The sequence below is a fragment of the Pseudomonas sp. NFR09 genome (assembly GCF_900111535.1).
Classification (GTDB): domain Bacteria; phylum Pseudomonadota; class Gammaproteobacteria; order Pseudomonadales; family Pseudomonadaceae; genus Aquipseudomonas; species Aquipseudomonas extremorientalis.
The window spans coordinates 1-57,441 of the sequence record NZ_FOIH01000008.1; the positions used below are offsets into that span (position 1 = coordinate 1).

Below are 57,441 nucleotides of genomic sequence, written 5' to 3' on the forward strand. Positions count from 1 at the left end.
CGCAGATATTCAAACGCCTGGCGACCTCGTGGACGGGCTCATCACGAAACAAAGCCATGCCCAGAACCAGCCAAAGAACTTGGTCACTCGGCAAGCGGCGCCGCCGTATGGTGGCTTGCACCGAAAGGTTCAGCGCACTCGCTACCCACTCGATTGGGATGTTCTGAGTGAAGGTGCTCAGGTCAGAAAAGTTGAAGAGATCGCCGAGGTCGAGCAACTGCTGCTGAATGGGCATAAAAAAATCCGATGCCAGGAGTCTGACATCGGATTCTCTATAAAGCCCGGCCGGGACTCAAATGCTTAAGTGAACAGCATTATGCTTTATCGCAGGGCTTTTTATTGCCCGTAATAAATCCTGTTTTTTCTTAGTTTTTAAGCACTTTCGTCTGGTTCCAGAAGAACATTCGACAGTTTCTGATCCATACTCCTAAAATGTAACGGCATTTATCCAAAAACCGTTCCCGAACGGTATTTCCTTACTTTTTTAGCGAGTTCATCCGCGTGAAAATTCGTCTCTCTATCGTCAGCCTATTTTTTGCGTTTACAGGCACTTTCGCTCACGCCGCCGAAACCACCCAGGCCCCGCGTGATACCTCCAAACTGCAAATCGCCTCCGGCAGCGCCATGCTGGTGGACCTGCAGACCAACAAGGTCATTTATTCCAGCAACCCCGACGTGGTGGTGCCGATCGCCTCGGTGAGCAAGTTGATGACCGGCCTGGTGGTCCTGGAAGCCAAGCAGAACATGGATGAATACATCGATATCAACATCAAGGACACGCCGGAAATGAAAGGCGTGTTTTCCCGGGTGAAAATCGGCAGCGAGATGTCACGTAAAGAAATGCTGCTGATCGCCCTGATGTCCTCGGAGAACCGCGCCGCCGCTAGCCTGGCGCATCACTATCCAGGCGGTTACCCGGCGTTTATTGCCGCGATGAACGCCAAGGCCAAGGCGCTGGGCATGACCAGCACTCACTATGTGGAACCCACCGGCCTGTCGATCCACAACGTGTCCACCGCCCGTGACCTGAGCAAACTGCTCGCCGCCGCGCGTCACTACCCCTTGCTGAGCCAATTGAGCACCACCAAGGAAAAGACCGTGTCGTTCCGCAAGCCCAACTACACCCTGGGCTTCTCCAACACCGACCACCTGATCAACCGCGCCAATTGGGACATCAAGCTGACCAAGACCGGCTTCACCAACCAGGCCGGCCACTGCCTGGTGCTGGTGACCAGCATGGGCAACCGCCCGGTGTCATTGGTGATCCTGGACGCTTTCGGCAAATTCACCCACTTTGCCGATGCCAGCCGTATCCGCAATTGGGTTGAAACCGGCAAGAGCGGGTCGGTGCCGGATGTGGCGTTGCGCTACAAGGCCGACAAGAACCTGAAAAATCGGCCGAATGCTGCAGAAGCGCGTCGATAACCGACCATAAGAAACGGCGCTTGATAGCGCCGTTTTTTATTTGCTTTCCGCCAACACCTTCAGTGCCTGCGCCGCCGCCCGCTCCTGCCCGGCCTGGGCCGTCGCGCCAGCCGCATCCCGCCACCGCTGCGCGTCGACGTTGGCTGGCAGTTGGCTCGGGCGCTGGGTGAGGATTGCCCAGTTCCCGGCACTTTTCCATTTTGACTCGAAGTCGCCGAAGCTCATCAACAGGCGCCGATCCATGCCTGAGCGCAGCAGCACCGTGCTTTTCTGCTGATTGAACCCCACCACTACCACGTAATGCGCGTCGGACCACAACCCGCCACCAATCCGCGCCATCACCGGATAACCCGCCGCCACCTGTGCCAGCACCGCCGTCAGCTTCGCATCCAGCGGATACACCATCAGCCCGTACTCACGCGCCAGTACCTGCATGTTGCGTTCAAGGTCCGCTTCACCGCCCGGCAGATGCAATGGCTTATCCAGCAACCCCGGTGTCATGACAATGCCTTGTTGCGACAGCATGCTGGCTAACGATGTAGGACCGCTCTGATAAGCCTCGCTGCGAAAGGTCGGCACGCCATTGAGTTCGACTCGCTCCGGCAGGCCCGCCAGCCTCGACGGTGCGGAGGAACAGGCCGCGAGGCCCAGGGCACAAGCAATTAACAAGGATGTTTTCAGGTTCGACCGTAACCGCAATTTTCTACTCTCTTGATCGACTGCCGGTAAGGGCCCTGATCATAGCCCAATCGCGATTGTGCAGGGGGCGTGGATATAGCAAAGAAGTTGGTCGCACTCGACCATTGGTCAATAGCAGGCAACCGCCAGGTAGCTAGACTGTCCATTGAGAAGACTGTGTGTGCCCCCTGCGGGGCGAAAGGAGGCCCGAATGAGCCTTGCAACGACGATTTTCCTGTTGATCTGCGGTTGGCTGGCGGTAGCCGGCGCCATGCTGTGGGGGGTGTTGCGCATTACCCGCCGGCACCATCACCCCCACGTCAAACCGACGGCACCCGCCAAGCCTCACAAGGCCGCGGTGCATCACGCCTAGCCTGGCATGCAATTGAAGTCCTGAGTGGCCGCAACTTCCTTGCCGTGCCCGTCCATCAAGGACGCACGCACGGTAGTACCCAGGCTGGATTCGACCAGGGTGTAGTGCTCACCCGCCTTGAAGTGCTTGTACTCGACACGCCCCTGGCAGTCCTGCTGATTGTCGTCGCCGGGTTCTTCCTCGAACAGCGTCACATCCAGGCGATGATCGCCTGGTGGCACTTCAAAAAAGCGTCCGTCATCCACGCGCTTGCCATCTACCCGCTCGGCCATCAGGTCATTCGGCGCTTCTTCTTTCAGACCGATCCACGCTTCGCTCGGGTCAGCCTTGGGGATCGGGCCGGCACATGCCGACAACAACAGCACAGCACCAAGGGCAGGAATCAACAATAAAGGTTTGAGTGACATGGCAGGGCTCCAAAGAAAGACAATGTGTCCGATGGGTTGCAAGCTTGAGGAGCTGCCCTTTGTAGAACAAATGAATACATATGAAACGATCTTCAGCCCTAACCTAAATGTTCCTTCACCTGGCTGAAAGGTGCGTGTTAGGTGGGTCGCGTGAGACTGCCGGGGTTTGCAATCCTGCTCCTTCCGGAGGTTTCACGCATGCTCGGGCTGGTAAAGACCGCACTGCAAAAGCCATACACCTTTATCGTGTTGGCCATCTTCATCTGCATCATCGGGCCAATGGCGGCCCTGCGTACCCCTACTGATGTTTTCCCGGATATCGGCATCCCCGTGGTCGCCGTGGTCTGGCAGTACAACGGCCTGTCGCCGGACGCCATGGCCGGCCGGGTGATCTACACCTACGAACGCTCCCTGAGCACCACCGTCAACGACATCGAACATATCGAATCGCAATCGCTGCCCGGCATGGGCATCGTCAAGATTTTCTTCCAGCCCGGCGTGGATATCCGCACCGCCAATGCCCAAGTGACGGCGGTTTCACAAACCGTGCTCAAGCAAATGCCACCCGGCATCACGCCGCCGCTGATCCTCAACTACAGCGCCTCCACGGTGCCGATCCTGCAAATGGCGTTCTCCAGCCCCAGCCTCTCGGAAGCCAAGATCCGCGACCTGGTGCAGAACAACATTCGCTTGCCGCTCAGTTCCCTGCCCGGCCTGGCCATGCCGACACCGATGGGTGGCAAGCAACGCCAGATCACCCTCGACCTCGACCCGCAGGCGCTGGCTGCCAAAGGCCTGTCGGCGCAGGACGTGGGTAACGCCCTGGCACTGCAGAACCAGATCATCCCGGTGGGCACCGCCAAACTCGGCCCCGACGAATACACGATCCTGCTCAACAACAGCCCCAAGGCCATCGACGAACTCAACGACCTGCCGATCAAGACCGTCGACGGTGCGCTGATCACGATTGGCCAGGTGGCGCACGTGCGTGACGGCTCGCCACCGCAGACCAATATTGTGCGCGTCGACGGCCACCGCGCCGTGCTGATGCCGGCGCTGAAAAACGGCAGCATTTCCACCCTGTCGATCATCGACGGCATCCGCCAGATGTTGCCGCGCATCAACGAAACCCTGCCGCCATCGCTGAAGACCTCGCTGCTCGGCGACGCATCGGTGTTCGTCAAGCAATCGGTGGGCAGCGTGGCCCAGGAAGGCATCATTGCCGCGCTGCTGACCAGTGCGATGATCCTGCTGTTCCTCGGCAGCTGGCGCTCGACGCTGATCATCGCCGCGTCAATTCCCTTGGCCGTGCTCTCGGCCATCGCGTTGCTGGCGGCCAGCGGGCAAACCCTCAACGTGATGACGTTGGGCGGGCTGGCGCTGGCCGTGGGCATCCTGGTGGACGACGCCACGGTGACCATCGAAAACATCAACTGGCATCTGGAGCAAGGCAAGGCGGTGAAGACCGCGATCCTCGACGGTGCCGCGCAAATTGTCGGCCCGGCGTTCGTCTCGCTGCTGTGCATCTGCATCGTGTTCGTGCCGATGTTCCTGCTGCAAGGCATCGCCGGTTACCTGTTCCGGCCGATGGCCCTGGCGGTGATCTTTGCCATGGCCAGTTCGTTCATCCTCTCGCGGACGCTGGTGCCGACCCTGGCGATGTTCCTGCTCAAGCCACACACGCCGGAGCCAGGCGCCGGGCATCACCCGGAAGATGAATTCATCAACCACCACGAGGGTGAACAGCACCCGAAACCGCGCAATCGCGTGCTGCAATCAGTGCTGAATTTCCAGCAGGGCTTCGAGCGTCACTTCTCGAATATCCGCGACACCTACCACGGCTTGCTGACCTTGGCGCTGGGCAATCGCAAGCGTTTTATCGTAGGCTTCCTGGCCTGTGTGCTGGCGTCGTTCCTGCTGCTGCCGAGCCTGGGCCAGGATTTTTTCCCGGCCACCGACGCCGGCGCCCTGGCCCTGCACGTACGCTTGCCACTGGGCACACGTATCGAAGAAAGCGCCGCGGCCTTCGACCGCATCGAAGCGCGGATCCGCGAAGTCATCCCCGCCGAAGAGTTGGACACCATCGTCGACAACATCGGCATTCCGCTCAGCGGCATCGACATGGCCTACAGCAGCAGCGGCACCATCGGTCCGCAGGATGGCGATATACAGGTCACCCTGAAAAAGGACCATGCGCCCACCGCCGATTACGTGAAAAAACTGCGTGAAGCCCTGCCGCAAAGTTTCCCCGGCAGCCACTTTGCGTTCCTGCCGGCGGACATCAGCAGCCAGATTCTCAACTTTGGCGCCCCGGCTCCGCTGGACGTGAAGATCTCCGGGCGCAGTGATGAAGAAAACCGCGCCTATGCAGTGGAGCTTGAGCGACGCCTGCGAAACGTACCGGGCATCGCCGACCTGCGTATCCAGCAATCCACCGGCTACCCGTCGCTGCAGGTGAACGTCGACCGCCTGCGCGCCAATGGCCTGGGTATCACCGAGCGCGACGTGACCAACAGCATGGTGGCGTCCCTCGCCGGCAGTTCCCAGGTGGCGCCGACCTTCTGGCTCAACCCGGCCAACGGTGTGTCCTATTCCATCGTCGCGGCCACCCCGCAATACCGCCTCGACAGCCTGCCCTCGCTGGAAGCCCTGCCGGTGACCGGTGCTAACGGCCAGTCGCAGATCCTCGGCGGTGTAGCCACCATCTCCCGTGTGCAGAGCCCGGCGGTGGTGACCCACTACAACATCGAGCCGACCCTGGACCTGTATGCCAACGTGCAAGGCCGCGACCTCGGCGGCGTGGCCCGTGACGTGCAGAAAGTGCTGGATGACACCGCCGCCATGCGCCCCAAAGGCGCGGTGATCAGCCTGCATGGGCAGATCGATGCACTGCATGAAGCGTTCAGCGGCTTGAGTTTTGGCCTGCTCGGTGCGGTGGTGCTGATCTACCTGCTGATCGTGGTCAACTTCCAATCATGGGTCGACCCGTTCGTGATCATCACCGCCTTGCCGGCGGCGCTGGCGGGGATCGTGTGGATGCTGTTCCTCAGCGGCACGTCCTTGTCGGTGCCGGCATTGACCGGGGCGATCCTGTGCATGGGCGTCGCCACCGCCAACTCGATCCTGGTGGTGAGTTTCTGCCGCGAACGCCTGGCCGAACATGGCGATGCATTGAAGGCGGCGCTGGAAGCCGGCTACACGCGTTTTCGTCCGGTGTGCATGACCGCCCTGGCGATGATCATCGGCATGTTGCCCCTGGCGATGTCCGAAGAACAGAACGCCCCGCTCGGCCGTGCGGTGATCGGTGGCCTGATCCTCGCCACCACCGCCACCCTGTTGTTTGTACCCGTGGTCTTCAGCCTGGTCCACGGTCGTCACCCTAATCGTGCTACAGCTGGAGAAACGTCTCATGTCGTCTGATCACAAACCCTCGCGCAAGCGTCTGATGCTCATGGGTGTCGGCGGCCTGACCCTGGCCGCCCTGTTGGTCGCCAACGGCCTGCACGCCCGTACCTTGCACGAACAGTCGGTCACGGCCTGGACCGAGACCGCCGCCATCCCGCAGGTGATGGTGTTCCAACCGCAGCAGAATGCGGCCGGCGATACCCTGCGCCTGCCCGCGCACCTGGAAGCCTGGAGCAAGGCACCGATCCATGCGCGGGTCAGCGGTTACCTCAAGGACTGGAAAGCCGACATCGGGACGCGGGTCAAAGCCGGGCAAATCCTTGCCGAGATCGACAGCCCCGACCTCGACCAACAACTGGCGCAGACCCACGCACGCCTGGTGCAGGAACAGGCCAACGCGCGCCTGGCCGCCACCACCGCCACGCGCTGGCAGAACTTGCTGGCGAGCCACTCGGTGTCGCGCCAAGAAGCCGATGAGAAAACTTCCAATGCCGCCGCCGCCAAAGCCAACGCCGAGGCCGCCGCTGCCGACTACGCCAGGCTGACCGCACTGGAAAGCTACAAGACTATCCGCGCGCCGTTCGCCGGCACCATCACCGCACGTAACACCGATATCGGCCAGTTGATCAAGGCCGACACCGACAGCGACCCGGAGCTGTTCAACATCGCCGACACCCACCAACTGCGCCTGTATGTACCGGTGCCGCAGAACTACGCCGCGGTCATCCACCCCGGCCTTGAAGCCGAGCTGACGGTACCCGAGCATCCTGGCGAGCACTTCAAGGCGCGCCTGATCGGCGACTCCACTGCCATCGACCGGCGCTCCGGCACCCTGCTCGCGCAGTTCGTGGCCGACAACCCCAACGGCGAGCTGCTGCCCGGCGATTACGCCGAAGCGACCCTGCCGATCCCGGCGGACACCCATGGCGTGAGCATCCCGGCCAGCGCGTTGATCTTCCGCGCCCAGGGCACGCAAGTGGCGGTGCTGGATGCGCAGAATCATGTGCACTTGCAAGACATCCATATCGGCCTCGACCTCGGTGAACGCCTGGTCATTGACCAGGGCCTGAAACCCGCCGACCGCGTGGTCGACAACCCGCCCGACGCCCTGCGCGAAGGCGACCCGGTGCAACTGGCCGACGCCGCTGGAGGTACGCATGCGCCCAAGGCTTAAGCCCCTCGTTGCACTGATGCTGCTGGCGTTACAGGGTTGCTCGATGGCGCCCAGCTACAAGGTGCCGCCGATTGACCTGCCTGCGCACTACCGCGAACAGACCAGCGACGGTCCCTGGCACAGCGCGCAACCGTCCGATCAATTGGCACCCGAATGGTGGAAGCTCTACCACGATTCGCGCCTGAACGACCTGCAACAGCAACTGCTCAAGGCCAACCAGGACCTGGCGGCGGCACTGGCGCACTTCGATGCGTCCCAGGCGTACGCCAGCCAACTGCATGCCGGGCTGTTCCCGCAGATCACCGCCAGCGCACAGCCGTTGCGCCAGCGCCAGTCGGATTCACGGCCGCTACGCGGGACCACGCAGCCGTCGGTGTACAACAGCAATAGCGCAGGGTTTTCGTTGAGTTACGACCTGGACCTGTGGGGCAAAATCCGCAACCAGGTGGCGGCAGGTGACGCCCAGGCGCAAGCGTCGGGTGACGACCTGGCGGTGGCGCGCCTGAGCTTGCAGCATCAACTGGCGAGCCTGTATGTGCAGCTCAATGGGCTGGATGCACAGGCGCGGATTCTCAAGCGTTCGCTGGATGATTTCAGCCAGGCCCTGCAACTGACCCGCAGCCGGTATGAGGGTCAGATCGCCTCGGAGCTGGACCTGACGCGTGCACAGAATCAACTGGCCGAAGCCAAGGCGCAGTTGGATGAAGTCCGCGGGCAACGCAACCTGACCGAGCATGCCATCGGTGAACTGGTGGGCGTGGCGGCCAGCGAGTTCTCCGTGCCGCCGAGCCCGCAATTGATTGCACTGCCGGGCATTCCATCGCAGCTGCCAAGCCATCTCCTGCAACGTCGGCCGGATATTGCAGCGGCGGAACGGCGGGTGTTTGCCGCCAACGCCAACATCGGCGTAGCGAAGGCAGCGTGGTATCCGGATTTCAGCCTGACCGGGTTGATTGGCGGGCAGACGCAAGGCGTCGGCAACCTGCTGTCCGCCGGTAATCGCTACTGGGCGCTGGGGCCGCTGGTGAACCTGCCGATCTTTGACGGCGGCCGCCTGAGCGCCAACGAGCGCCAGGCCAAAGCCGAATTCGAAGAGGCATCGGCACACTACCGCAGCCAGGTGCTGAAGGCCGTGCGCGAAGTGGAAGATAATCTGGGGCAATTGCGAGATCTGCAGCAGGAAGCCTTGGATGAGCAGGCAGCAGCGGACGCGGCGCAGCACACCCAGGCGCTGGCGATGAACAGCTACGAGGCGGGGGCCGTGAGTTATCTGGATGTGGTGACGGCGCAGACGGCAGCGTTACAGGCGCAGCGCACCTTGCAGGCGGTGCAGACGCGGCAGTTGCAGGCGAGTGTGGGGTTGGTGACGGCACTTGGCGGTGGCTGGCAGCCGGGCGCCTGATACGGTGGGTCAGTCACATAACTGTCAACTGAACTACCGCAATCGGGGGCAAGCCCCCTCCCACACTTGTCCTGTGCCAGACACACAATGTATGAACCCCGCAGAACCAATGCGGGAGGGGGCTTGCCCCCTTCCACCCTGCTCCTGTGCCAGACACACAATGTATGAACCCCGCAGAACCAATGTGGGAGGGGGCTTGCCCCCGATGGCGTTCTTCCAGACACATCCTGCCAAAGGCCGGCCAATCAGCCTTTTACACACCGATCTAGCCTCTCTGAACACACCTTGAGAGGGCCAGGGAATGGCAGATTTACCCGCTTCACATCGGCTGCGCATCGGACGCTTCAGCGAACCCAACCGCATCTACCTCATCACCACCAACACCCACGAACGCCTACCGATATTCAGCGACTTCCACCTCGGTCGACTGGTGGTCTGGCAGTTTCGCCTGGCTCAGTACCGAGGGCTCGCAAACTCGCTGGCGTGGGTGATCATGCCTGACCACTTTCATTGGCTTATTGAGTTGAAAAAAGGCTCGTTGGCGGACCTGATGCGGCAGGTGAAATCCAAGAGCACGCGGTCCGTCAACGGCCTAAGCGGACGCAAGGGAAGACTCTGGCAGGAAAGCTTCCACGACCGGGCACTGCGCAAGGAAGATGACTTGGTGAAAATGGCCAGGTATGTGGTGGCTAACCCATTGAGGGCAGGGTTGGTAGAGAAGATTGGCGACTACCCGCTGTGGGATGCAATCTGGATATAAAGCCGAACACACACTCATTGTGGGAGGGGGCTTGCCCCCTCCCACATTTTTTACTGCATTTCAGGCGGCCAGCTTGCCGCTGGCGATAGCGGCTGACGCTGCAACCATCGCGCGCAACAACACCGCACATCCCGCCGCCAGGTCATCCGGTGCAGCATTCTCGATTTCGTTATGGCTGATGCCACCTTCACACGGCACGAAAATCATCCCCGCCGGGCCCAGTTCGGCGACGAAAATTGCGTCGTGCCCTGCCCCGCTGACGATATCCATGTTCGACAAGCCCAGGCCATTGGCGGCATTGCGCACCGCGTCTACGCAGCCCTGATCGAAATACAGCGGCGGGAAGTCAGCGGTGGGCTCCATCTCGAAACTGAGCCCATGCTTGGTGCAGGTGTCCTCAATGACCTTGCGCACCTCACTGATCATCGAGTCCAGGCGCGCCGGCTCCAGGTGACGAAAATCCAGGGTCATGCGCACTTCACCGGGAATGACGTTGCGCGATCCCGGATAAGCCTGCAGGCAACCTACCGTCCCACATGCATGAGGTTGGTGCCCCAATGCGGCTGCATTCACCGCCGCCACCACCGCTGCCGCGCCCACCAGGGCATCCTTGCGCAGGTGCATCGGCGTCGGCCCCGCATGCGCCTCGACGCCGCGCAGTTTCAGGTCGAACCACTTCTGCCCCAAGGCGCCGAGCACCACGCCAATCGTCTTCTTCTCATCCTCAAGGATCGGCCCTTGTTCGATATGCGCCTCGAAATACGCTCCCACCTTGTGCCCGCTGACCGGCCGCGAGCCCGCATAGCCAATCGCATTCAGCGCATCACCCACACTGACGCCATCCACGTCGACCTTGGCCAAGGTATCGGCCAGGGTGAATTTCTCGGCAAACACCCCCGAGCCCATCATGCAGGGCGGGAAGCGCGAACCTTCTTCGTTGGTCCACACCACCACTTCCAACGGTGCCTCGGTCTCCAGCTTGAGGTCATTGAGCGTACGCAGCACTTCCACCCCCGCCAGCACGCCAAAGCAACCGTCGAACTTGCCGCCGGTGGGCTGGGTGTCGATATGGCTGCCGGTCATCACCGGCGGCAGGTCAGGGTTGCGTCCGGGGCGGCGGGCGAAGATATTGCCGATGCCGTCGACGGTCACGGTGCAGCCGGCGTCTTCGCACCACTGCACGAACAGATCGCGGGCCTTGCGGTCGAGGTCGGTGAGGGCCAGGCGACACACACCCCCCTTGGGCGTGGCGCCGAGCCTGGCCAGGTCCATCAGCGATTGCCACAGGCGGTCGCGGTTGATGTGCTGATGGGTGGATTGCAGAGCGTCCAGGGCAGCGTTCATGGGGATCTCCTCAGGCTACATTTCTTCTTATGGATTGACGGTGACCAGCGTGGCCCCGCGCTTGGCATTCAGGCCGTAATACAACAACCCACCCAGCGCCGAACCGGTAAACCAGCCATAGCTGTAGAACCAGCTGAACGCATCGCTGCCCAACGACAGCAAGGTCAGCACCACCGGCACGCCGAAGGCGATGAAACCGCTCCAGTTCCATGCCGGGTACACGTCATCGCGATACAGGCCGGCCAGGTCCAGTTGCTGTTTGCGGGTGATGAAATAGTCCACCACCATGATCCCGGCGATCGGCCCCAGCAGGCTGGAATAGCCGAGCAACCAGTTGGAGTAGACGGTCTCCAGGCTCACCTCGGAAACGATCAGGCCGAGTTTCTTCAGCAGCTCATGGGCCATCAACGCCAGCCCGACCAGGCCGGTGAGGATCACCGCCGTGGTGCGGTTGATCAGCTTGGGCGCGATGTTCTGGAAGTCATTGGTGGGCGAGACAATGTTCGCGGCGGTGTTGGTGGACAAGGTGGCGACGATGATCAGCGCCATGGCCACGGCCACCCACACCGGGCTCTGGATATGCCCGATCAGTGTCACCGGATCGGACACGCTCACGCCCACCAGTTTCACCGAAGCGGCGGTCATGATCACGCCGAGGGCGGCGAACAGGAACATGGTCAGCGGCAGGCCGAAAATCTGCCCGAGAATCTGGTCCTTCTGGCTTTTGGCGTAGCGGCTGAAATCGGGAATGTTCAGTGACAAGGTGGCCCAGAACCCTACCATCGCGGTGAGCCCGGCCATGAAGTAACCGGTCAGGCTCGCACCCTCGGGACGCTTGGGCGGGATCGCCATCAATTCGCTGATCGACACGTTGGGCATCGCCCACACCAGCAGGCCGATGCCCACCGCCACCAGCAACGGCGCCGACAAGGTTTCCAGGCGCTTGATCGATTCGGCGCCACGCAGCACCACCCATAGGTTCAGGCACCAGAAAATCATGAAACCGATCACCTCGCCGGTGCCGCCAAGGGACTTCCACCCCTCGAAGATCGAGCCCAGGAACAGGTGGATCGCCAACCCGCCAAACATGGTCTGGATACCAAACCAGCCACAGGCCACCAACGCCCTGATCAGGCACGGCACATTGGAGCCGAGGATGCCGAATGACGACCGCAACAACACCGGAAACGGTATGCCGTACTTGGTGCCCGGAAAGGCGTTCAGCGTCAGCGGAATCAGCACCACGATGTTCGCGAGCAGGATCGCCATCAGCGCCTCGCCCACCGACAGCCCGAAGTACGCAGTGAGCACGCCACCCAGCGTATACGTGGGCACGCAGATCGACATACCGACCCACAGCGCGGTGATGTGCCACTTGTTCCAGGTGCGTTCGTGCACCTTGGTCGGTGCCATGTCGTGGTTGTAGCGAGGGCTGTCGAGGACGTCGGGGCCGGCGTCGAGTTCGTACAGGCCGTTGCGTTCAATGACTTGCGATCTGTTCTGTTGCATGGCCGCTCCACGGTTTTTTCGAATTATTGTTGCGCGCCTGCAGTTGGGTGCAGGCGGCCGGAGTACCTCGTAAACAACATGACATCACGGGCCCGGCCAGCCGCCTCTGCACTCAATAACCGTGCCGACAACCGTTACCGCACCCGCACCGCTAATATAACGTACTGATGTTTATCAGCTTTCCGATTGCGCCTTCGGTACTTGCCGCCTTACTCAGGCTAAATAGTGCGCAAGTTGCCCGAACCATCAGGACTCAATCTGGTGCAACACAATTATTTTTATTTCCCCTGCCCGTCAAGAGGCATGTCTCAAGCGTCTGATTTGCAATAGGAAATGTTGCTCAACTTAAGAACCTGTCAAGTGCGTCAAAATGGTGAGAGGTCGCTACATTTTGGTGATTATTGATTTTTATCATTAAAAATCAACAGTTTGAAAACGATATATGCTTATAAAAAATCTTCTTGCCCAATCGAAAAACTCGGGCTAGTTTCTATTCCTGTCACCGATGACAGGAATTAACCGACCATCGGCAAGCAGCAATACAACACTTAGAACTGGCACAAGCCGGTCAAGCCTGTGAGGAACTCGACATGTCGCTGTTGATCCGTGGCGCCACCGTTATTACCCATGATGAAAGTTACCGCGCCGATGTATTGTGCGCAGGCGGTCTGATCCGGGCTATTGGTACGAACCTGGATATTCCCGCCAGCACTGAAATACTCGATGGCAGCGGCCAATACCTGATGCCCGGCGGCATCGACCCCCACACCCATATGCAATTGCCCTTCATGGGCACCGTGGCCAGTGAAGACTTTTTCAGCGGTACGGCGGCGGGCCTGGCGGGAGGCACCACGTCGATCATCGACTTCGTCATTCCCAACCCGCAGCAATCCTTGCTGGAAGCCTTTCACCAATGGCGCGGCTGGGCGGAAAAGTCCGCCTCCGATTACGGCTTCCATGTGGCGATCACCTGGTGGAGCGAGCAGGTGCGCGAGGAAATGGCCGAGCTGGTCAGCCACCACGGCATCAACAGCTTCAAGCACTTCATGGCCTACAAGAACGCGATCATGGCGGCGGACGACACCCTGGTCGCCAGCTTCGAGCGCTGCCTGGAACTGGGCGCAGTGCCCACCGTGCATGCGGAAAACGGCGAGCTGGTGTATCACCTGCAACGCAAGCTGATGGCCCAGGGCATCACCGGGCCGGAAGCGCACCCGCTGTCACGTCCGTCGCAGGTGGAAGGCGAAGCGGCCAGCCGGGCGATCCGCATCGCCGAGACCCTCGGCACGCCGTTGTACCTGGTGCATGTGTCCACCAAAGAAGCGCTGGACGAAATCACCTACGCCCGTGCCAAAGGCCAGCCGGTCTACGGTGAAGTCCTCGCCGGGCACCTGTTGCTCGACGACAGCGTCTACCAACACCCCGACTGGCAGACCGCTGCCGGCTACGTGATGAGCCCGCCGTTCCGACCCCGCGGGCACCAGGACGCGCTTTGGCACGGCCTGCAATCGGGCAACCTGCACACCACCGCCACCGACCACTGCTGCTTCTGCGCCGAGCAAAAAGCCGCCGGGCGCGACGACTTCAGCAAGATCCCCAATGGCACCGCCGGTATCGAAGACCGCATGGCGCTGTTGTGGGATGAAGGCGTGAACACCGGGCGCCTGTCGATGCAGGAGTTCGTGGCGCTGACCTCCACCAACACTGCGAAGATCTTCAACCTCTACCCGCGCAAAGGTGCAATTCGCGTGGGTGCGGATGCCGACCTGGTGCTGTGGGACCCACAGGGCACGCGGACCATTTCCGCCAAGACCCATCACCAGCAGGTCGACTTCAACATCTTCGAAGGCAAGACCGTGCGCGGCGTGCCCAGCCACACCATCAGCCAGGGCAAGCTGGTCTGGGCCGATGGCGATCTGCGCGCCGAGCGCGGGGCCGGGCGTTATGTGGAGCGGCCGGCGTATCCGCCGGTGTTCGAGCAGTTGAGCAAGCGGGCTGAGCATTCCAGGCCAGTGGCTGTGAAGCGCTGAGACCGCTATCGGGGGCAAGCCCCCTCCCACATTGACCCCATTCCAACAGGATCAACGCGGTCAAGTGCGGGAGGGGGCTTGCTCCCGATGAGGCCAGTGCAAGCAACAAAAAAACCAATGCCCATCAGAGGCAGCACCTCAATAACCGTGAGGCCAACACCGTGATCCAGACCCTGACCCATCTCCCCCATCCCGTTGAGGATGGACCGACACTCGCCAGCCATTTCACCGACCTGGCACCGCCCCTCAACGCCCGCCAGGCCCAACTGGAAGCCTCGCGCTGCCTGTATTGCTACGACGCGCCCTGCGTGAACGCGTGCCCCAGCGAAATCGATATCCCGTCGTTCATCCGCAACATCCACACCGAAAACGTGCAAGGCGCGGCGCAGAAGATTCTCTCGGCCAATATCCTCGGCGGCAGTTGCGCGCGGGTGTGCCCCACCGAAATCCTGTGCCAGCAAGCCTGCGTGCGTAACAACGCCGAAGAATGCGCTCCGGTGCTGATCGGCCTGTTGCAACGCTACGCCATCGACAACGCGCACTTCAGCGAACACCCCTTCCACCGCGCCGCGCCTACCGGCAAACGGATTGCCGTGGTCGGTGCCGGGCCTGCCGGTCTGTCTTGCGCCCATCGCAGTGCCATGCACGGTCACGACGTGGTGATTTTCGAAGCCCGGGAAAAAGCCGGCGGCCTGAATGAATATGGGATCGCCAAGTACAAACTGGTGGATGACTTTGCGCAGAAGGAGCTGGATTTCCTCTTGCAGATCGGCGGTATCGAGATCCGCCACGGCCAGCGCCTGGGGGACAACCTGACCTTGAGCGACCTGCACCAGCACTTCGATGCGGTGTTCCTCGGCCTCGGCCTTGCCGCCAGCAAAAAGCTCGGCTTGCCGAATGAAGACGCGCCCGGCCTGCTCGCCGCCACCGACTACATCCGCGAGCTGCGCCAGGCCGACGACCTCACCCAACTGCCCCTGGCCGATCGCTGCATCGTGCTCGGCGCCGGCAACACCGCCATCGACATGGCCGTGCAAATGGCCCGCCTCGGCGCCCGCGATGTGAACCTGGTATACCGCCGCGGCCTGACGGACATGGGCGCCACCCACCACGAACAGGATATCGCCAAGGCCAACCAGGTGCGCCTGCTGACCTGGGCCCAGCCCGAAGCCGTGCTGCTGGATGACCTGGGTCATGTACGCGGCATGCGCTTCCTGCGCACGCGCATGGAAAACGGCCGTCTGCACCCCACCGGTGAAACCTTCGAACTGGCCGCCGACGCGATCTTCAAGGCCATCGGCCAGGGTTTCGATAACGAGGCCCTGCACGACCCGTTGGCCGAGCAACTGCACCGGGTCGGCGAGCGTATTTTCGTCGACGAACAGCTGCGCACCAGCATTCCCGGGGTGTACGCCGGCGGCGATTGCGTCAGCCTCGGCCAGGACCTCACCGTGCAGGCGGTGCAACACGGCAAGCTGGCCGCCGAAGCCATGCACGCCCAACTCATGCTGACTGTGGAGGCTGCGTAATGGCCGATCTCTCGATAGTGTTCGCCGGTATCAAGGCCCCCAACCCATTCTGGCTGGCCTCCGCGCCGCCCACCGACAAAGCCTACAACGTGGTCCGCGCCTTCGAAGCCGGATGGGGCGGCGTGGTATGGAAAACCCTGGGCGAAGACCCGGCGGCGGTCAACGTGTCGTCACGCTACTCGGCGCACTACGGCGCCAACCGGGAAGTGCTGGGCATCAACAATATCGAGCTGATCACCGACCGCTCGCTGGAGATCAACCTGCGGGAAATCACCCAGGTGAAAAAGGACTGGCCCGACCGTGCACTCATCGTGTCGCTGATGGTGCCGTGCGTCGAGGAGTCCTGGAAAAACATCCTGCCGCTGGTTGAAGCCACCGGCTGCGACGGTATCGAGCTGAACTTCGGCTGCCCCCACGGCATGCCCGAACGCGGCATGGGCGCGGCGGTGGGCCAGGTGCCGGAGTACGTGGAACAAGTGACGCGCTGGTGCAAGACGTACTGCTCGCTGCCAGTGATCGTCAAGCTCACCCCGAACATCACCGATATCCGCGTAGCAGCGCGGGCGGCGTACCGCGGCGGTGCGGATGCGGTGTCACTGATCAACACCATCAACTCCATCACCAGCGTGGACCTGGAACGCATGGTCGCCCTGCCGGTAGTCGGCACCCAGAGCACCCACGGCGGTTACTGCGGTTCAGCGGTGAAGCCGATTGCGCTGAACATGGTCGCCGAAATCGCCCGCGACCCGCAGACCCAAGGCCTGCCGATCTGCGGCATTGGCGGCATCGGCAACTGGCGCGATGCGGCGGAGTTCGTCGCCCTGGGCTGCGGCGCGGTGCAGGTGTGCACGGCGGCAATGCTGCATGGGTTTCGTATTGTGGAGGAAATGAAGGACGGGCTGTCGCGCTGGATGGACAGCCAGGGTTACACCAGCCTGCAGGCGTTCTCCGGGCGAGCGGTGGGCAACACCACGGATTGGAAGTACCTAGATATCAACTACCAGGTGATCGCCAGGATCGATCAGGCCGCCTGCATTGGCTGCGGGCGTTGCCATATCGCCTGCGAAGACACCTCGCACCAGGCCATTGCCAGCCTGAAACAGGCGGATGGCACGCATAAATATGAGGTGATCGACGATGAGTGCGTGGGCTGCAACCTATGCCAGATCACCTGTCCGGTGGCCGATTGCATCGAGATGGTACCGATAGACACCGGCAAGCCGTTTTTGAATTGGACGCAGGATCCGAGGAATCCCTACCGGGAGGCTGTGTAGGCCTTTAGACCGCCATCGGGGGCAAGCCCCCTCCCACATTTTTGAATATGTTCATAAATCAACGTGTGGGAGGGGGCTTGCCCCCGATGAGGCCCTCAGCCCCAACAAAGATCAAGGCTCCAACCCAATCCCCCGCAAAATCACACTGGTCACCGTCTGAATCGCCTTCTCGAACTGCATATCCGACAACGGCTGGTGATCATTCAAGATTTTTACCTGGTGATCAAAGTCCGCATAGTGCTGGGTCGAGGCCCAGATCATGTACAGCAGGCTCGATGGTTCCACCGGCAGGATGCGTTTGTCCTCCACCCATTGGCGAATTTTCGCTTCCTTCATCTTGGCCCAGTCGTACAGGCTTTCATCCAGCGCCTCACCTAGGGTCGGCGCGCCGTGGATGATTTCGTTGGCCCAGACTTTCGAACCATACGGCCGCGTGCGCGAGCGCTGCATCTTGGCGCGGATGTAGCTGCTGAGCACCACCCGGGGGTCATCGAAGGTCTCGAAGCTCAGGGCGTCCTGCTTCCACACTTCCAGCAGGTCGAACAGCACGGCGCTGTACAGCTCGCTCTTGGTGGTGAAGTAGTAATGCAGGTTGGAGCGCGGCAGTTGCACTTCTTCAGCGATGTCGGCCATGGCGGTGCTGCCGTAGCCTTTTTCGGCGAAGATTTTCTCCGCGGCCAGCAGGATTTTTTCGACGTTGACCCGACGAATTCCGATCTTGTGATTGCCCATAAGGGCTCCCTGACAACAACTTGGCTTAAAGACTACCATCGGCTCTAGATCGGGGCGACAGGCCATAGTGAAACTTCTGACGCGAACCTTTCCCCCGGAAATCGGATTGGTTAGGATCGCGGTCCCCATGAAGGATCATTGCAATGACTATTCGACCTCGTGTGGCCACCGACGACCCCGTGCTGGGAGCACTGTGGGAACGCTCGGTGCGCGCCACCCATGACTTCCTCCCCGAGGATGACATTCAACGTTTGCTGCCCCTGGTACGCGACACCTACCTGCCGATGCCTGCCCTGGAAGTGTGGGTGTATGAAGATCAACAAGGCATCGCCGGTTTTATCGGTACCGGCGGGAACAATGTGGAGATGCTGTTTATCGACCCCGAGCGTCGTGGCCAGGGCATCGGCCGCCAGTTGCTGGACCACGCCCGTGCCCGTCACGACACGCTCACCGTCGATGTAAACGAACAAAACCCACAAGCCGTGGGGTTCTACCTGCACTATGGTTTTATCCAGGTTGCGCGCTCGCCGCTGGATGGCGAAGGCAAGCCCTTTCCCTTGCTGCACATGGCTCTACCGACTCCCTGACCCCGAAGGTATTGAACAATGTTGATCAAGAAAAGCCTCACCACCCTCGCCCTGCTCGCTTCCTTGCTCGGCGCCTCGGCAGCGTTTGCCCATGCCCACCTCAAGGGTGCGGAGCCAGCGGCCGACAGCAGCGTCGCTGCGCCCAAGGACCTGCGCCTGACCTTCAGCGAAGGCGTCGAAGCCACCTTCACCAAGGTGTCCCTGAGCAAGGACGGCACCGAAGTCGCGATCAAGGGCCTGGAAACGCCGGACGCCGACAAGAAAGTGCTGGTGGTCACCCCGGCCGCCCCGTTGGCCGCCGGTACCTACAAAGTGGTGTGGAACGCGGTCTCGGTCGACACCCACAAGAGCAACGGCGAATACAGCTTCAAGGTCGGCCAGTAACCCATGGCTACCCTGCTGGTGCTGTGCCGTTTCCTGCATTTCAGCGTCGTGTTGTTGATGTTCGGGGCCTGCGCATTCAGGCCCTGGCTGCTCGGCGCTGCACCGCAACCGGCGCTGGACCGGCAACTTGAGCGGATCACCCGGGGGTTGGCCTGGCTGGGGCTGGGCTCCGGTCTCGCCTGGCTGTTGCTGATCACCGCGAGCATGGCCGGCCGCTGGGACGCGGCATTGCAGCCGGCCACCGTACAGCTGGTGCTGGGCAAGACCTTCTTTGGCCAGGTGTGGGTGTGGCATCTGTTGCTGAACCTGCTGCTGGTGATCGTGTTGGTCAAACCATGGCCGATGATGCGCCTGCCAGTGATCGCACTGCTGCTGACGACACTGGCACCGGTCGGCCATGGCGCCATGCTGGACGGACTCAGCGGCAGGTTGCTGATCCTCAATCAGGTGGTGCACCTGGTGTGTGTCGGTGCCTGGCTCGGCGGGTTGCTGCTGCTGGTGTTGATCCTGCGCCAATCCCCGCCTGTTGCGCTGGAGCCGATCCTGCGACGGTTCAGCGGTGTGGGTTATGGCCTGGTCGCCGGCTTGCTGGTGACTGGCTTGATCAACGTGCGTGTACTCACCGGGCAACTGTGGCCTACACCGTTGTTCAACGGGTTCGCCCTGATCCTGTTGATCAAGGTGCTGCTGGTGCTGGGCATGTTGGCCCTGGCACTGCTGAACCGGCTGCGTATCGAGCGCTGTGAAGAACGCCTGGGCAGCCTGAAGGCCAGCGTGAAGCTGGAGTGGGTGCTGGGGATTGCCGCCGTCGCCGCCGTTTCCCTCCTGGGCACCTTGCCGCCGATGCTCATGGTTGACTGAAACACACCGTCATCGGGGGCAAGCCCCCTCCTACATTGAACCTCCATACCGGGCAGGTCATCGTATAACTTCTACTTGACAGCGCCTGAAAACCTCGCAAATATCGCACCCAATGTTGTACGACAACGTATGACAAATAATAAAAACAACAAAAGAAAGGGAGCTTCACTGTGAGTTCACTCGCCCGCAATTCCTCCGTTCGCCTGGGTGTTATCGGCCTCGGCAGCCTGGCCTTCACCTTGCCCCTCGCCGCTTCGGCAGAAGGCTTCGTCGACGATGCCAAAGCCACGCTCAACCTGCGCAACGCCTACTTCAACCGCAACTTCACCAACCCGAGCAACCCTCAGGGCAAGGCCGAAGAGTGGACACAGAACTTCATCCTCGATGCCAAGTCCGGCTACACCACAGGCACGGTGGGCTTCGGTATTGATGTGCTGGGCCTGTATTCGCAAAAGCTCGATGGCGGTAAAGGCACCGGCGGTACGCAATTGCTGCCGATCCACAGCGATGGCCGCCCGGCCGACAATTTCGGCCGCCTGGGCGTAGCACTGAAAAGCAAATTATCGAAGACTGAATTGAAGGTCGGCGAGTGGATGCCAGTGCTGCCGATCCTGCGCTCCGACGATGGCCGTTCCCTGCCCCAGACCTTCCGTGGCGGCCAGGTCACGTCTAATGAGATCGCCGGCCTGACCCTCTACGGCGGCCAGTTTCGCGGCAACAGCCCGCGCAATGACGCGAGCATGGAAGACATGTTCATGAACGGCAAGGCCGCGTTCACCTCCGACCGTTTCAACTTCGGTGGCGGCGAATACAGCTTCAACGACAAGCGCACCCAGGTCGGTGTGTGGTACGCCGAACTCACCGACATCTATCAGCAACAGTATTTCAACCTGACCCACAGCCAACCCGTGGGCGACTGGACCCTGGGCGCCAACCTTGGCTTTTTCACCGGCAAGGAAGACGGCAGCGCGCTGGCTGGCGACCTCGACAACAAGACCGCCTTCGCCCTGCTCTCGGCCAGGTACAACGGCAACACCTTCTATGTAGGCCTGCAAAAACTCACCGGCGACAGCGTGTGGATGCGGGTCAATGGCACCAGTGGCGGCACCCTGGCCAACGACAGCTACAACGCCAGCTACGACAACGCCAAGGAGAAATCCTGGCAGGTGCGCCATGACTTCAACTTCGTGGTGCTCGGCATTCCGGGGCTGACCCTGATGAACCGCTACATCAGCGGCAGCAACGTGCACACCGGGGCGATCACCGATGGCAAGGAATGGGGCCGCGAATCAGAGTTGGCCTACACCGTACAGAGCGGTGCACTCAAGGACTTGAACGTGCGCTGGCGCAACTCGACCATGCGTCGGGACTTCAGCAATAACGAGTTCGACGAGAACCGGCTCTTTATCAGCTACCCGATTTCGCTGCTGTAGGTTTCGGGCCGGGCGCAGACGTCGAGTCAATGCATATCCCGCATTTGAAACCCCATCGCCTGTATTAGCGTTGACAACCCAGGGAATCCCTAACGATACTTCGATATAGTCATACGACAACCTACAACAACAATGGAACCCTCATGACCACTTCCACAACCACGCCTGTTCCATTCAACCGCCTGCTGCTCACCGGTGCCGCCGGCGGCCTCGGCAAAGTCCTGCGCGAACGCCTGCGCCCCTATGCCAACGTGCTGCGCCTGTCGGACATCGCCAACATGGCGCCGGCCGCCGACGCGTCCGAAGAAGTGCAGACCTGCGACCTCTCCGACAAGCAAGCCGTGCACCACCTGGTGGAAGGCGTCGACGCCATCCTGCACTTCGGCGGCGTCTCGGTTGAGCGCTCGTTCGAAGAAGTGCTCGGCGCCAATATCTGCGGGATTTTCCATATCTACGAAGCCGCCCGCCGCCACGGCGTGAAGCGTGTGATCTTCGCCAGTTCCAACCATGTGATCGGCTTCTACAAGCAGGGTGAACAGCTCGACGCCCACTCGCCGCGCCGCCCGGACAGCTACTACGGCTTGTCCAAGTCCTACGGCGAAGACATGGCCAGTTTCTACTTCGACCGCTATGGCATCGAGACCGTGAGCATCCGCATCGGCTCGTCGTTCCCGGAGCCGCAGAACCGCCGGATGATGCACACCTGGCTGAGTTTCGATGACCTCACACAGTTGCTGGAGCGCGCGCTGTACACGCCCAACGTCGGCCATACCGTGGTGTACGGCATGTCGGATAACCTCGACACCTGGTGGGACAACCGCTACGCCGCGCACCTGGGCTTTGCGCCCAAGGACAGCTCGGAAGTGTTCCGCGCCCAGGTCGAGACCCAGCCCCCCGTGGCCGCCGATGACCCGGCCAAGGTCTACCAGGGTGGCGCGTTCTGCGCGGCCGGGCCATTCGGGGACTGACCATGACCGCTGAATTGATCGTCGACGCCCGCAACGCCGTGGGCGAATGCCCGGTGTGGGTGCCCGAGGAGAACGCACTGTACTGGGTGGATATTCCCAACGGTGGCCTGCAACGCTGGAGTGCTGCCACCGGCCATCTCGCCGCCTGGAAAGCCCCGCAGATGCTCGCCTGTATCGCCCGCACCGATGCCGGCAACTGGGTCGCGGGAATGGAAACCGGCTTCTTCCAACTGACCCCGCACAACGATGGCAGCCTCGACACCACGCCGTTGGCCGGTGTCGAACACCCCCGTGCCGACATGCGCCTGAACGACGGTCGCTGTGATCGCCAGGGCCGCTTCTGGGCCGGCAGCATGGTGCTGAACATGGGCTTGAATGCGGCCGAGGGCATCCTCTACCGCTACGCTTGCGGCGCCGCGCCCCATGCACAACTGGACGGTTTCATCACCCTCAACGGTCTGGCCTTCAGCCCGGATGGCCGTACGATGTACGCCTCGGACTCGCACCCCTTGGTGCAACAGATCTGGGCCTTCGACTACGACACCGACACCGGTACGCCCTCCAACCGCCGCGTCTTCGTGGACATGCACAACTACCTCGGTCGCCCCGACGGCGCGGCGGTAGACGCCGACGGCTGCTACTGGATCTGCGCCAACGACGCCGGCCTGATCCACCGGTTCACCCCCGACGGCCGCCTCGACCGCTCCCTCACCGTACCGGTGAAGAAACCCACCATGTGCGCCTTCGGCGGCAGCCGCCTGGACACTCTGTTCGTTACCTCGATCCGTGACGACCAGAGTCCCCAGTCGCTGTCCGGCGGCGTGTTCGCCCTCAACCCCGGCGTTGTCGGATTGCCGGAGCCCACGTTCACCCTCTAGCTGCATCGCTGTGCCTTGAATACAACAATAACAAGACAGGAGTGACACCCCATGGACTTCAAACGCACCTTGCTCGCCGCTGCATGCTTGACCCTCGCCAGCGCCGCCCACGCCCTGGAAATCAAGTTCGCCGACATCCACCCCGCCGGCTACCCCACCGTCGTCGCCGAAGAAAACATGGGCAAGGCCCTGACCAAGGAAAGCAACGGCGAACTGACCTTCAAGTACTTCCCCGGCGGTGTGCTGGGCTCCGAGAAAGAAGTGGTCGAACAGGCCCAGGTCGGCGCGGTCCAGATGACCCGTGTCAGCCTCGGTATCGTCGGCCCGGTGGTGCCGGACGTGAATGTGTTCAACCTGCCGTTCGTGTTCCGTGACCAGGCGCACATGCGCAAGGTCATCGACGGCGAGATCGGCGATGAGATCCTCGCCAAGATCACCGATTCGGAATTCGGCCTGGTGGCCCTGGCCTGGATGGACGGTGGCACGCGCAACCTCTACACCAAGAAACCGGTGCGCAAGATCGAAGACCTCAAGGGCATGAAGATCCGCGTGCAAGGCAACCCGTTGTTCATCGAGGCCTTCAATGAAATGGGGGCCAACGGCATTGCCATGGACACCGGCGAGATCTTCAGCGCCCTGCAGACCGGGGTGATCGACGGCGCGGAAAACAACCCGCCGACCCTGCTCGAACACAACCACTTCCAGAACGCCAAGTACTACACCCTCACCGAACACCTGATCTTGCCCGAGCCCATCGTGATGTCGAAAATCACCTGGAACAAGCTCACTCCCGCCCAGCAGGACATGGTGAAGAAGGCCGCCAAGGCCGCCCAGGCGGACGAGCGCGTGCTGTGGGACGCCAAGTCCGCCAGCAGTGAAACCAAGCTCAAGGCCGCCGGCGTGGAATTCATCACCGTCGACAAAAAGCCCTTCTATGACGCCACCGCGCCGGTGCGCGCCAAATACGGCGCGGCTTACGCCGATATCATCAAGCGTATCGACGCCGTTCAGTAACGCCCTCCTTCTCTAGCAAGGCCCGGCGCGGTCGGCATCGACGCGCCCGGTTACGGTGAACGCCATGAAGAATTTACTGCTGCGCATCAACGACCGCCTGTACATGACCTGTATCTGGGTCGCCGGCCTTTCGGTACTGGGGGTTGCGCTGATCATCCCCTGGGGCATCTTCGCCCGCTACGTCCTCGGCACCGGCGCCAGTTGGCCGGAACCCACCGCCATCCTGCTGATGCTGATCTTCACCTTCGTCGGCGCCGCCGCCAGTTACCGCGCGGGTGCGCATATGTCGGTGGCGGTGGTGACTGACCGCCTGCCGCCACGCCAACGCCAGATCGCCGGTATCGTCGCGCAACTGTTGATGGCGACGATCTGCCTGTTCATGGCCGTGTGGGGCACCAAGTTGTGCCTGTCCACCTGGAACCAGTTCATGAGCGCCATCCCCACACTGCGCGTGGGCATCACCTATATGCCAATCCCCATCGGCGGGCTGCTGACCCTGGTGTTCGTGCTGGAAAAACTCCTGCTCGGCGACCAGAGCCAGCGGCGCGTGGTGCGGTTCGACCTGGTGGAAGAAAACGAAGGGGCTGCCTGAAATGGATGCATTGATTCTGTTGGGCAGTTTTATCGCCTTGATCCTGCTGGGCATGCCAGTGGCCTACGCCCTGGGGATGTCGGCACTGATCGGCGCGTGGTGGATCGACATCCCGTTCCAGGCCCTGATGATTCAGGTGGCCGGGGGCGTGAACAAGTTTTCGCTGATGGCGATTCCGTTCTTTGTGCTAGCCGGAGCGATCATGGCCGAGGGTGGCATGTCACGTCGGCTGGTGGCGTTTGCCGGGGTGCTGGTGGGCTTTGTGCGCGGCGGCCTGTCCCTCGTCAATATCATGGCCTCGACGTTTTTCGGCGCCATCTCCGGCTCCTCGGTGGCCGATACCGCCTCGGTCGGCTCGGTGCTGATCCCGGAAATGGAACGCCGTGGGTACCCGCGGGAATTTGCCACCGCCGTGACCGTCAGCGGTTCGGTGCAGGCGTTGCTGACGCCACCCAGCCATAATTCGGTGCTCTACTCCCTGGCCGCCGGCGGCACCGTGTCCATCGCCTCGCTGTTCATGGCCGGCGTGGTGCCGGGCCTGTTGATGAGCGCTTGCCTGATGGTGCTGTGCCTGATCTTCGCGAAAAAGCGCAACTACCCCAAGGGCGAAGTCATTCCCCTGAAGCAGGCGCTGAAGATCGCCGCCGATGCCCTCTGGGGCCTGATGGCCATGGTGATCATCCTCGGCGGCATCCTCTCGGGCATCTTCACCGCCACCGAATCGGCCGCGATTGCCGTGCTGTGGGCATTCTTCGTCACCATGTTCATCTACCGCGACTACAAATGGCGCGAGCTGCCCAAGCTGATGCACCGCACGGTGCGCACCATTTCCATCGTGATGATACTGATCGCCTTCGCCGCCAGCTTCGGCTACATCATGACCCTGATGCAGATCCCGGCGAAGATCACCACGGCGTTCCTGACCCTGTCGGACAACCGCTACGTGATCCTGATGTGCATCAACATCATGCTGCTGTTGCTCGGCACGGTGATGGACATGGCGCCGCTGATCCTGATCCTCACGCCGATCCTGCTGCCGGTGGTGCTCGGACTGGGCGTCGACCCGGTGCATTTCGGCATGATCATGCTGGTCAACCTCGGCATCGGCCTGATCACCCCACCGGTGGGCGCGGTGTTGTTCGTGGGCGCCGCAGTGGGCAAGGTGAGCATCGAGAAGACCGTGAAAGCGCTGCTGCCGTTCTATGGGGTGCTGTTCCTGATCCTGATGGCGGTAACCTACATTCCGGCGCTGTCGTTGTGGCTGCCAAGCGTGGTGCTGTGATGCTGATCGAACTGGAAGACAACCTGACCCACCTCACCCTGGCCCCGGCCGTGGGCGCAAGCATCGTCAACTGGCGCGTGCGGGCCAGCGGCCAGCCGTTGTTGCGCCACAGCGACCAACAGGCCCTGGATACGGGCCTGCCGGGCAAACTTGGCTGTTACCCGCTGGCACCCTGGTCCAACCGGATCGCCCAAGGCGGGTTCGATAACCCCGACGGCTGGCTGGCGCTCACGCCGAACAGCATGACCGACCCGCTGCCCATTCATGGGTCGGCCTGGCAACAGGCGTGGCAGGTGGTCAGCCAGTCGGCGGACGAAGTGGTGCTGGAACTGCTGTGCGACACACCGTTCGCCTATCGCGCCGAGCAGCGGTTCTGCTTGCGCGGCGGTGAACTGAGCATCACGTTGCGGGTGACCCATCTGGCGGATAACCCCGCGTGGCATGGCTTGGGATTGCATCCCTACCTGCCGCGCACAGCGCAAACGCGGTTGCAGGCCAAGGCCTCGCAGGTGTGGATGAGTGATGCGTCGAAACTGCCCACGGGGTTGGCACCGGTACCCGCCGCCTGGGACTTCCAGACGTTGAAGACCTTGCCGGAAGGCCTGGTGGACAACGGCTTTTGCCAGTGGGACGGGCGTTGCCTGATCGAGCAGCCAGAGTTGGGCTACACGCTGGAATGCCAGGCCACCGGCGCCGACTACTTCCTGCTGTATTGCCCACCGGGGCTGGGGTTCTTCTGCATCGAACCGGTGAGCCATCCGGTGAATGCCCATCACCTGGCCGGACGGCCGGGCCTGAAACTGCTGGAACACAATCAGTCGATACAACTCAACTTCAAGCTCAAATACATACAACATGTGGGAGGGGGCTTGCCCCCGATGGCGGTGAATCAGTAACACAGTGGGTAGCTGACACACCGCTATCGGGGGCAAGCCCCCTCCCACAGTTTTGATGTGTGTTGTGTCAGGGTGGAGCGTTTTTCAGGCGCCCGGCAGTGTCGATACTGACGACCACCGACAACCCAGGCCGCAACCGCTCGCTCTCGGCCTGGTTCGGATCTACGGTGATCCGCAGCGGCACGCGCTGGGCGATCTTCACGAAGTTGCCGGTGGCGTTGTCCGCCTGCAACAGGCTGAACTCCGAACCGGTGGCCGGGGAAATATGCTGCACCGTGCCGTGGAATTTGCGGTGGTTCAAGGCATCCACCGTGAAGGTCACCGGCTGGCCGACCTGCACGTTGTCCATCTGGGTTTCCTTCATGTTGGCAATCACCCACAGCTGCGGCGGCACCAGCGCCATCAGTTGCGCGCCGGAGTTGACGTAGGCCCCCAGGCGCACGCCAATCTGCCCCAACTGACCGTCACGCGGCGCAGTGATGCGGGTGTTGGACAGGTCGATACGCGCCAGCTCCACCGCGGCCTCGGCACTCGCTACGGCAGCTTCCAGGGAGCCACGGTTGACGATCACTGTCTGCAGGTCCTGTCGTGCGATTTCCAGGCTGGCCTGGGCCTGGGCCACGGCGGCGATGGTCTGTGCATTGGCGGCGCGGGTCACGTCCAGCTCGCGCCTGGACACTGAGCCGTCGCTGATCAGTTCTTCATTGCGGCGCAAATCGGCCGTGCTTTTGCGGGCTTGTGCCTGGCTGTCCACCAAGGCTGCCTGGCGCAGCTTGATGGTGGCTTCGGCGCTGTTGCGCTGCTGCACCACATTCGCCAGCGAGGCCTTCTGCACCGCCAGTTGCGCCAGCGCCTGGTCCAGGCGCTGTTTGTAGATGCGATCGTCGAGGCGCACCAGCAGGTCACCGGCCTTGACGTATTGGAAGTCCTGCACCGGCACTTCGAACACATAGCCGCTCAGTTGCGGGCCGATGATCGTCACCTGCCCACGCACCAGGGCGTTCTCGGTGGTTTCCACGGCGCTGCTGAACGGCGGCAACTGCCAGGCATACAACACGATCAGCACCCCGACAATGGCAATCGCGGCAAACCCCAGCGATGAGACGATGCGCACCCGCAGGGAACGTGGCTCGGTGACCGAGGCGCCTGGCGGCGTGGTGCCTTCCGGGGTGGCGGCGATGGCGTTGGTGGTCGTGGTGGTGGTGGAAGTCGGTTCGGTCATGAAGAAGCGCCGCTGGGTTGAACGGGAGGGGCTGCTGTTTTGGTCGTGCTCATCAGCCACAGGCTGCGGATAAAGATCCAGATCATGGTCAGTATCGCGATGATCGCGATCAGCATGAAGACATCGTTGTAGGCCATCACGTTCGCCTCGCGGGTCGCCGCCGTGGCCAGGCTGCGAATGCCCATGAGGTTGCGCAACTCGGGGTCGGCGACAATGCCGCCATAGGCCGAACCGCCGCTCGATACCCGCGCGGCCACACGCGGATCGAGCAGGGTCAGATGCTCGACGATCATGCTGGAATGGTACTTCTCGCGCACGATCTGGAACGTGCCCAGCAACGCCGCGCCAATCAGGCCGCCGAGGTTCTGGCAGATACCGAACATCACCGAGAAACTCACCAGGTTGCGCGGGTTGGCCAGCACGTTCCTGGTGCCCAGCACCATGGTCGGCCCCAGGAAGAATGTACCGCCGAAGCCTAGCAGGAACTGGCTGACATACAGGTTCTGCGGCCGGGTCAGGTTGCTGGAAAAACTGTCCATCACCGCCCCGGTGGCCATCAGTGCCAGGGAAATCACCAGCGGCATCAGCAAATGGGCCGGGTTGATGGTCAACGCACTGACCACCAACCCGGCAATCGCCCCGGCCAGCATCACTACGTACAGGGTGTGCATCTGCTGGTAGCTCATGTTCAACATCTGCATGAAGCCTACGGCGCCGGTGGACTGCTCGGACAGCACCATGCGGATCAGGATCACTGCCAGCGCCAGGCGGATCATCACGCCGCTGCCCAGCCAGCGGGTCATCAGCATCGGGTTGGCGCGGTTATGCTCGATGGCCAGCCCGGCCATGATCAGCACCAGGGAACAGGCCGAGGCGATGCCGATCCACGGTGCTTCCAGCCACCAGTCGATGCGGCCCAGGGACAGCACGGCGCAGAGCAAGGCGACACCGGTGGCAAGGATGGCGAAGGTGAGGAAGTCGAGTTTCTCGAAGGTCTTGAAGCGGTCGCCGGGCGGGAGTTTAAGCAGGAATACGCAGCCCAGGCAGATCAGCGCCATGCCCAGTTCAAACAGATACAACCCGCGCCATTCAGCAATTTGCAGCAAGTCTTCGGAGAACAGGCGCGCCAGTGGCAACGCCAACTGCGCCGTACCCAACCCCAGCACCAGGGACTTCAAGCGCCACTTGGCCGGGAACGCCTGGATCATGTAGTACAAACCCAGCGAACTCAGCGCCGCCCCCACCATGCCATGGGCCGCGCGCACCGCGATGGCCGAGCTGAGGTCGTTGACGAACAAGTGGCCGAAAGTCACCAGGGCGTACAGCACCAGGAACACCTCGGTAAATGCACGCAGCCCGAACTGCTGGCGGAACTTCACCAGCAGCAGGTTCATGCACACGTTGGTCATCACATAGGCGGCGGGCAGCCAGGCCATTTCAGCGGTGGTCGCACCGAGTGCGCCTTGCAGGTATTGCAGGTTGGCGATGACCAGTGCGTTTCCCAACCCACCGGTAATCGCCACCAGCACGCCCACCATCGCGAACAGCCAACGCTTGTGCGTCGGGTGCAGCGGCGTAGACGGCGAACCGGGCAGGCTCGGGCGCTCGTGGGGCTCCCAGGTGTGGGGGGTGTATTTGTTCATTCGATGACTCAGGTAAACCCATACTCAGAGACAGTAAACCTGAGCGGAGTTCATCTTGCCATGTCGAGGGCATAATTGATGCGAAGAACCTGAAATGTACGAGGGCAAGTCGACTTGTCGCCCTGCCCCGCTGGGATGTCCTGTGTATTCAGATCCAGCCGAGCCAACTCCAGTAGGTCGCAGCGAATACCAGCATCAACAGGTAGCCAACCAGCGTCACCAGAACCCCCACCTTGGCGAACTGCCGCGCCGTGAACGTCCCGGTCCCCAGGCACACCATGTTCTGCGGTGCATTGATCGGCAGGATAAACCCGTAGCTCATCACAAACCCCAGGAGCATGGTCATGCCCAACCGGCTGAAATCCCCCGGCAAGGTCTGCAACACCGCGATCAGGATCGGCAACAGCGCCGAGGTCAACGCGGTGGCGCTGGCGAAGCCCAGGTGGATCAGGATCAGGAACGCACCAAGAATCGCAAACACACCCAGCGGCCCCACCTGGTCAAGCCCGGTATGCGCCACCACTTGCGCGCCCAGCCATTGCCCGGCCTGGGTGGTCAGCAGCGCCGTTCCCAAGCTGATGCCTACCCCGAACACGATCACCGTTCCCCACGGAATGCGCGACTGCACATCCTTCCAGGTCATCACGCCGATACCCGGCAATAACAGGAACACCAGGCCGGCGTAGGTGGTCGAGGTGGTGTCGAAACTGTGCAGTCGCCCTTCCGTGGCCCAGGCCAGTAGCAGCAACACCGAAACGCTCAACAGGCGCTTCTGCGCGCCGGTCATCGGCCCTATCTCCACCAGCGACTGCGCCACCGCCTCTTTACCGCCGGGGATGCTGTCGGTCTCCGGCGGCAGCAACTTGAGCACGAGGAACAGCAACACCGCCGACATGATCAACGCCCACGGCGCGCCGGCAATCAGCCAGTCGATCCACGACACGCGCTGGCCAAGCATCTTGTCCATGAAACCGACGGTGAGCAGGTTCTGCGCGGCGGCGGTCTGGATGCCGACGTTCCAGATGCTGGTGCCCTGGGCCACCACGATCATGATGCCAGCGGCGATATTCGAGCGTTTGTCCACGCCGAACGCGGCGATCACGCCCATCATGATTGGCACCACGCAGGCACTGCGCGCCGTGGCGCTGGGTACCACGAGGCTGAGCAGCACCGTCACCGCAATCGCCCCCAGCAGGATGCGTCGGGTGCTGGTACCGACCCGGCTCAGGGTCACCAAGGCGATACGCCGGTCCAGGCCGGTGTGGGTCATGGCTGCTGCGATAAACAGCGCCCCGGCCACCAGCGCCAGCGCCGGGTTGGAAAACCCGGTGAGCGCCATGCTGATCGCCGGGCTGGTGCCGATCACATGCGCGGTGTCCTGCAACGACGGCGCGGTGCCCAGCAGAAAGGCCATCAGCGACGTGATCATGATCGCACTGGCTTCATAGGACACCGCTTCGGTGATCCACACCACCACGGCAAACGCGAGGATCGCCAGCATGCGGTGCCCGGCGACCGGCAAGTCGGCGGGCACCGGCAACAGCAGCACCCCGGCCATCACCAACACGGCGATGACCAGGCCCAGGGGTAATTTGAAAGATGCCGCACTCATGGGCCACTCCAAGGCTCTAGATCAGGCCTTGAGCATGGGCTAAAAGCACCTGCGACGTGTTGACCTAGGCCAACAACTGGCTCAACACGGCCCGCAACTTGCCGGGCTTGACCGGTTTGTTCAGCAACGGCGCTTCCAGTCGGCGCAACGCCCTACGGCACTGGTCGGTGCGGTCGGCGCTAATGATCACGGCCGGGATGTTCAGTTCGAAATGCTCACGCAGGTGCTTGACCACCGCACACCCCACCACCCCATGGTCGAGGTGATAATCGGCCAGGATCAGTTCCGGCGCCCTGCCCTCCAACGCCAGCAACGCTCCGGCCTGGTCGGTGGCGGTGACCACATCACAGCCCCATTGCCCGAGTAGCGCGCGCATGCTGTCGAGGATGCTCACCTCGTTGTCGATCACCAGCAGACGCCGTCCCGGCAGCGGGTTGCCAGTGGTCGGCTGGGCCGGCAACTGGCTGATCGGCAGAGGGATCTCGTTACTCAACGGCACCTCGATACTGAACATCGAGCCCCGTCCCGGCCACGAGCGTACGGCAATCGGGTAACCCAGGATTTCGGCGATCCGCTCGACAATCGCCAGCCCCAGCCCAACGCCTTTACGGTCCGCAGCGCGGCCGACGTCGAGCTGGTTGAACTCGAGGAAGATCGCCTCCAGCCGGTCCTCCGCAATCCCGCGCCCGGTGTCCCAGACCTCCAGGCGCAGGCCATCGCCCCGCTTGCGCGCGCCCAACAGGATGCAACCTTCGTCGGTATAGCGGCAGGCATTGCTGAGGAAGTTACGCAAGATCCGCGTCAGCAATCGCAAGTCGGTGCTGATCGCATAGCAGCCGGTGTGCACCCGCAGGTTCAACCCCGCCGCCTGGGCCACCGACTGGAACTCCGAGACCAGCGGCGCGAACAATTCATCCAGGCGGTACAGCGCCACATCTGGCTTGACCGCCGCCTGGTCGAGCCGCGAGATGTCCAGCAAGTCGGTGAGCAAGTCCTCGGCGCCCTCCAGCGCCTGGTGCGTGCGCTCCACCAGCACCTGCTCGACGCTGGGCAACGACCGTTCACGCAAGGTGGCGATCAACAAGCGTGCGGCATTCAGCGGTTGCAACAGGTCGTGGCTGGCGGCGGCGAGGTATTTGTCCTTGCTGCGGTTGGCGGCCTGGGCGGCGTCGCGGGCGTCGCGCAGGTCCTGTTCGATCTGCTCGCGCTGGGCGATCTGCTGTTGCAGGTTGTGGTTGGCTTCCAACAGTTCGTCGGTGCGTGCGGCGACCCGCTGCTCCAACTCGTCATTGAGACGGATATAGCGCTTGCGCTCAGCCTCCAGCTCATCCAGCCGCGCCGTGAGTTCCGGGTAATGGCTCTTGCGCGCCGACTGGTCGCCCAGCCCCAGCAACCCGGCGAGTGCGCGTTGCTGGTCGTCAGAGAGCTTCGCCATAGACGACCTCGACGTCACGCTGGCTCGACTCTCTCGGGTTGGTGAGGATGCACGGATCCCCCATCGCATGCTGGGACAGGAACGGAATATCCGCCACGCGCACACCATGCAGGCCCAGGGTTTCGTGGAAGCCGATGGCCCGCTTGAGCGCTATCAAATGCTCCACCAGCCGCCCGCAGATCTGCCGGTGATTGAGGCCGCGACAGTCGATGCCAAACGTCTCGGCAATCACCTTGAAACGCTCCGGCGCCGAGCTGTAGTTGAACGCCACCACATGCTCCACCAGCACTGCGTTGCACAGCCCATGGGGCAGGTCGAGGAAGCCGCCGAGGCTGTGGGACATGGCGTGCACTGCGCCGAGGATCGCGTTGGAAAACGCCAACCCGGCCTGCATGCTGCCGAGCATGATCTTCTCGCGCAGGGCGATATCCGTGGGGTTGGCGATCATCTGCACCAGGTTGCCGTTGATCAGGCGCATCGCCTCCAGCGCATGGGGGTCGGTGAGTGGGCCGTGGCCGGTGGAAACGAACGCCTCGATAGCATGCACCAATGCGTCGATGCCGGTGCAGGCGGACAGGAACGGGTCCATGCTGGCCGTGGTTTCCGGGTCGATCAGCGACACATCCGGCACTACCGCCTTGCTGACGATAGAGAACTTCATGCGTTCCTGCTGGTTGGAAATGATCACGAACTGCGAGACATCCGCCGAGGTGCCGGCGGTGGTGGGGATCAGGATCAGCGGCGGGCTGGGCACGCGAAGGGTGTCGACGCCCTCGAACTCAAGAATGCTGCGCCCGTGGGCCACCACGATGCCGATGGCCTTGCCGCAGTCCATCGGGCTGCCGCCGCCGATGGCTACGATCACGTCGCAGTGGTGTTCGCGGTACACCTCGGCGCCGGTCATCACTTCTTCGACACGCGGGTTGGGCGAGACGGCGCTGTACAGGCAGTAGTCGATGCCGAGGGCTTGCAGGCTGGCTTCCACATCGGCCACCCAACCGGCGGCGATCACGCCGGGGTCGCTGACCACCAGCACCTTGCGCGCGCCGAAGGTCTTGGCGTAGTTACCGACGTTGTGCCGGCAACCGGCTCCAAAGATGATTTCAGGCGAGACGAATTTACGCAGGAGGCTCAGATTTGGGCTCATTGGAAAGCCTGTTTTTATTATTTTGGAAGAATGCGCTCCACACTAACCGATCCGGCTGCGAATGCAATCAGACCAAAGAGGCATCCTTCCGACAGCTCCCGCGATCAACGGCTGGCGAAGTACATGGTCACTTCGAAGCCGATACGCAGGTCGGTAAACGCAGGTTTGGTCCACATGGGGGCAGTCCTCTTGTTGTTCCGGAAAATTCCGGTGGGGTCATTAATGCATGGGGGGATGGGGCAGCGAATGCTACTTTCGAAGTATCAAGCGCACTGCATTAGTCGCGAATGTACAGAGGCCAAAATGTGGGAGGGGGCTTGCCCCCGATGGCAGCGGGTCAGTCAACATTTATGTCAATGACACACCGCTATCGGGGGCAAGCCCCCTCCCACAGGGGACCGCGTTGCAATCAGAGGGTCAGAAGAAGCCCAGCGGGTTGATGTCGTAGCTCACCAGCAGGTTCTTGGTCTGCTGGTAGTGATCCAGCATCATCTTGTGGTTTTCACGCCCGACGCCCGATTTTTTGTACCCGCCAAACGCCGCATGCGCCGGGTAAAGGTGATAACAGTTGGTCCACACCCGACCCGCCTTGATCGCCCGGCCCATGCGGTAGGCGCGGTTGATGTCGCGGGTCCACAGGCCGGCGCCCAGGCCGAACTCGCTGTCATTGGCAATCGCCAGGGCTTCGGCCTCGTCCTTGAAGGTGGTCACGCCCACCACCGGGCCGAAGATTTCCTCCTGGAACACACGCATCTTGTTGTGGCCCTTGAGCAGGGTCGGTTGGATGTAATAGCCGCTGGACAGGTCGCCTTCCAGGCGCTCGGCCGCGCCGCCGGTGAGCAGCACCGCGCCCTCTTCCTGGGCGATCTTGAGGTAGGACAGGATCTTGTCGTATTGCTGCTCCGAGGCCTGGGCGCCGACCATAGTCTCGGTGTCCAGCGGGTTGCCGCGCTTGATCTTGACGATCTTCTTCATCACCTCGGCCATGAACGGCTCGTAGATCGACTCCTGCACCAGCGCCCGCGAGGGGCAGGTGCACACTTCACCCTGGTTGAAGAACGCCAGCACCAGACCTTCGGCCGCCTTTTCGATAAACGCAGGCTCGGCGCTCATGATGTCTTCGAAGAAGATGTTCGGCGACTTGCCGCCCAGCTCCACAGTGGACGGGATGATGTTCTCGGCCGCCGCGTGCATGATGTGCGCGCCCACCGGGGTGGAGCCGGTAAAGGCGATCTTGGCGATGCGCTTGCTGGTAGCCAGGGCCTCCCCGGCTTCGCGGCCAAAACCTTGCACGATGTTCAGCACGCCGGGCGGCAGCAGGTCGCCGATCAGCTCGGCAAACACCATGATCGACAACGGCGTCTGCTCGGCCGGCTTGAGCACGATGCAGTTACCGGCGGCGAGTGCCGGCGCGAGTTTCCACGCCGCCATCAGCAATGGGAAGTTCCACGGGATGATCTGCCCGACCACGCCCAATGGTTCGTGAAAATGATAAGCCGCTGTGTGCTCGTTGATCTCGGCGGCCCCGCCTTCCTGGGCACGGATGCACCCGGCGAAGTAGCGGAAATGGTCAGCGGCCAGGGGCACGTCGGCGTTGAGGGTTTCGCGCACGGCCTTGCCGTTGTCCCAGGTCTCGGCCACAGCCAGCACTTCCAGGTTCTGCTCGATACGGTCGGCGATTTTCAGCAGCACCAGGGCGCGGTCCTGGGCCGAGGTCTTGCCCCAGGCATCGGCGGCGGCGTGGGCGGCGTCAAGGGCCTTATCGACATCGGCGGCGCTGGAACGCGGGAACTCGGCGATGACTTCACCGGTGACCGGCGAGGTATTGGTGAAGTACTCACCCTTGAGCGGCGCGACGAACTCACCGCCGATGTAGTTGCCGTAGCGCGGCTTGAAGCTGACGATGGCGCCGGGGGTGCCAGGTTGGGCGTAGATCATGGTGAGGCCTCTGCTTATTGTTGGGTGTTGATGGGCTGCATCTGGGTGCGTTCGTAGTGGGGGTACAGGTGGGTCACGCTGCGGGTCAGTTCATAGCGGCTCAGGTTGATGCCCGCGAATCGCTCGGGGATAGGGCTGCGGATCAGCTCGGGCATGTCGCTGCCATGGGCTGCCCCGTCGCGCAGCAATTGATCGAGCCAGGTGAGGTAGTCACGCATCTGTTCGAAGGGTTTGGCGTCGGTCGCAATGGGGCCGTGGCCGGGCACGATCAGGGTCCAGGGCAAGCCTTGCAGGGTGGCGATGTCCGCCAGCCAGATCGGCAATCCCGGTGAATGGGGCGTGGTGAGTGCCCGTTGGTAGAACACCAGGTCGCCGGCAAACAGCACGCCGGTCCTGCGGTCGAGGATCGCCAGGTCGGCGCCGGTATGGCCGCGCAGGTGCAGCAGTTGCAGGTCGTGGCTGCCGAAGGTTTTCACCCCCGCTGGCAGGGCTTCGTTGGGCAACACCACTTCGGTGCCACGCATCCAGTCACCCACCATGCGGTACAGGTTCTCGGCCATGCTGTCGCCCTGCTCATGCAGCAAATCCTTGGTGCCGGCCAGGGCGCCAATCGGTACATCCCTGAAGGCTTGGTTGCCCAGGGCGTGGTCGGGATGGTGGTGCGTCAGCAGCACCTGGATCACCGGTTTGTCGGTGACACGGGCGATGGCCTGGCGCAGGGCTTCGCCGTAGCGCCTGGACGGCCCGGTGTCGATCACCACCACGCCGGGCTCGGTGACGATGAACCCGACATTGACGATATTGCCGCCATTGTCCCTGGTGAAGTTGTCGGTGCTGCCTTCCAGCAGCCAGGTGTTATCGGCTATCAACCGAGGTTTGAGGACGTAATCCAGGTCCGCCAGCACCGGCAGGCTGAACAGCAGCAGCCACAGCACAATCCAGCGCAGGCTCATGGGATGGCCGCCTCGAACTGGTTGCCGCTGGTGTCGCGCAGGGTCAGGCGCGTGGGCTCGCGGCCTTCGATGTCGAAGGCCAGGCTGGGGTTTTCGCTGACGGCGGGGAACAGTTCCAGGCGTGCCAGCAGTTGGTTATCTGCGCCACGCAGCTCGGCCTGGTGGATAAAGAATTCGGGAATGCCGCTGATCATGCCATTATCCATCGGATGGGCAACTTGCAGTTTCACGCGGCTGAACTCGGCACGCGGGTAACGGCCGCCGAGCACTTCGCCCAGGTGCTCTTCCCAGCCGGGTTGGGTGCGCACCACGCTGGGCGCGGTGCAGCCGCCACCGGCGGCATCGATCAGGGCCGAGCCGACATGCCACATGCCATCCCGGGTGAGCACCGCTGCACGCAACGGCGTGGCCTGTTCGATACGAATCCGCAGCGACAGCCACGGCAGTACTGGCCCCAACGGCTGGAAATCGACGATCTGCGGCAGCGGGTTCAACTCGGCCCAGGCAAGGATCTTCACCACGTCCCCCTTGAAGGCGCGGGCGTCGATCTCCAGCGGCACCTGGCGCGCATCCTCGGCGAACGGCGGCGCCAGGAGCTTCACCCGCTCGTCGAACACAAACGCTGCATTGTCGAGCAAGCGCTGGTGATAATAGGCCCACATCACCGAGGGCACCGGGTCCACGGGCGCGCCCCAGGCCAGCATCGGCACACAGCACAGCCACCACCCGCGCAGGCCCATGGCTTACTCCTCGACGTGCACGCTGTCGAGGTAGGTGCGCACCGCCCACAGGGCTTCCTGGCTGAGGTAGTCGGCCATTTTCGGCATGTACACCCGGCCATCGCGCACGGCGCCGTGGCGCACACGTTCCACGAACCATTCATCGCCGGCGTCGCCGGCATCGAGCATGCGCAGGTCGGGGGCGATGCCACCGGACTTGGCTTCCAGGCCATGGCACGCCGCGCAGTTCTGGTTATAGGCCGACGCACCGACCTCAACCGCTTTGTCATGTTCGGGCGTGGTGCGATAGGGGTTGGTGGCGGCCCAGCCATCGGCGTCCAGCGGCACGCCGGCGTCCTTGATCGGGGTGAGGCCTTTGGTTTCCACGGCGGTGGGCGTCACGTTGCCGTGAGCCCAGGCGGATCCACTACTGATTGCACTGGCGAGCAGGCAGGCGGTAATCAAGGCGTTGCGTTTTGTTGTCATTATTTTTTCCCTCGGGAGTGCACGCAAAACCTCTTGGCAGAGGCTATGGCAACCATCTTAGGAAGCACCCGGCAGGACCCGTATGCTGCTTTGGTGGGCGGGTTCTCATCCGTTGGTAGCAGGCCTTGTGGGGCACTGCTAAATCAGAGGCGGTTCGGGAAATTGTCCCGGCAACACCGGGACTTTTTCCGTATTCGCCACGGCGTTCACATCGCACCCTGTGCAGGCCATAACCTCCACTGGGAACTGCAACCATGACAATAAGATCGCTACCCGCCCTCTCGCCGCTGAGCCTTGCCGTGCAGGCCTTCCTGCTGGTCGGCAGCCTGTCCTTGAGTGCGGCCAGCTTCGCCGCCGCCGAGCCTGCCAAACAGACCCGCAACGTCACCTGGGAAGACATCGCCAACGACCACCTGACCACCAAGGACGTGCTGCAATACGGCATGGGCACCAACGCCCAGCGCTGGAGCCCGCTGGCCCAGGTCAACGACAAGAACGTGTTCAAGCTCACACCGGCCTGGTCTTATTCGTTCGGCGACGAGAAGCAGCGTGGCCAGGAATCCCAGGCCATCGTCAGCGACGGCGTGGTCTACGTCACCGGCTCCTATTCCCGGGTGTTCGCCCTCGATGCGAAGACCGGCAAACGCCTGTGGACCTACAACCACCGCCTGCCCGACAACATTCGCCCGTGCTGCGACGTGGTCAACCGGGGCGCGGCGATCTTCGGCGACAAGATCTACTTCGGCACCCTCGATGCACGCCTGATAGCCCTCGACAAGAACACCGGCAAAGTGGTGTGGAACAAGAAGTTCGGCGACCACGCCGCTGGCTACACCATGACCGGCGCCCCGGTGCTGATCAAAGACAAGGTCAGCGGCAAGGTGCTGCTGATCCACGGCAGCTCCGGCGATGAATTCGGCGTGGTCGGCCAGCTGTATGCGCGCGACCCGGACACCGGCGAAGAGGTGTGGATGCGCCCGTTCGTGGAAGGCCACATGGGCCGCCTGAACGGCAAGGACAGCACCCCAACCGGCGACGTCAAGGCTCCGTCCTGGCCGGATGACCCGACCACCGAAACCGGCAAGGTCGAGGCCTGGAGCCACGGCGGCGGCGCGCCCTGGCAGAGTGCGAGCTTCGATGCCGAGACCAATACCATCATCGTCGGCGCCGGCAACCCTGGCCCGTGGAACACCTGGGCGCGCACCTCCAAGGACGGCAACCCCCACGACTTCGACAGCCTCTACACCTCCGGCCAGGTCGGCGTCGACCCGAGCACCGGCGAAGTGAAGTGGTTCTACCAGCACACGCCGAACGATGCCTGGGACTTCTCCGGCAACAACGAGCTGGTGCTGTTCGACTACAAGGACAAGGCCGGCAAAGTCATCAAGGCCACCGGCCACGCCGACCGCAACGGCTTTTTCTACGTGGTCGACCGCAACAACGGCAAGCTGCAGAACGCCTTCCCGTTCGTCGACAACATCACCTGGGCCAGCCACATCGACCTGAAGACCGGCCGCCCCGTGGAAAACGAAGGCCAGCGTCCGGCCAAGCCTTTGCCGGGTGAAACCAAGGGCAAGCCGGTGGAAGTCTCGCCGCCGTTCCTGGGTGGCAAGAACTGGAACCCCATGGCCTACAGCCAGGACACCGGGCTGTTCTACATCCCGGGCAACCAGTGGAAAGAGGAATACTGGACCGAAGAGGTCAACTACAAGAAGGGCTCGGCGTACCTGGGCATGGGCTTTCGCATCAAGCGCATGTATGACGACCACGTCGGTACCCTGCGGGCGATGAACCCGACCACCGGCAAGGTGGTGTGGGAGCACAAGGAACACCTGCCGTTGTGGGCCGGCGTACTGGCGACCAAGGGCAACCTGGTGTTCACCGGCACCGGCGACGGCTTCTTCAAGGCCTTCGACGCGAAGACCGGCAAAGAGCTGTGGAAATTCCAGACCGGCAGCGGCATCGTCTCGCCGCCGATCACCTGGGAACAGGATGGCGAGCAGTACATCGGCGTGACAGTCGGCTACGGCGGCGCGGTGCCGTTGTGGGGCGGCGACATGGCGGAGCTGACCAAGCCGGTGGCACAGGGTGGGTCGTTCTGGGTGTTCAAGATCCCGAGCTGGGACCTGAAAACCGCGCAGAAGTAACCTCACCCTATATGCCGGGGTCATCCTTTGTGGCGAGCGGGCTTGTCCCGCGTTGGGCAGCGAAGCGGCCCCCGGCTTTTCTCCAGCACCAACGAGCCGTCAGGTTTTGGGGCTGCTGCGCAGCCCAACGCGGGGCAAGCCCGCTCGCCACAACAAGCCCGCTCGCCACAGCAAGCCCGCTCACCCCAGGATCCCCAGAGGTCTCGCGATGAAATATCTGCCATTTTTAATCCTGCTATCCCTGCCCTTGGCTCACGCCGACGAGGGCGACGACGCGCCGCTGGTCATCAACGGCTGCACCCTGGCCGCACACAGCCAATGCCCCGGTGCCAACCTCAAGGGCGCCGACCTGAGCAACCAGGACTTGAGCAAAATGAACCTGGCCGGTGCCGACCTGCGCGATGCCGATCTGCGCCACGCCAACCTCGACCTGGCCAACCTGGAAAAAGCCCAGCTGCAAGGCGCCAACCTGACCCGCGCCAGCCTGCAACAAGCCAACCTGCGCCTGGCCGACTTCACCGGCGCCACGCTGATGGCCGTGCAAGGCTGGGGGCTGTTCGCCCAGGGTGCGCAGTTTGAAAACGCCAACCTCAGCGCCGCCTACCTGCAATTTGCCCGGCTGTCGGGGGCCAAGCTGCACCAGGCCAACCTGCGGGCGGCCGACCTGGAGATGACCTGGCTGAGCAAGGCCGATCTGCAAGGCGCCGACCTCAGCGACGCCAATCTGCAAGAAGCCAAGTTCGGCGAAAGCAACCTGGAAAAAGCCACGCTCACCGGCAGCCGCCAGCACTATGCGAATTTCCAGGATGCGAATATGGACGGTTGCAAGGATTGCCCGACCACCTGGGATCGTTAACCCGCCACCCGCACCACCCCCATGTCGATACCCAAATGCACCAACTCGGCATGGGAACTCACCTGCAACTTACTCTTGAGCAAGGTCAGGTGATTGGACACGGTCTTGCTGCTGATACTCAACTGAGCGGCAATCGCGCGCGCCGGGGTGCCCTTGGCGAGCATCAGGAAAATCTCCAGCTCACGCTGGGTCATGCTTTGCAGGCGCCGGTCGGTGGGGTGATAAGCCAGCTGGGTGGCCAGGTCCTGTTCAATATAGGTGTGGCCGTCAAGAATGCGCTCGACCGCATCCAGCATCACCGCCGGCAACGCGCTTTTGGTCAGGTAGCCGGACGCACCGGCCTCCAGCGCCTGGCGCACCAGGGGCAACTCGGCATGCTGGCTGAAAAACAGCACGCGCAATTGCGGCAGGCGCTGGCGCAGGCGGCGGGTGGTTTCCAGGCCGCTGATACCCGGCAGGCCAAAGCCGATGATCACCAGGTTGGGTACCGCTTCGTGCACCCGCGTCAAGGCGTCCTCGCCACTCGCGGCTTCGCGCACCACCACACCCGGCAGCCCGCTGCGCAACAGGCTGGCGTAACCCAGGCGGACCACGGCGTGATCATCGACCAGCAGGATGTTCATAGTGCCTCCCATGGCAGTACCTCTGGCCATGCTAGAACCCCGGGGACCAATGGGACCTACTACTTTGGTACTGGTTTTGCTGTCTATCGTCGCATTCCCAAGGCAGCGGGACTGGCGTGTAATGGGGCATAACGATAAGGACCGGACCCGCCATGCTGCCCGCTAGACTGCCACTTGCGGCACTGTTGTGCCTGTTCATCACGCACGTACAGGCCGACACGCCACTGTTTTCCGCCGATGGCTACCGCATCAGCCTGTACCGCAGCCCCACGCCCGAACACCTGCCCGGGGCCGTCATTGTCGACACCCCGGCCCTGCAGACGCTGTTGGCCCAGATGCCCGCACCGGTATTGATCGACGTGTACCGCCGCCCGTGGCTACAGGGTCGTTTCATCGAAGACCAGCCCCACGCCAACCTGCCCGGCAGTCACTGGCTGGCCAATACCGGCGACGGCGACCTCACGCCCGAGTGGCAAGGTTACTTTGTGCGTCACCTTTACAAGTACACGGGCGGCAACCTGGCGCGCCCGCTGGTGTTCTACTGCCGCGCCGATTGCTGGCTGAGTTGGAACGCGGTAAAACGGGCCGCCAACCTGGGCTATACCTCTGTGTATTGGTACCGCGATGGTTTGGATGCATGGGAAGCGGCAAACCTGCCAGTGATGGCTGCGACACCCGAACCCTTTGAATAAAAAACCACAACAAGAAGGTGAACGGCCATGTACAAAATCCTGATCGCCGATGATCACCCGCTGTTTCGCGAGGCGATCCACAACGTCATCAGCGACGGTTTCCCCGGCAGCGATGTGATGGAAACCGCCGACCTGGACAGCGCCCTCGCCCTGACCCAGGAACATGACGACCTCGACCTGATCCTGCTGGACCTGAACATGCCCGGCATGCACGGCCTCAACGGCCTGATCAACCTGCGCAACGAGTCGCCGACCATCCCGGTGGTGATTGTCTCGGCCGAGCAGGACAAACAGATCGTGCTGCAGGCCATCACCTACGGCGCCGTGGGTTTTATCACCAAGTCATCACCGCGCCTGCAAATGACCGAGGCGATCCAGCAGATTCTCAACGGCAATGTGTACCTGCCGCCGGACATCATCCGCACCCAGAAAAACACCGGGCAGCGGCGGATGAATGACAGCCCGGGGTTTGCCCCGGAGCTCTTGCAGGCACTGACCCGTAAACAATTGCTGGTGCTGGAGCGGATGACCAAGGGCGAATCGAACAAGCAGATTGCCTATACGCTGGAGATTGCCGAGACCACGGTGAAGGCCCATGTGTCGGCGATTTTGCGCAAGTTGAATGTGCATAACCGGGTGCAGGCGATACTCAGTGCCGGAGATATCGATTTCGGCTCGTACCTGCGCCGCTGACGGTCTGACACTCCACAAATCAACTGTGGGAGGGGGCTTGCCCCCGATGGCAGAGTGTCAGTCAGCACATCCATTGATTGATGCACCGCTATCGGGGGCAAGCCCCCTCCCACATTTGATCTGCATTTTTGTCAGGGCTGGCTGAGCAGGTGGCTCATGGCGGTTTTCAGCTTCATGGGCCTGACGGGTTTGTGCATCAACGTATGCCCTAGCTCACGTATCTGCAGCTTCAATTCTCGGCTCGTACCTGCGTCGCTGACCCTTTGACACATCACAAATCAACTGTGGGAGGGGGCAAGTCCCCTCCCACATTTGATCTGCATTTTGTCAGGGTCGGCTGAGCAGGTGACTCATGGCGATTTTCAGCTTCATGGGCCTGACGGGCTTGTGCATCAAGGTATGCCCCAACTCCCGTATCTGCTGCTTCAATTCTCGGCTCGTACCTGCGTCGCTGACCCTTTGACACACCACAAATCAACTGTGGGAGGGGGCTTGCCCCCGATGGCAGAGTGTCAGTCAGCACATCCATTGATTGATGCACCGCTATCGGGGGCAAGCCCCCTCCCACAGTTGATCTGCATTTTGTCAGGGCCGGCTGAGCAGGTGGCTCATGGCGGTTTTCAGCTTCATGGGCCTAACGGGCTTGTGCATCAAGGTATGCCCCAACTCACGTATCTGCTGCTTCAATTCATTGCTGTAGTTGGCGGTGATCATCAACGCCGGCACCGCGCTCCCGCGCCGGGCGTTGATGCGGGCCACGGCGTCCACGCCGTTCTGGTCGTCGTCCAGATGGTAATCGGCAATCAACAGGTCCGCCTCGGCATGGTAGTTGTCCACCTGCCGCGCCAGGTCCTGTTCCGACAGCGCCGTGATCACCCGGCAGCCCCAGCCTTCGAGCAAGGTACGCATACCCGCGCAGATCGCCGCGTCGTTATCCAGCACCCACACCCGGGCACCTTGCAGGCGCTCGAGCAACGGCTCGCTCATGGAAGGCGCAGGCAGCGACTTGGGGGCCGTGGCGCTCAACGGTACCTCCACCGAGAACATCGAGCCTTTGCCCGGCCAGGACCTGACGCTGATGCGATGGCCGAGTATCCCGGCGATCTTTTCCACGATGGCCAGGCCCAGGCCCAGGCCGCGGTCCTGGTCCGGTCGCTGCACGTCGCCGCGTTTGAACTCCTGGAAAATCTCCTCCAAGCGCTCTTGGGCAATCCCCATGCCGCTGTCCCACACCTGGATCAACAGGCGCTGCTGCTGACGCCGGCAACCCAGCACCACCCGCCCCTGGTAGGTGTAGCGAATGGCATTGCTGAGCAGGTTGCGCAGGATCCGCGCCAGCAACTGGATGTCGCTGCGCACCAACGCAGAGCAGCCGACAAAGTGCAGCGCCAGGCCTTCGGCGCGGGCCAGCTGGGTGTACTCGGCGGCGAGGTTGTCGAGCAACTCACTCAAGGCGAACGGCGCGATATCGGCCTTGATCACGCCAGCATCCAGCTTGGAAATATCCACCAGGGTCCCCAGCAGGTTTTCCACGTCTTCCAGGGAGTTGCTCACATTGCGCACCAGGGCTTCGCTGGGACGCTCCAGCAAGGCACTGGTGAACAGCCGCGCCGCATTCAACGGTTGCAACAGGTCATGGCTGACGGCGGCGAGAAACTTGGTTTTCGACAGGTTGGCCTGCTCGGCCTCGAGCTTGGCTTCGCGCAGACGGGTTTCCATGCGACGGCGCTCGTCGATTTCCTTGAGCAGTTGGTCATTGAGCGACGTAAGCTCCGAGGTGCGCTGGGCCACGCGCTGTTCCAGATGCTGGTAGGCCTGGTGCAAGGCTTCGGCCGTGCGGCGGCGTTCGGTGATATCGCGGATCAACACGAAGATCCCCACCACCTCGCCACTGGCCAGCATATTCGGGACATAGGAACGCAGCATGTAGCGTTCCTGGTGGTTGATGTTGGTTTCGGCGAACTCGAAGGTCACGCTCTCCCCCGCCAAGGCACGGGCGACGTAGGCGTCCAGGCGCTGGCAATGCTGCTCGCTGTGCACTTCGCGCAGGCTCTGGCCGAGCATCATGCCGCGCGGCCAGCAGTACCATTCTTCATAAACCTTGTTGGTGAACTCATAGACCAGGTCGGCATTCAGGTAGCCGATCAGCGCCGGCACGTTGTCGGTGATCAGGCGGATCCAGCGCTCGCTCTCCTGGGCTTTCTGCGCCGCCGCCTGTTCGCCACGCAGCGTTTCGGCACGCAGGCGGGCGTTGATCAGCAGGTGGTTGCTGGCCTTGAGTTCGGCCATCGCCTGGTTCAGCGCGTCGGTGCGCTCGCGCACTTGCTCGGCCAGCACCACCGAATGCTGGAAGGTGGTGTAGGGGTTGTTGCCCTGGGGCATGCCGGACTCGATGCGCTCGATCAGCGCCACATTGATCCGCGCCAGCTTGAGGTTGTCCTGTTGCAGCCGGGCCAGCTGAGCGGGCAGGTCAGCGCCGGCCTCGGGCAATGGCGACCCCGGTGAAGGTCTGGTTGATGTGCATGCCATTGAACTGTTCTCCGTAGGTGTTGAAACCCATCACCCGCTGGTCCCGCAAGTAACCGCCGAGCTGTTCGAGGGTGCCGTTGTCCTCCAGCTCCAGGCGGCGCAAAAAGCAATCGCAGCCGATGGTCAGCAACAGGTCGCCGAGGCGCGCTTGCAGGCCGTCGAACAGAGCCTGCAGGTTCGGCAGCAGCGGGCCGGGCGTCATCACCGTCAGCACGATGCCGTTTTCCACCGCGCAGTAGAAACTCAGGCTGAGGTCTTCATGCACCTGCTGGATAGCGCGCACGTAGTATTGGTCGTGGATACGCACCGCCAACGGGTGGGCGGCGAACGTGCGGTGGTCGAGGTCGGCCACCGCCACACCGATATGCCGCGCGTACTCTTCGGCGGCGGGCTCGGCGTTGAGTTCGAACACACGGCGTGACGCGCTGTCGGCGCCGGTCACCACCAGTTTTTCCGTGCGCGGCAGGATATGGTGGGTGGTGAACACCTCGAAATCCAGCCAGGTGTTGACCAGCATCACCACCGCCGCGCCGCTGTGGAACACGCCGTTGAAGTACACGTGGGTGTGGGTGAGGAAGTTGTCGTCACCGGCCGAGCCGCCGAAATGCGGGATATCCCCAAGGGCCGCGCTAAGGGCGGCGAGGACCATTTCTTCGCGGCTGGACAGGCCGTCAAGCAGGGTCAGCGCAAACGTGTTGCCCTTGATCGGCGCCAGCGTGTTGCTGCGACAGCCACCGACCAGACGTTCGACCATGTCCTGGGCACCGATCAGGCTGAAGTGCTCGACCTGATCGATCAGCTCGGTGGCGATGGAAAAGTGCGCGTGGTTAAAGCCCATCGCGGTGATGCAATTACGGCCGTAGCCTTGGGGCGTGATTTCGCCGGCGCTGGTGCAGCCGACCACCCGTACCTTGCCGAAGCACTGTTGCAGGGCCTGGCCAAGGGCCTGGAGGTCGTAGGACGCGGAACAGAAAAACAGCACAAAACCCAGGTACGGGTGCAGCAGTTGCTGGGCCAATTCCTCGGCGGCCTGCCCGGCATCGGTGGCCTGGGACATGGCGCTGACTACGCCTTCACTGTTGTGCATCGTTGCCTCCCCCTCTGAAGCATCAGTGTACGAAGGGCCTGGGCATGGGCCTATGCTACTTGGGTACTGGGTGGGGGATGCGATGGGATGAGGCTTTCAAGACCACTCTCTCAAAAGCCAATGGAGATCCAATGTGGGAGGGGGCTTGCCCCCGATTGCAGTGTGTCAGTCGATGCATGAGTGATTGATCCACCGCTATCGGGGGCAAGCCCCCTCCCACATTTTGATTGCATTTCAGATGACTACCACGTGAGGACAGCACCTACGGCAAAGGTATCGGTGTCTTCATTTTGGGCATGGGTGTCATGCGCCTCGATCTGGAACTGGTTGTACTCCGCCACCAGCTTCAGGTTGTCGCCGAGCTTGAGGTCGTCCACCTGCTTGGTCATGTTGAAGCCCAGGTAGTTGGGCAAGAAGCCCATCTTCACACGCGACTGGCGGCGGTCGTATTGGTCACCGGCACGGCCGACGTCACTATTGACGTAGAAGGCGTTGATGTAGCCATCGGTGGAGAAGGTGGTTTCGTCCTTGTCGTACAGCATGATTTCGGCGTCGGCGAATGGGCTGAGGCCCAGGCCGAGGATAAAGACAGGTAACAGACGCAGGGGGACGTTCTTATTATTATGCATGGTGCGCTCCGCAACGGGGACTTGATGTCGGAGGCGATTATCAAAAGGCGGTGGGCCATGGCATACGCTGCCTTGGCCCTGATTTGCGGATGCTTTGGAGAGGCAGCGGGTGCCCGGCAAGTTCGGTTTAGTCCAGGCCCGGCACTTAGGATGTAAGACCGGCCTTGACCAACATGCCCACGGCCACCACGACACACAGGCTGGCAAACCCCACTTGCAAGGTACGCGCAGGAATCACCGAACACAGACGCCGACCGGCCAGCATGCCGACGATACTCGCGGCGATAAACACCCAACCCACCGGCTCGATGCGCACACCGGCATGCAACGCGCCGGCCACGCCGATCAACGACAGCAGGCTGATCACCATCAGGGAGGTGGCGACGATGCCGCGCATCTGCACGTCGGTGAGTTGCTTGAATGCCGGCACGATCAGGAAGCCACCGCCGACACCAAGCAGGCCGGACACCGCACCGGTCACTGCGCCGAGAGCGGCCAGGGTCGCGCTGCATTTGGCAGTCCAGGCCAGGCGCCCGGTGTGCTGGTCGAGCATGCAGTTCTTCTGGCCCCAGGAGGCGGTGCCGTGGTCACTCGGCCCTGCCTCGCGTTTTTCCCGCTGCAACATGCGCCAGGCCACCAGCACCATCAATGCGCTGAACAGCCCCATCAACAGGGCTTCAGGCAATTGGTGGGCGAGATACACCCCCACCGGCGAAAACAGCGCGCCAAGCAAGGCGATCAGCAACGCCGCGCGGTAGCGCACCAAGCCATGGCGCAAACCATCGACCGCCCCCACCGCAGCCGCCGCGCCCACGGCGAGCAGTGACACCGGAGCCGCCTGGGTCATGCTCAAACCCAGGCCCAGCACCAGCGCCGGCACCCCGAGAATGCCGCCACCGGCGCCGGTCAGGCCCATGACCAGGCCCATCAACAATCCCAACACACTGGCGAGCAGCATTCAGTCCACCTTGCTCAGGCGGGTCAGCCATTCGCGGCCCTTGAGCATGCCGTTCCAGTAGAACCACGGCAGCAAGGTCGCCTTGAGGAACCACATCGAACGACGCGCCCGGGTCGGGTCCAGGGGAAAGGTCGGCAGCAGCTTGCCGCCATAGCCAAACTCGGCCAGCACCACCTTGCCCTTCTCCACCGTCAAGGGGCAGGAACCGTAGCCGTCATATTTGAGCGGCAACGGCGCCTGTTTGCGCAGGGCCAGCAGGTTTTCGGCAACCACCACGATTTGCTTGCGCACCGCTGCGGCGGTCTTGGCGTTGGTGGTGCCGCACACGTCGCCCAGGCCGAAGATATGCGGATACCGCAGGTGCTGCAGGCTATGGGGGTTTACCTCACACCAACCGGCGGCGTCGGCCAGTGGGCTTTGGCGGATAAAATCCGGGGACACTTGCGGTGGCACCACGTGCAGCAGGTCGAAGGTTTTATCCTCGACGCGGACGTTACCCTCGGGGTCCTTCACCTCGAACCAGGCCTTGCGCGCAGGGCCATCGACTTTCACCAGGTTGGCATTGAACGCCAGGCGGGCGTTGTATTTTTCCACGTACTTCATCAGCGGCGGCACAAAGGTCGCCACCCCGAACAGTGCGGCGCCGGCCAGGTTGAATTCGACGTCGATATTGTTCAGCGTGCCCTGTTTGAGCCAGTGATCGCAGGACAGGTACATGGCTTTCTGCGGCGCACCCGCGCATTTGATCGGCATGGCCGGCTGGGTGAAGATCGCCTTGCCGCCCTTGAGTTGCTGCACCAACTGCCAGGTGTAAGCAGCGTGCTGGTAACTGTAGTTGGATGTGACGCCATGTTTGCCCAGGGTGTCTTGCAGCCCCTCGACCTTTTCCCAGGCCAGGCGCAGGCCGGGGCAGACGATCAGGTTGTTCCAGGTGACGCGCTGACCGCTGTCGAGCACCAGGGTCTGCTCATCGGGCAGCAGTTCGGTGACGGCGGCCTGTACCCAGGTGACGCCATTGGGCAGGACGTCGGCCAGTGGGCGGCGGGTTTTCTTCACGTCGTAGGCACCGCCGCCGACCAGGGTCCAGGCGGGCTGGTAGCAGTGGTGGTCGCTCGGTTCGATCAGGGTGATATGCAGGTGGGGATCGCGCTTGAGCAGGCTGGCCAGCAGGCCGATGCCCGCCGAGCCGCCGCCGATGACTACGATATCGCCACTGATGGTAGGGCCCCAGTGTTGGTCGGTCATGGTCTATCGCCTTTGTAATACATGCACACAAGGGTCGCTGCCGGATGGCGTCACGCCCAGCTTTTTATGACCGCGCCGCAGTACAGCCCGGACAGGGTCTTCATCACTTGAATCACTTCATGGCTGGCCAGCCCGTAGAAAATGTATTTGCCTTCCCGACGGGTGGCCACCAACCCTTCGTCACGCAGGATGCCCAACTGTTGTGACAGCGTGGGCTGGCGCACGCCGGTCAGGGCTTCCAGCTCGCCGACATTGCGCTCGCCCTGGGTCAGCTGGCACAGGATGAGCAAGCGATCCTCATTGGCCAGGGCCTTGAGCAAGGAGCAGGCCTTGGACGCCGATGCGCGCAACTGGGCAACTTCGCCTTCACTCAGAGTAGATTCCATTTGCCTCGGGTCCTTTGTGTCACTTAAGCTCGAAACATTATGTGAAAACGTAAACTGATTGTAACTACTTTTTTCTCCATCGGGGACGTTCGCCATGCCAGCGTTGATTCAAGCCTTTCTGGACGAGGCATCGTCGACCTACACCTACGTCGTCTATGAAACCGACGGCGGCCCGTGCGCCATTGTCGACTCAGTGCTCAACTACGATCCGGCCTCGGGGCGCACCGACACCGCCCAGGCCGATAACGTCATCGCCTTCGTGCGCGAGCACGGCTTGCAGGTGCAGTGGCTGCTGGAAACCCACGCCCACGCCGACCACCTGTCGGCGGCGCCCTACCTGCGCCGCACCTTGGGCGGCAAGATCGCGATTGGCCAGGCCATCAGCAAAGTCCAGGGCGTATTCAAGCACCTGTTCAACCTGGAGCCGGAATTTCGTGTAGATGGCTCGCAGTTCGACCACCTGTTTGCGCCGGATGAGGTGTTTCATATCGGCAATATCAAGGCCCAGGCGCTGCATGTGCCAGGGCATACACCGGCGGACATGGCCTACCTGATCGACGGCCGATTGATCCTGGTGGGCGACACGCTGTTCATGCCGGATGTCGGTACCGCCCGCTGTGATTTCCCCGGCGGGGATGCGCGGCAGTTGTATGCATCGATGCGCAAGTTGCTGGCCTTTCCTTTGGAAACCGAACTGTACGTGTGCCATGACTACCCGCCGGAAGGCCGAGAGGCTAAGTGCCGGACCACAGTGGCCGAGCAGCGCGCAGGCAATATCCATGTGCATGACGGGGTGGATGAAGCGGCGTTTGTCGAGATGCGCACCCGACGCGACGCCGGGCTGGGGATGCCGACGCTGCTGCTGCCGGCGATCCAGGTGAATGTGCGGGCGGGGAATATGCCGCCGGCGGAAGATAACGGCGTGACCTACCTGAAAATCCCCGTCAACCAACTCTGAAAATGGTCTCTGATCTGTAATGGGATCAAATGTGGGAGGGTGCTTGCCCCCGATTGCAGTATGTCAGACACATCATGTGTAGCTGATCCACCGCTATCGGGGGCAAGCACCCTCCCACTTTTATCAGGCACCCAGACTGATGCCATTGGCCGGCAGCGGCAGTGCGGTTTTATAGCGCACCTGCTTGAGCGCAAAGCTTGAGCGGATGTTCGCCACCCCCGGCACCTTGGTCAGAAAGTCCATCATGAAACGCTCCAGCGACTGGATCGTCGGTACCAGCACGCGGATGAGGTAGTCCGGGTCGCCGGCCATCAGGTAGCACTCCATCACTTCCGGACGGTCCGCAATTGCCCCTTCGAACTGCTGCAACGCCAACTCATTCTGCTTTTCCAGGCTCACGTGAATGAACACATTGACGTGCAGCCCCAGCAGGTCGGCGTCCAGCAGCGTGACCTGGTCGCGAATCAGGCCCAGTTCTTCCATCGCCTTCACCCGGTTGAAACACGGCGTGGGCGACAGGTTGACCGAGCGGGCCAGGTCGGCGTTGGTGATCCGTGCATTCTCCTGCAGAGCGTTGAGAATGCCGATATCGGTACGGTCCAGTTTGCGCATGAGACAAATTCACCTGTTTATTATGTTTATGCAGGTTTTTTATCCGCAAATGACCGCGGGCGCAACGAAACAGAGATAAATATTCTTCTACGCCACGCCTATGATTGTTGTAGGACAAGATTTCCCCTACCCGGGGACTGACTGTCAGCTAGCGCGCCCACTACAAGAAATTCACAAGATAGAGCGTAGAAAGCCATGACCCAGCAGTATGAACCACTGCGTCTGCACGTCCCTGAACCCTCGGGCCGTCCAGGCTGCAAGACCGACTTCACGTACCTGCGCCTGACCGACGCAGGCACCGTGCGCAAACCCGCCATCGACGTAGAACCCGCCGACACCGCCGACCTGGCCAAGGGCCTGATCCGCGTGCTCGACGACCAAGGCCAGGCCCTCGGTCCGTGGGCCGAAGGCGTCCCGGTGGAGATTCTGCGCAAAGGCATGCGCGCCATGCTCAAGACGCGGATCTTCGACAACCGCATGGTGGTCGCCCAGCGTCAGAAAAAAATGTCGTTCTACATGCAGAGCCTTGGCGAAGAAGCCATCGGCAGCGCCCAGACCCTGGCCTTGAACATCGACGACATGTGCTTCCCCACCTACCGCCAGCAAAGCATCCTGATGGCCCGTGAAGTGCCACTGGTGGACCTGATCTGCCAGTTGCTGTCCAACGAACGCGACCCGCTCAAGGGCCGCCAGTTGCCGATCATGTACTCGGTGAAAGACGCCGGCTTCTTCACCATTTCCGGCAATCTCGCTACCCAGTTCGTACAAGGCGTGGGCTGGGGCATGGCCTCGGCGATCAAGGGCGATACCAAGATCGCCTCCGCCTGGATCGGCGACGGCGCCACCGCCGAATCCGACTTCCACACCGCCCTCACCTTCGCCCACGTGTACCGTGCGCCGGTGATCCTCAATGTAGTCAACAACCAGTGGGCCATCTCCACCTTCCAGGCGATTGCCGGTGGTGAAGCAACGACCTTCGCCGGACGCGGCGTCGGTTGCGGCATCGCCTCCCTGCGGGTGGACGGCAACGACTTCATCGCGGTGTACGCCGCTTCGGCCTGGGCTGCCGAGCGCGCGCGCCGCAACCTGGGGCCCACGCTGATCGAGTGGGTGACCTACCGCGCCGGTCCGCACTCCACCTCGGATGATCCTTCCAAATACCGCCCCGCCGACGACTGGAGCCACTTCCCCCTGGGCGACCCGATTGCCCGTCTCAAGCAGCATCTGATCAGGATTGGCCAGTGGTCCGAAGAGGAACACGCGGCGGTCAGTGCCGAACTTGAAGCCGAAGTGATTGCCGCGCAAAAGCAGGCCGAACAGTACGGCACCCTGGCCGGTGGCCAGATTCCAAGCGCCGCGACCATGTTCGAGGACGTCTATAAAGAGATGCCGGAGCACTTGAAGCGCCAGCGTCAAGAGTTGGGGGTCTGACATGAACGATCACAACAACAGCATTGAAGTGGAAACCGCCATGACCACCACCACCACCATGACCATGATCCAGGCCTTGCGCTCGGCCATGGATGTGATGCTCGAACGAGACGATAACGTGGTGGTGTTTGGCCAGGACGTGGGCTATTTCGGCGGCGTGTTCCGTTGCACCGAAGGCTTGCAGACCAAGTACGGCAGCTCGCGGGTGTTTGACGCGCCGATCTCGGAAAGCGGCATTATCGGCGTGGCCGTGGGCATGGGCGCCTATGGCCTGCGCCCGGTGGCCGAAATCCAGTTCGCCGACTACGTCTACCCCGCCACCGACCAGATCATCTCGGAAGCGGCGCGCCTGCGTTATCGCTCGGCCGGCCAGTTCACTGCGCCGCTGACCATGCGCATGCCCTGCGGCGGCGGTATCTACGGCGGCCAGACCCACAGCCAGAGTATCGAAGCGGTGTTCACCCAGGTCTGCGGCCTGCGCACGGTGATGCCGTCCAACCCCTATGACGCCAAGGGCCTGCTGATCGCCTCCATCGAAAACGATGACCCGGTGATCTTCCTCGAGCCCAAGCGCCTGTACAACGGCCCGTTCGACGGCCACCACGACCGCCCGGTAACGCCGTGGTCGAAACACCCGCAAGCCCAGGTGCCGGACGGTTACTACACCGTGCCGCTGGACGTGGCCGCCATCGTGCGTCCGGGTTCGGCCGTCACCGTGCTGACCTACGGCACCACGGTATATGTGTCGCAAGTGGCCGCCGAAGAAACCGGCATCGACGCCGAAGTCATCGACCTGCGCAGCCTGTGGCCGCTGGACCTGGAAACCATCGTCAAATCGGTGAAGAAGACCGGCCGTTGCGTGGTGGTACACGAAGCCACCCGCACCTGCGGCTTTGGTGCCGAGCTGGTGTCGCTGGTACAAGAGCATTGCTTCCACCACCTGGAAGCGCCGATCGAACGCGTTACCGGTTGGGACACCCCCTACCCGCACGCGCAGGAGTGGGCGTATTTCCCAGGGCCGTCCCGCGTGGGTGCGGCGTTGAAACGGGTCATGGAGGTCTGAATGGGCACGCACGTTATCAAGATGCCGGACATTGGCGAAGGCATCGCGGAAGTTGAACTGTCGGTGTGGCATGTGAAGGTCGGCGACATGGTGGTCGAAGACCAGGTGCTGGCGGACGTAATGACCGACAAGGCGATGGTGGACATTCCCTCGCCGGTGCACGGCAAGGTGATCTCCCTCGGCGGCGAGCCGGGTGAGGTCATGGCGGTGGGCAGTATTCTGATCAGCATTGAAGTGGAAGGCGTGGGCAACGCCAAGGATGCGCCGGTCGTCAAAGAGGCGCCGAAGGCCGTACCGGTGATGGAAGCCAAGCCTGCACCGGTCGTGGTTGAAAGCAAGCCAGCACCGGTTGTCGCGGCCCAGGCCCCCGTGGCACGTGCCGCCGACGAGCGCCCATTGGCCTCCCCCGCCGTGCGCAAACACGCCCTGGACGCCGGGATTCAACTGCGCCTGGTGCAGGGCACGGGCCCCGCCGGGCGGATTCTGCACGAAGATCTCGACGCCTACCTGCAACAAGGCGCGGCAAAGTCTTCGGCAACGGCCAACCCTTATGCCGAACGCAACACCGAGGAACAGATCCCGGTGATCGGCATGCGCCGCAAGATCGCCCAGCGCATGCAGGACGCCACCCGGCGCGCCGCGCATTTCAGCTATGTTGAAGAAATCGATGTTACCGCCCTCGACGAGTTGCGCGTGCACCTCAATGAGAAACACGGCGCCACACGCGGCAAGCTCACCCTGCTGCCGTTCATCGTGCGCGCCATGGTCGTGGCGTTGCGCGACTTCCCGCAGATCAATGCGCGTTACGACGACGAAGCCCAGGTCATCACCCGCCTCGGCGCGGTGCATGTGGGCGTCGCCACCCAGAGCGATGTCGGCCTGATGGTGCCGGTGGTGCGCCACGCCGAAGCCCGCAGCCTGTGGGGCAATGCCGAGGAAATCGCACGCTTGGCCACGGCGGCGCGCAACGGAAAGGCCAGCCGCGATGAGCTATCGGGTTCGACGATTACCCTGACCAGCCTGGGCGCGCTGGGCGGCATTGTCAGCACGCCGGTGCTGAACCTGCCGGAAGTGGCCATCGTCGGCGTCAATCGCATTGTCGAGCGGCCGATGGTGATCAAGGGCCAGATCGTGGTGCGCAAGATGATGAACCTCTCCAGCTCCTTCGATCACCGCGTGGTCGATGGCATGGACGCGGCGCAATTCATCCAGGCCATTCGCGGCCTGCTCGAACAACCCGCCAGCCTGTTCCTGGAGTAAGGCATGACGCAGACATTGAATACCACCCTGCTGATTATCGGTGGCGGCCCTGGCGGTTATGTGGCGGCGATCCGTGCCGGCCAACTGGGTATCCCGACCACCCTGGTGGAGGGTCAGGCGCTGGGCGGCACGTGCCTGAATATCGGCTGCATCCCATCCAAGGCCCTTATCCATGTGGCCGAGCAATTCCAGCAAACCGTGCACCACAGCCAGGGCTCACAACTGGGCATCGAAGTGGATGTGCCGACCCTGGACATCCGCAAGAGCGTGGAATGGAAAGATGGCATTGTCGATCGCCTGACCACTGGCGTCGCGGCGCTGCTGAAAAAGCACAAGGTGCAAGTGATCCACGGCTGGGCCAAGGTGGTGGACGGCAAGACCGTCGACGTCGGCGACCAGCGCATCCAGTGCGAACACTTGCTGCTGGCCACCGGCTCGAAAAGCGTCAACCTGCCAATGCTGCCGATTGGCGGGCCGATCATCTCCTCGACCGAAGCCCTTGCACCGAAAAGCGTGCCCAAGCGCCTGATCGTGGTGGGCGGCGGTTACATCGGTTTGGAACTGGGCATCGCTTACCGCAAGCTCGGCGCCGACGTGAGTGTGGTCGAAGCACAGGATCGCATCCTGCCGGCCTATGATGCCGAGCTGACGCAGCCGGTGAACGAATCCCTCAGGCAACTGGGCGTGAAGCTTTACCTCAAGCACAGTGTTACCGGTTTTGCCGATGGCAGCCTGCAAGTGCGCGACCCGAACGGCGACACCTTGTCGTTGGCCACTGATCAGGTGCTGGTTGCCGTCGGTCGCAAACCCAACACCCAGGGCTGGAACCTCGAAGCGCTGAACCTGGACATGAACGGCGCGGCGATCAGGATCGACAATCGCTGCCAGACCAGCATGCGCAACGTGTATGCCATTGGCGACCTGAGCGGCGAGCCGATGCTGGCACACCGGGCCATGGCCCAGGGCGAGATGGTCGCCGAACTGATCAGCGGTAAGCATCGCGAATTCAACCCGGCGGCCATTCCGGCGGTGTGCTTTACCGACCCGGAACTGGTGGTGGTCGGCAAGACGCCCGACGAAGCCAAGGCCGCTGGCCTTGACTGCATCGTGTCGAGCTTCCCGTTCGCGGCCAATGGCCGGGCCATGACCCTGGAGTCCAAGACCGGCTTCGTGCGGGTGGTGGCACGCCGTGACAACCACCTGATCGTCGGCTGGCAAGCCGTGGGGGTGGGCGTCTCGGAACTGTCCACCGCCTTTGGCCTGAGCCTGGAAATGGGTTCGCGCCTGGAAGACGTGGCGGGCACCATCCATGCGCATCCGACCCTCGGCGAAGCGGTGCAGGAAGCCGCGCTGCGGGCGTTGGGGCACGCACTGCATCTGTAAAAACGCGGTGAGGCCATCGGGGGCAAGCCCCCTCCCACAAGGGGAATGCATTCCAAATGTGGGAGGGGGCTTGCCCCCGATAGCGGTGGATCGGTCACACCCAGTGGCTCCCACACAAGCCAAGAATGCAGTATTGTTGCGCCCATCCAGAAAAAAACCGACTTGACCAACGATAGAGGGTGTCATGGGTAACGAAAGCATCAATTGGGACAAGCTGGGTTTTGACTACATCAAGACCGACAAGCGGTTTCTCCAGGTCTGGAAAAACGGCGAATGGCAAGAAGGCACCCTGACCGACGACAACGTGCTGCACATCAGCGAGGGCTCCACCGCCCTGCACTACGGCCAGCAGTGCTTCGAAGGCCTCAAGGCCTATCGTTGCAAGGACGGTTCGATCAACCTGTTCCGCCCGGACCAGAATGCCGCCCGCATGCAGCGCAGCTGTGCACGCCTGCTGATGCCGCACGTGTCGACCGAAGACTTCATCGATGCCTGCAAGCAAGTGGTCGCGGCCAACGAGCGCTTCATCCCGCCGTATGGCAGTGGCGGCGCGCTGTACCTGCGCCCGTTCGTGATCGGCACCGGTGACAACATCGGCGTGCGCACCGCGCCGGAGTTCGTCTTCTCGGTGTTCTGCATCCCGGTCGGCGCCTACTTCAAGGGCGGCCTGGTGCCGCACAACTTCCAGATTTCCACCTTCGACCGCGCCGCCCCACAAGGCACCGGTGCCGCCAAGGTCGGTGGCAACTACGCCGCCAGCCTGATGCCGGGTTCCGAAGCGAAGAAAGCCGGTTTTG

Annotated in this window: 52 protein-coding genes and 1 pseudogene (1 of these 53 only partly in view); 29 read left to right on the top strand and 24 right to left on the bottom strand. The window is 62.3% G+C overall.

Annotation, left to right across the window (positions count from 1 at the left end):
- The coding region (locus BMX59_RS18080) for a transposase domain-containing protein (RefSeq protein WP_175486691.1) at positions 1-229 on the bottom strand (229 nt) is incomplete at its 3' end.
- Positions 230-501: 272 nt separating this feature from the next.
- Here BMX59_RS18080 and pbpG point away from each other — a divergent pair.
- Entirely contained in the window at positions 502-1,425 is a 924-nt protein-coding gene (gene pbpG, locus BMX59_RS18085; protein WP_093124205.1) for a D-alanyl-D-alanine endopeptidase, read from the top strand.
- 36 nt (positions 1,426-1,461) lie between these two features.
- Here pbpG and BMX59_RS18090 read toward each other — a convergent pair whose 3' ends face one another.
- The gene (locus BMX59_RS18090; protein ID WP_093124208.1) at positions 1,462-2,124 is read right to left on the bottom strand and encodes a C39 family peptidase; all 663 of its coding nucleotides are present in this window, start codon (positions 2,122-2,124) and stop codon (positions 1,462-1,464) included.
- Between the two features lie 190 nt (positions 2,125-2,314).
- Between BMX59_RS18090 and BMX59_RS30500 the strand changes: the two genes are divergently transcribed.
- On the top strand, positions 2,315-2,476 hold the full coding sequence (locus BMX59_RS30500; protein WP_165447913.1) for a hypothetical protein: 162 nt from the start codon (positions 2,315-2,317) through the stop codon (positions 2,474-2,476).
- Here BMX59_RS30500 and BMX59_RS18095 read toward each other — a convergent pair.
- The gene (locus BMX59_RS18095; RefSeq protein ID WP_058426814.1) at positions 2,473-2,883 is read right to left on the bottom strand and encodes a PA0061/PA0062 family lipoprotein; all 411 of its coding nucleotides are present in this window, start codon (positions 2,881-2,883) and stop codon (positions 2,473-2,475) included. The genes BMX59_RS30500 and BMX59_RS18095 overlap by 4 nt on opposite strands.
- A 198-nt stretch (positions 2,884-3,081) precedes the next feature.
- Between BMX59_RS18095 and BMX59_RS18100 the strand changes: the two genes are divergently transcribed.
- From BMX59_RS18100 to BMX59_RS18115, 4 genes are all read left to right on the top strand, one after another.
- Positions 3,082-6,303 carry an efflux RND transporter permease subunit gene (locus BMX59_RS18100; protein ID WP_092244758.1) on the top strand — a complete coding sequence of 1,074 codons (3,222 nt, stop codon included), beginning with the start codon at positions 3,082-3,084 and terminating at the stop codon, positions 6,301-6,303.
- Entirely contained in the window at positions 6,293-7,462 is a 1,170-nt protein-coding gene (locus BMX59_RS18105) for an efflux RND transporter periplasmic adaptor subunit (protein ID WP_093124212.1), read from the top strand. Before BMX59_RS18100 ends, BMX59_RS18105 begins: the two co-directional genes overlap by 11 nt.
- On the top strand, positions 7,446-8,864 hold the full coding sequence (locus BMX59_RS18110) for an efflux transporter outer membrane subunit (protein WP_093124216.1): 1,419 nt from the start codon (positions 7,446-7,448) through the stop codon (positions 8,862-8,864). Before BMX59_RS18105 ends, BMX59_RS18110 begins: the two co-directional genes overlap by 17 nt.
- Before the next feature lie 301 nt (positions 8,865-9,165).
- Positions 9,166-9,624: an REP-associated tyrosine transposase gene (locus BMX59_RS18115; protein ID WP_093124221.1), complete on the top strand. Its 459-nt coding sequence runs from the start codon at positions 9,166-9,168 to the stop codon at positions 9,622-9,624.
- 60 nt (positions 9,625-9,684) lie between these two features.
- On the opposite strand, the gene BMX59_RS18120 is transcribed toward BMX59_RS18115, so the two are convergent.
- The gene (locus tag BMX59_RS18120; RefSeq protein ID WP_093124226.1) at positions 9,685-10,968 is read right to left on the bottom strand and encodes a Zn-dependent hydrolase; all 1,284 of its coding nucleotides are present in this window, start codon (positions 10,966-10,968) and stop codon (positions 9,685-9,687) included.
- Between the two features lie 27 nt (positions 10,969-10,995).
- Positions 10,996-12,477, bottom strand: coding sequence for an NCS1 family nucleobase:cation symporter-1 (locus BMX59_RS18125; RefSeq protein ID WP_093124230.1), 1,482 nt, complete (start codon positions 12,475-12,477; stop codon positions 10,996-10,998).
- 590 nt (positions 12,478-13,067) lie between these two features.
- On the opposite strand from BMX59_RS18125, the gene hydA reads away from it, so the two are divergent.
- From hydA to preA, 3 genes are all read left to right on the top strand, one after another.
- The gene (gene hydA / locus BMX59_RS18130) at positions 13,068-14,507 is read left to right on the top strand and encodes a dihydropyrimidinase (RefSeq protein WP_093124235.1); all 1,440 of its coding nucleotides are present in this window, start codon (positions 13,068-13,070) and stop codon (positions 14,505-14,507) included.
- A 161-nt stretch (positions 14,508-14,668) separates the two neighbouring features.
- On the top strand, positions 14,669-16,036 hold the full coding sequence (locus tag BMX59_RS18135) for an NAD(P)-dependent oxidoreductase (protein ID WP_093124239.1): 1,368 nt from the start codon (positions 14,669-14,671) through the stop codon (positions 16,034-16,036).
- Positions 16,036-17,310 carry an NAD-dependent dihydropyrimidine dehydrogenase subunit PreA gene (preA, locus tag BMX59_RS18140; RefSeq protein ID WP_093124242.1) on the top strand — a complete coding sequence of 425 codons (1,275 nt, stop codon included), beginning with the start codon at positions 16,036-16,038 and terminating at the stop codon, positions 17,308-17,310. The genes BMX59_RS18135 and preA overlap by 1 nt, the downstream gene beginning before the upstream one ends.
- A 111-nt stretch (positions 17,311-17,421) precedes the next feature.
- Here the strand turns inward: preA and BMX59_RS18145 are convergent, their stop codons facing one another.
- The gene (locus BMX59_RS18145) at positions 17,422-18,042 is read right to left on the bottom strand and encodes a TetR/AcrR family transcriptional regulator (RefSeq protein WP_025854871.1); all 621 of its coding nucleotides are present in this window, start codon (positions 18,040-18,042) and stop codon (positions 17,422-17,424) included.
- A 143-nt stretch (positions 18,043-18,185) separates the two neighbouring features.
- Between BMX59_RS18145 and BMX59_RS18150 the strand changes: the two genes are divergently transcribed.
- The 10 genes from BMX59_RS18150 to BMX59_RS18195 all read left to right on the top strand — a co-directional run bounded on the left by BMX59_RS18150 (position 18,186) and on the right by BMX59_RS18195 (position 26,937).
- Positions 18,186-18,629, top strand: coding sequence for a GNAT family N-acetyltransferase (locus BMX59_RS18150; protein ID WP_071492059.1), 444 nt, complete (start codon positions 18,186-18,188; stop codon positions 18,627-18,629).
- Positions 18,630-18,647: 18 nt separating this feature from the next.
- Positions 18,648-19,013, top strand: a complete 366-nt coding sequence (gene copC / locus BMX59_RS18155) for a copper homeostasis periplasmic binding protein CopC (protein ID WP_093124246.1) — start codon at positions 18,648-18,650, stop codon at positions 19,011-19,013.
- 3 nt (positions 19,014-19,016) lie between these two features.
- Positions 19,017-19,874 carry a copper homeostasis membrane protein CopD gene (gene copD / locus BMX59_RS18160; RefSeq protein WP_093124250.1) on the top strand — a complete coding sequence of 286 codons (858 nt, stop codon included), beginning with the start codon at positions 19,017-19,019 and terminating at the stop codon, positions 19,872-19,874.
- Between the two features lie 170 nt (positions 19,875-20,044).
- Positions 20,045-21,307, top strand: coding sequence for an OprD family porin (locus BMX59_RS18165; protein WP_093124254.1), 1,263 nt, complete (start codon positions 20,045-20,047; stop codon positions 21,305-21,307).
- Between the two features lie 143 nt (positions 21,308-21,450).
- A complete protein-coding gene (locus BMX59_RS18170; RefSeq protein WP_071492062.1) occupies positions 21,451-22,275 on the top strand; it encodes an NAD-dependent epimerase/dehydratase family protein in 825 nt (274 codons plus the stop codon).
- 2 nt (positions 22,276-22,277) lie between these two features.
- The gene (locus tag BMX59_RS18175; protein ID WP_093124258.1) at positions 22,278-23,153 is read left to right on the top strand and encodes an SMP-30/gluconolactonase/LRE family protein; all 876 of its coding nucleotides are present in this window, start codon (positions 22,278-22,280) and stop codon (positions 23,151-23,153) included.
- Positions 23,154-23,204: 51 nt separating this feature from the next.
- On the top strand, positions 23,205-24,167 hold the full coding sequence (locus tag BMX59_RS18180) for a TRAP transporter substrate-binding protein (protein WP_071492064.1): 963 nt from the start codon (positions 23,205-23,207) through the stop codon (positions 24,165-24,167).
- A gap of 64 nt (positions 24,168-24,231) precedes the next feature.
- A complete protein-coding gene (locus BMX59_RS18185; protein WP_071492065.1) occupies positions 24,232-24,759 on the top strand; it encodes a TRAP transporter small permease in 528 nt (175 codons plus the stop codon).
- Position 24,760: 1 nt separating this feature from the next.
- Positions 24,761-26,041 (top strand): TRAP transporter large permease, encoded by a 1,281-nt coding sequence (locus BMX59_RS18190; RefSeq protein WP_092244716.1) that lies wholly within the window; start codon positions 24,761-24,763, stop codon positions 26,039-26,041.
- Positions 26,041-26,937 (top strand): aldose 1-epimerase, encoded by an 897-nt coding sequence (locus BMX59_RS18195; RefSeq protein WP_093124263.1) that lies wholly within the window; start codon positions 26,041-26,043, stop codon positions 26,935-26,937. Before BMX59_RS18190 ends, BMX59_RS18195 begins: the two co-directional genes overlap by 1 nt.
- Before the next feature lie 67 nt (positions 26,938-27,004).
- Here BMX59_RS18195 and BMX59_RS18200 read toward each other — a convergent pair whose 3' ends face one another.
- The 10 genes from BMX59_RS18200 to pedF form a co-directional block, all read right to left on the bottom strand.
- Complete coding sequence (locus BMX59_RS18200) at positions 27,005-28,159, bottom strand: HlyD family secretion protein (RefSeq protein WP_093124267.1); 1,155 nt, start codon at positions 28,157-28,159, stop codon at positions 27,005-27,007.
- Entirely contained in the window at positions 28,156-29,802 is a 1,647-nt protein-coding gene (locus BMX59_RS18205) for an MFS transporter (RefSeq protein ID WP_093124271.1), read from the bottom strand. Before BMX59_RS18205 ends, BMX59_RS18200 begins: the two co-directional genes overlap by 4 nt.
- 148 nt (positions 29,803-29,950) lie before the next feature.
- Positions 29,951-31,414, bottom strand: a complete 1,464-nt coding sequence (locus BMX59_RS18210) for a DASS family sodium-coupled anion symporter (protein ID WP_093124275.1) — start codon at positions 31,412-31,414, stop codon at positions 29,951-29,953.
- Positions 31,415-31,478: 64 nt separating this feature from the next.
- Entirely contained in the window at positions 31,479-32,849 is a 1,371-nt protein-coding gene (locus tag BMX59_RS18215; protein WP_093124278.1) for an ATP-binding response regulator, read from the bottom strand.
- Positions 32,833-33,996 (bottom strand): alcohol dehydrogenase-like regulatory protein ErcA, encoded by a 1,164-nt coding sequence (gene ercA, locus BMX59_RS18220; protein WP_071492072.1) that lies wholly within the window; start codon positions 33,994-33,996, stop codon positions 32,833-32,835. Before ercA ends, BMX59_RS18215 begins: the two co-directional genes overlap by 17 nt.
- 104 nt (positions 33,997-34,100) lie before the next feature.
- Positions 34,101-34,172 carry a pyrroloquinoline quinone precursor peptide PqqA gene (gene pqqA / locus BMX59_RS18225; RefSeq protein ID WP_010209364.1) on the bottom strand — a complete coding sequence of 24 codons (72 nt, stop codon included), beginning with the start codon at positions 34,170-34,172 and terminating at the stop codon, positions 34,101-34,103.
- Between the two features lie 241 nt (positions 34,173-34,413).
- Positions 34,414-35,934 (bottom strand): acetaldehyde dehydrogenase ExaC, encoded by a 1,521-nt coding sequence (locus tag BMX59_RS18230; protein ID WP_093124282.1) that lies wholly within the window; start codon positions 35,932-35,934, stop codon positions 34,414-34,416.
- 14 nt (positions 35,935-35,948) lie between these two features.
- The gene (locus tag BMX59_RS18235) at positions 35,949-36,887 is read right to left on the bottom strand and encodes a quinoprotein relay system zinc metallohydrolase 1 (protein WP_371914381.1); all 939 of its coding nucleotides are present in this window, start codon (positions 36,885-36,887) and stop codon (positions 35,949-35,951) included.
- On the bottom strand, positions 36,884-37,627 hold the full coding sequence (locus tag BMX59_RS18240) for a quinoprotein dehydrogenase-associated SoxYZ-like carrier (protein ID WP_071492074.1): 744 nt from the start codon (positions 37,625-37,627) through the stop codon (positions 36,884-36,886). Before BMX59_RS18240 ends, BMX59_RS18235 begins: the two co-directional genes overlap by 4 nt.
- 3 nt (positions 37,628-37,630) lie before the next feature.
- Positions 37,631-38,092, bottom strand: a complete 462-nt coding sequence (gene pedF, locus BMX59_RS18245; RefSeq protein WP_071492075.1) for a cytochrome c-550 PedF — start codon at positions 38,090-38,092, stop codon at positions 37,631-37,633.
- Between the two features lie 254 nt (positions 38,093-38,346).
- On the opposite strand from pedF, the gene exaA reads away from it, so the two are divergent.
- Together exaA and BMX59_RS18255 are read left to right on the top strand one after the other, a co-directional pair.
- A complete protein-coding gene (exaA, locus tag BMX59_RS18250) occupies positions 38,347-40,239 on the top strand; it encodes a quinoprotein ethanol dehydrogenase (RefSeq protein WP_083351482.1) in 1,893 nt (630 codons plus the stop codon).
- A gap of 208 nt (positions 40,240-40,447) precedes the next feature.
- A complete protein-coding gene (locus tag BMX59_RS18255) occupies positions 40,448-41,095 on the top strand; it encodes a pentapeptide repeat-containing protein (protein WP_092244692.1) in 648 nt (215 codons plus the stop codon).
- On the opposite strand, the gene BMX59_RS18260 is transcribed toward BMX59_RS18255, so the two are convergent.
- Positions 41,092-41,718: a response regulator gene (locus tag BMX59_RS18260; RefSeq protein ID WP_071492078.1), complete on the bottom strand. Its 627-nt coding sequence runs from the start codon at positions 41,716-41,718 to the stop codon at positions 41,092-41,094. The two genes, BMX59_RS18255 and BMX59_RS18260, sit on opposite strands and share 4 nt — an antisense overlap.
- A 152-nt stretch (positions 41,719-41,870) precedes the next feature.
- On the opposite strand from BMX59_RS18260, the gene BMX59_RS18265 reads away from it, so the two are divergent.
- Positions 41,871-42,410 carry a PQQ-dependent catabolism-associated CXXCW motif protein gene (locus BMX59_RS18265; RefSeq protein ID WP_093124287.1) on the top strand — a complete coding sequence of 180 codons (540 nt, stop codon included), beginning with the start codon at positions 41,871-41,873 and terminating at the stop codon, positions 42,408-42,410.
- 27 nt (positions 42,411-42,437) lie between these two features.
- Entirely contained in the window at positions 42,438-43,103 is a 666-nt protein-coding gene (locus tag BMX59_RS18270) for a response regulator transcription factor (protein ID WP_058427587.1), read from the top strand.
- Positions 43,104-43,688: 585 nt separating this feature from the next.
- Here the strand turns inward: BMX59_RS18270 and BMX59_RS18275 are convergent.
- The 6 genes and pseudogenes from BMX59_RS18275 to BMX59_RS18300 form a co-directional block, all read right to left on the bottom strand.
- On the bottom strand, positions 43,689-45,632 hold the full coding sequence (locus tag BMX59_RS18275) for a PAS domain-containing hybrid sensor histidine kinase/response regulator (protein WP_175486689.1): 1,944 nt from the start codon (positions 45,630-45,632) through the stop codon (positions 43,689-43,691).
- Entirely contained in the window at positions 45,574-46,719 is a 1,146-nt protein-coding gene (gene nosP / locus BMX59_RS18280) for a nitric oxide-sensing protein NosP (RefSeq protein ID WP_093124293.1), read from the bottom strand. The genes BMX59_RS18275 and nosP overlap by 59 nt, the downstream gene beginning before the upstream one ends.
- A gap of 299 nt (positions 46,720-47,018) precedes the next feature.
- Positions 47,019-47,348: pseudogene (locus BMX59_RS18285) on the bottom strand (porin); the annotation flags it as partial.
- A gap of 145 nt (positions 47,349-47,493) precedes the next feature.
- Entirely contained in the window at positions 47,494-48,306 is an 813-nt protein-coding gene (locus BMX59_RS18290) for a sulfite exporter TauE/SafE family protein (protein WP_092244676.1), read from the bottom strand.
- Complete coding sequence (locus tag BMX59_RS18295) at positions 48,307-49,551, bottom strand: NAD(P)/FAD-dependent oxidoreductase (protein ID WP_093124298.1); 1,245 nt, start codon at positions 49,549-49,551, stop codon at positions 48,307-48,309. It lies immediately after the preceding gene.
- Between the two features lie 50 nt (positions 49,552-49,601).
- Complete coding sequence (locus BMX59_RS18300) at positions 49,602-49,937, bottom strand: ArsR/SmtB family transcription factor (RefSeq protein ID WP_005789341.1); 336 nt, start codon at positions 49,935-49,937, stop codon at positions 49,602-49,604.
- 94 nt (positions 49,938-50,031) lie between these two features.
- Between BMX59_RS18300 and BMX59_RS18305 the strand changes: the two genes are divergently transcribed.
- The gene (locus BMX59_RS18305; protein ID WP_093124302.1) at positions 50,032-50,895 is read left to right on the top strand and encodes an MBL fold metallo-hydrolase; all 864 of its coding nucleotides are present in this window, start codon (positions 50,032-50,034) and stop codon (positions 50,893-50,895) included.
- Between the two features lie 123 nt (positions 50,896-51,018).
- Here the strand turns inward: BMX59_RS18305 and bkdR are convergent, their stop codons facing one another.
- Positions 51,019-51,507, bottom strand: a complete 489-nt coding sequence (gene bkdR / locus BMX59_RS18310) for a Bkd operon transcriptional regulator BkdR (protein WP_092244668.1) — start codon at positions 51,505-51,507, stop codon at positions 51,019-51,021.
- Between the two features lie 195 nt (positions 51,508-51,702).
- Here bkdR and BMX59_RS18315 point away from each other — a divergent pair, with 195 nt between their 5' ends.
- The 5 genes from BMX59_RS18315 to BMX59_RS18335 all read left to right on the top strand — a co-directional run.
- A complete protein-coding gene (locus BMX59_RS18315; RefSeq protein ID WP_093124307.1) occupies positions 51,703-52,938 on the top strand; it encodes a 3-methyl-2-oxobutanoate dehydrogenase (2-methylpropanoyl-transferring) subunit alpha in 1,236 nt (411 codons plus the stop codon).
- Between the two features lies 1 nt (position 52,939).
- Positions 52,940-54,001 carry an alpha-ketoacid dehydrogenase subunit beta gene (locus tag BMX59_RS18320; RefSeq protein WP_093124311.1) on the top strand — a complete coding sequence of 354 codons (1,062 nt, stop codon included), beginning with the start codon at positions 52,940-52,942 and terminating at the stop codon, positions 53,999-54,001.
- On the top strand, positions 54,002-55,261 hold the full coding sequence (locus BMX59_RS18325) for a dihydrolipoamide acetyltransferase family protein (RefSeq protein WP_093124315.1): 1,260 nt from the start codon (positions 54,002-54,004) through the stop codon (positions 55,259-55,261). It abuts the gene before it with no gap.
- 3 nt (positions 55,262-55,264) lie between these two features.
- On the top strand, positions 55,265-56,644 hold the full coding sequence (gene lpdA / locus BMX59_RS18330) for a dihydrolipoyl dehydrogenase (RefSeq protein ID WP_093124319.1): 1,380 nt from the start codon (positions 55,265-55,267) through the stop codon (positions 56,642-56,644).
- A 184-nt stretch (positions 56,645-56,828) separates the two neighbouring features.
- Positions 56,829-57,441: the 5' portion of a branched-chain amino acid aminotransferase gene (locus BMX59_RS18335; protein ID WP_093124323.1), read on the top strand. It continues 407 nt past the right edge of the window; only the first 613 of its 1,020 coding nucleotides appear in the window; its start codon is at positions 56,829-56,831; its stop codon lies off the right edge, out of view.

What these genes read in the sequence shown, in the direction of transcription:
- BMX59_RS30500 (WP_165447913.1), top strand. Translation starts at nt 2,315, where the DNA reads ATGAGCCTTGCAACGACGATTTTCCTGTTGATCTGCGGTTGGCTGGCG.
- BMX59_RS18095 (WP_058426814.1), bottom strand. Translation starts at nt 2,883, where the DNA reads ATGTCACTCAAACCTTTATTGTTGATTCCTGCCCTTGGTGCTGTGCTG.
- BMX59_RS18100 (WP_092244758.1), top strand. Translation starts at nt 3,082, where the DNA reads ATGCTCGGGCTGGTAAAGACCGCACTGCAAAAGCCATACACCTTTATC.
- BMX59_RS18105 (WP_093124212.1), top strand. Translation starts at nt 6,293, where the DNA reads ATGTCGTCTGATCACAAACCCTCGCGCAAGCGTCTGATGCTCATGGGT.
- BMX59_RS18110 (WP_093124216.1), top strand. Translation starts at nt 7,446, where the DNA reads ATGCGCCCAAGGCTTAAGCCCCTCGTTGCACTGATGCTGCTGGCGTTA.
- BMX59_RS18115 (WP_093124221.1), top strand. Translation starts at nt 9,166, where the DNA reads ATGGCAGATTTACCCGCTTCACATCGGCTGCGCATCGGACGCTTCAGC.
- BMX59_RS18120 (WP_093124226.1), bottom strand. Translation starts at nt 10,968, where the DNA reads ATGAACGCTGCCCTGGACGCTCTGCAATCCACCCATCAGCACATCAAC.
- BMX59_RS18125 (WP_093124230.1), bottom strand. Translation starts at nt 12,477, where the DNA reads ATGCAACAGAACAGATCGCAAGTCATTGAACGCAACGGCCTGTACGAA.
- hydA (WP_093124235.1), top strand. Translation starts at nt 13,068, where the DNA reads ATGTCGCTGTTGATCCGTGGCGCCACCGTTATTACCCATGATGAAAGT.
- preA (WP_093124242.1), top strand. Translation starts at nt 16,036, where the DNA reads ATGGCCGATCTCTCGATAGTGTTCGCCGGTATCAAGGCCCCCAACCCA.
- BMX59_RS18145 (WP_025854871.1), bottom strand. Translation starts at nt 18,042, where the DNA reads ATGGGCAATCACAAGATCGGAATTCGTCGGGTCAACGTCGAAAAAATC.
- BMX59_RS18150 (WP_071492059.1), top strand. Translation starts at nt 18,186, where the DNA reads ATGACTATTCGACCTCGTGTGGCCACCGACGACCCCGTGCTGGGAGCA.
- copC (WP_093124246.1), top strand. Translation starts at nt 18,648, where the DNA reads ATGTTGATCAAGAAAAGCCTCACCACCCTCGCCCTGCTCGCTTCCTTG.
- copD (WP_093124250.1), top strand. Translation starts at nt 19,017, where the DNA reads ATGGCTACCCTGCTGGTGCTGTGCCGTTTCCTGCATTTCAGCGTCGTG.
- BMX59_RS18170 (WP_071492062.1), top strand. Translation starts at nt 21,451, where the DNA reads ATGACCACTTCCACAACCACGCCTGTTCCATTCAACCGCCTGCTGCTC.
- BMX59_RS18175 (WP_093124258.1), top strand. Translation starts at nt 22,278, where the DNA reads ATGACCGCTGAATTGATCGTCGACGCCCGCAACGCCGTGGGCGAATGC.
- BMX59_RS18180 (WP_071492064.1), top strand. Translation starts at nt 23,205, where the DNA reads ATGGACTTCAAACGCACCTTGCTCGCCGCTGCATGCTTGACCCTCGCC.
- BMX59_RS18185 (WP_071492065.1), top strand. Translation starts at nt 24,232, where the DNA reads ATGAAGAATTTACTGCTGCGCATCAACGACCGCCTGTACATGACCTGT.
- BMX59_RS18190 (WP_092244716.1), top strand. Translation starts at nt 24,761, where the DNA reads ATGGATGCATTGATTCTGTTGGGCAGTTTTATCGCCTTGATCCTGCTG.
- BMX59_RS18195 (WP_093124263.1), top strand. Translation starts at nt 26,041, where the DNA reads ATGCTGATCGAACTGGAAGACAACCTGACCCACCTCACCCTGGCCCCG.
- BMX59_RS18200 (WP_093124267.1), bottom strand. Translation starts at nt 28,159, where the DNA reads ATGACCGAACCGACTTCCACCACCACCACGACCACCAACGCCATCGCC.
- BMX59_RS18205 (WP_093124271.1), bottom strand. Translation starts at nt 29,802, where the DNA reads ATGAACAAATACACCCCCCACACCTGGGAGCCCCACGAGCGCCCGAGC.
- BMX59_RS18210 (WP_093124275.1), bottom strand. Translation starts at nt 31,414, where the DNA reads ATGAGTGCGGCATCTTTCAAATTACCCCTGGGCCTGGTCATCGCCGTG.
- BMX59_RS18215 (WP_093124278.1), bottom strand. Translation starts at nt 32,849, where the DNA reads ATGGCGAAGCTCTCTGACGACCAGCAACGCGCACTCGCCGGGTTGCTG.
- ercA (WP_071492072.1), bottom strand. Translation starts at nt 33,996, where the DNA reads ATGAGCCCAAATCTGAGCCTCCTGCGTAAATTCGTCTCGCCTGAAATC.
- BMX59_RS18230 (WP_093124282.1), bottom strand. Translation starts at nt 35,934, where the DNA reads ATGATCTACGCCCAACCTGGCACCCCCGGCGCCATCGTCAGCTTCAAG.
- BMX59_RS18235 (WP_371914381.1), bottom strand. Translation starts at nt 36,887, where the DNA reads ATGAGCCTGCGCTGGATTGTGCTGTGGCTGCTGCTGTTCAGCCTGCCG.
- BMX59_RS18240 (WP_071492074.1), bottom strand. Translation starts at nt 37,627, where the DNA reads ATGGGCCTGCGCGGGTGGTGGCTGTGCTGTGTGCCGATGCTGGCCTGG.
- pedF (WP_071492075.1), bottom strand. Translation starts at nt 38,092, where the DNA reads ATGACAACAAAACGCAACGCCTTGATTACCGCCTGCCTGCTCGCCAGT.
- exaA (WP_083351482.1), top strand. Translation starts at nt 38,347, where the DNA reads ATGACAATAAGATCGCTACCCGCCCTCTCGCCGCTGAGCCTTGCCGTG.
- BMX59_RS18255 (WP_092244692.1), top strand. Translation starts at nt 40,448, where the DNA reads ATGAAATATCTGCCATTTTTAATCCTGCTATCCCTGCCCTTGGCTCAC.
- BMX59_RS18260 (WP_071492078.1), bottom strand. Translation starts at nt 41,718, where the DNA reads ATGAACATCCTGCTGGTCGATGATCACGCCGTGGTCCGCCTGGGTTAC.
- BMX59_RS18265 (WP_093124287.1), top strand. Translation starts at nt 41,871, where the DNA reads ATGCTGCCCGCTAGACTGCCACTTGCGGCACTGTTGTGCCTGTTCATC.
- BMX59_RS18270 (WP_058427587.1), top strand. Translation starts at nt 42,438, where the DNA reads ATGTACAAAATCCTGATCGCCGATGATCACCCGCTGTTTCGCGAGGCG.
- BMX59_RS18275 (WP_175486689.1), bottom strand. Translation starts at nt 45,632, where the DNA reads ATGGCATGCACATCAACCAGACCTTCACCGGGGTCGCCATTGCCCGAG.
- nosP (WP_093124293.1), bottom strand. Translation starts at nt 46,719, where the DNA reads ATGCACAACAGTGAAGGCGTAGTCAGCGCCATGTCCCAGGCCACCGAT.
- BMX59_RS18290 (WP_092244676.1), bottom strand. Translation starts at nt 48,306, where the DNA reads ATGCTGCTCGCCAGTGTGTTGGGATTGTTGATGGGCCTGGTCATGGGC.
- BMX59_RS18295 (WP_093124298.1), bottom strand. Translation starts at nt 49,551, where the DNA reads ATGACCGACCAACACTGGGGCCCTACCATCAGTGGCGATATCGTAGTC.
- BMX59_RS18300 (WP_005789341.1), bottom strand. Translation starts at nt 49,937, where the DNA reads ATGGAATCTACTCTGAGTGAAGGCGAAGTTGCCCAGTTGCGCGCATCG.
- BMX59_RS18305 (WP_093124302.1), top strand. Translation starts at nt 50,032, where the DNA reads ATGCCAGCGTTGATTCAAGCCTTTCTGGACGAGGCATCGTCGACCTAC.
- bkdR (WP_092244668.1), bottom strand. Translation starts at nt 51,507, where the DNA reads ATGCGCAAACTGGACCGTACCGATATCGGCATTCTCAACGCTCTGCAG.
- BMX59_RS18315 (WP_093124307.1), top strand. Translation starts at nt 51,703, where the DNA reads ATGACCCAGCAGTATGAACCACTGCGTCTGCACGTCCCTGAACCCTCG.
- BMX59_RS18320 (WP_093124311.1), top strand. Translation starts at nt 52,940, where the DNA reads ATGAACGATCACAACAACAGCATTGAAGTGGAAACCGCCATGACCACC.
- BMX59_RS18325 (WP_093124315.1), top strand. Translation starts at nt 54,002, where the DNA reads ATGGGCACGCACGTTATCAAGATGCCGGACATTGGCGAAGGCATCGCG.
- lpdA (WP_093124319.1), top strand. Translation starts at nt 55,265, where the DNA reads ATGACGCAGACATTGAATACCACCCTGCTGATTATCGGTGGCGGCCCT.